Source organism: Nocardioides anomalus, assembly GCF_011046535.1.
In the GTDB taxonomy this organism is placed as follows: domain Bacteria; phylum Actinomycetota; class Actinomycetes; order Propionibacteriales; family Nocardioidaceae; genus Nocardioides; species Nocardioides anomalus.
In genome coordinates this window covers 444,529-502,199 of the sequence record NZ_CP049257.1, presented here as the reverse complement: position 1 = coordinate 502,199, position 57,671 = coordinate 444,529, and the positions used below count along the sequence as shown (strand labels likewise).

Sequence of the window (57,671 nt, the reverse complement as noted above, 5' to 3'; positions counted from 1 at the left end):
GCTGGCGGGGGCGGCCGTGGCCGGCTTCGCGCTGCCGGTGCTGGCCACGGTGGCCTGGGCGCTGGCGGCCGGGGTCCGCCTGCACACGCTCTGGTACGCCGTGTACGGCTTCCGCGCCGACGCCTCGTCGGCGCTCTCGGAGGGTTCGGGCCGGGCCGCGGCGACCCGCGCGCTCGTGCTGCTCCTGATCGTGGCGGTGACGGGGATCGCGGTCGCGCTGGCGGCGTACGCCGCTCGCGTGCGGGCCGCGTGGCGCCGCGACGCCCCGCTCACCGCGGCGGTGCTGGCGATGGTCGCCTTCGACGTGGTCTCACTGGTGCTGGGCGGGAGCTTCTGGCAGGACTACGCCTTCGGGCTGGTGCCGGGGACCCTGCTCGCGGTCGCGCTGGTCGGCTCGCGGCTGCGCGAGCGGCTGGTCCCGCTCATGGCCGTCTCGAGCGCGGTGTGCCTGGTCGGCTGGGCGGTGTGGAACCTGGCCGGGCAGCAGGAGCTCGAGGAGCACGACAGCGGCGTGGCCCTGCACGCGGTGGCCGAGCCGGGCGACACGCTCGTGGTCTTCGGCGGGCGGGCCGACCTGCAGCTCGAGAGCGGGATGGCCTCGCCGTACGCCTACCTGTGGAGCCTCCCGATGCGCACCCTCGACCCGGACCTGGACGAGCTGCGCGCGCTGGTGGCCGGTCCGGACGCGCCGACCTGGCTGGTCGAGTGGTGGCCGTTCGACACCTGGAGCGAGGCCGGCGGTCGGGCGCTGGCCGCCGAGGTGGCCCAGCGCTACGAGCGGCGCGGCACGGCCTGCGGCGACCGGCCGGTCTACGTCCTGCGGGGCCTGGACAGGGAAGAGCCCCGGCCCGCCTGTGGCGGACCGGGGCTCAGCAGCTCCTAGGGCTCAGTGCCCGTGGCCGTGCCCGTGGCCGGCAGCCGCGGGCTCCTCGTCCTCGGGCTTGTCCACGATGAGCGTCTCGGTCGTGAGCAGCATCGCCGCGATCGAGGTGGCGTTGATCAGCGCGGAGCGCGTGACCTTCACCGGGTCGAGGACGCCCTGGGCGACCAGGTCGCCGTACTCCTCGGTGGCGGCGTTGTAGCCGTTGCCGACACCGAGCTCGCGGACCTTGGTGGTCACGACGTAGCCGTTGATGCCGCCGTTCTCCGCGATCCAGCGCAGCGGCTCGTCGGCAGCCTTGCGCACGACCCGGACGCCGGTGGCCTCGTCGCCGGTGAGGCCGAGGTTGTCGTCGAGCACCGACACGGCGTGGATCAGGGCCGAGCCACCGCCGGGGACGATGCCCTCCTCGATGGCCGCGCGGGTCGCCGAGACGGCGTCCTCGATGCGGTGCTTCTTCTCCTTCAGCTCCACCTCGGTGGCGGCGCCGACCTTGATGACGCAGACGCCGCCGGCCAGCTTGGCCAGGCGCTCCTGCAGCTTCTCGCGGTCCCAGTCGGAGTCGGTCGTCTCGATCTCGGCCTTGATCTGGTTGACCCGGCCGGTGACGTCGGCGGAGTCGCCGGCGCCGTCGACGATCGTGGTGTTGTCCTTGGTGATGACGACGCGGCGGGCCTGGCCCAGCACGTCGAGACCGACCTGGTCGAGCTTGAGCCCGACCTCGGGCGCCACGATCTGACCACCGGTCAGGGTCGCGATGTCCTGCATCATCGCCTTGCGGCGGTCACCGAACGCCGGGCTCTTCACCGCGACCGCGTTGAAGGTGCCGCGGATCTTGTTCACGACCAGGGTCGAGAGGGCCTCGCCCTCGACGTCCTCGGCCAGGATGAACAGCGGCTTGCCGGACTGGATGACCTTCTCCAGCAGCGGGAGCAGCTCGGAGACGGCCGAGATCTTCCCCTGGTGCAGCAGGATGTAGGGGTCGTCGAGGACGGCCTCCATCCGCTCGGGGTCGGTCACGAAGTACTGCGAGATGTAGCCCTTGTCGAACTGCATCCCCTCGGTGAACTCCAGCTCGGTGCCCATGGTGTTGGACTCCTCGACCGTGATCACGCCGTCCTTGCCGACCTTGTCGAAGGCGTCGGCGAGCAGGCCGCCGATGACCTCGTCGCGGCTGGAGATGGTGGCGACGGAGGCCATGTCCTCCTTGGCCTCGACCTCGCGGGCGTTCTTGAGCAGCTCGTCGCTGACGGCCTGGGCCGCCGCGTCCATGCCGCGCTTGAGCCCCATCGGGTTGGCGCCGGCGGCGACCGCCTTCAGACCCTCGTGGACCATGGCCTGGGCCAGGACCGTCGCGGTGGTGGTGCCGTCACCCGCGATGTCGTTGGTCTTGGTCGCCACCTCCTTGGTCAGCTGGGCGCCGAGGTTCTCGAACGGGTCGTCGAGCTCGATCTCACGGGCGACGGTCACGCCGTCGTTGGTGATGGTCGGCGCGCCCCACTTCTTGTCGAGGACGACGTAGCGGCCCTTGGGGCCGAGGGTCACCTTGACCGTGTTCGCGAGGGCGTCCACGCCGCGCTCGAGGGCGCGCCGGGCGTTCTCGTCGAACTCCAGGATCTTGGGCATTGCTCTCCTTCTGGGAACGTGCGTCGGGTCGTGTGCCGAGAGCGCGCGTCAGCGCGATCCCAGGCACACGACCCGGCGGGTGGAGCGTGGTGTCAGGAAACGACAGCGAGGACGTCGCGAGCGGAGAGGATGAGGTACTCCTCGCCGCTGTACTTGACCTCGGTGCCGCCGTACTTGCTGTAGATGACCTTGTCGCCGATGGCCACGTCGAGGGGGACCCGGTTGCCGTTGTCGTCGATGCGACCCGGGCCGATCGCCAGGACCTCGCCCTCCTGGGGCTTCTCCTTGGCGGTGTCCGGGATGACCAGACCGGAGGCGGTGGTCTGCTCGGCGTCGAGCGGCTTGACCACGATGCGGTCCTCGAGGGGCTTGATGTTGACCGACACTGCTGTCGACCTCCACTTTCGTGCTTCGGGATGGGCTGGTGAACGGGAGTCCGTTGGCACACTCACCCGGAGAGTGCCAACCACGAAACTAGCACTCAGAGCGAGCGAGTGCCAGGGGCGGCCCCTCGGGCCCGCCCGCGCCTGACAGGATCGGTGCCGTGGACGTCGCCTCGGTCGCGTGGTTGCAGGCCCCCGAGGGGCAGTCGGTGCTGGCCCGGGCGTCCGCGCTCGACCTCACCGACCCGCTCGCCGCGCGCGCCGCGCTCTCGCGCGCGGTGCCCGACGTGCCACCCGAGCACCTCGCCGCCGCGCTGACCCAGGCCTCGCTGCGGGCCGCCGCCGTGCCGAAGTTCGGCGCCCTCGCGGCCTCGATGTACTTCACGCCCGACGGCCTCGAGCAGGCCACCCGGCTCGCGGTCGCCACCCACCGGGCCGCCCGCCTGGTGGCCTTCGGCGCCGCGACGGTCGTGGACCTCGGCTGCGGCATCGGCGGCGACCTCGTCGCCTTCGCGCGGGCCGGGCTGACCGCCGCCGGCGTCGACCTCGACCCCGTCCGCGTGGCCGTGGCGTCAGCCAACCTCGAGGCCCTCGGGCTCGCCGGCGCCGTCCAGGTCGCCGACGCCGCCGCGGTGGACACGACGCCCTTCGACGTCGCCTTTGTCGACCCGGCCCGCCGCACCGGCCGCGGCCGCACCTTCTCCCCCGACGCGTGGGCGCCGTCGTGGGCGTTCGCCTCGTCGCTGCTGACCCGCGACGCCTGCGTGAAGACCGCGCCCGGCATCCCCCACGACCTCGTCCCCGCCGGCGTCGAGGCCGAGTGGGTCTCCGACCACGGCGAGGTCAAGGAGGCCGCGCTCTGGGGCGGCCGGCTGGCCACCTGCGCCCGCCGGGCCACGGTCATCGGCGACGGCGGCCTGGCCACGCTGACCGAGGAGGACGACCCCGGCGCGGACGTCGTCCCGCTGGGCCGCTACCTCTACGAGCCGGACGGCGCCGTGATCCGGGCCGGGCTGGTGACCGCGGTGGCCGCCGGCGTCGGCGGTGGCCTGCTGGACCCCCACATCGCCTACGTGACCAGCGACGCGGCGTACCGCACGCCGTACGGCCGCTCCTACGAGGTCCTCGAGACCCTCCCCCACCGGGAGAAGCAGCTGCGCGCGGCCCTGCACGAGCGCGGCATCGGCCGGCTCACGATCAAGAAGCGTGGCGTCGACGTCGTGCCCGACCAGCTGCGCAAGCGGCTCGCCCTGACCGGCGACGCCGAGGCGACGATCGTGCTCACCCGCGTGGGCGGGCACGGGACGTGCCTGCTGGTGCGGCCGTTCTGAGGCGCGTCCCCGATTTCGGGGTATCCAGCGGTCTGGACCGCGGGCCCCCTCGTCGCTCCGCCACGGTGCGGGCATGACCCGGACCCGCAGGACGATCATCCAGCTCCTCTCGGCCGCGGCGCTCAGCGCCTGCGCCCTGGTCGCGGGGGCCGGAGCCGCCCCCGCTGACGTGCCTCCCGGCTGGGAGCCCGGACCGTACGGCAACGAGGCGGACTTCGGCGACGTCACGTGGCAGCACCAGGGCTGGTACGCCGGCGCCAAGGGCAACTGGCACACCGGCTGGGTAAACATCGAGGAGGACGACGACGTCCTGCACGCTGAGCTGGTCGACTGGCGCTGCCCGGACGGGGGTGACGCCGCCGCCGCCCCAGAGCTTCCAGCCCCAGACCGCCTGCACGATGAAGCGGTTCCGGTACGTCGAGGTCCTGGACCCGTGGGACATCTCGACGTTCAACCACACCCGCGACCGGCTCCGGCTGCGTGGCGACTTCCCGACGTTCGACCAGACCAACCAGCCGGCTGGGACCGTCCACTTCGACATGTACCTGCAGGCCGTGGGCGACCCGCACGTCACCAAGGACATCAGCGGGGGTCAGCTGTACTACGAGGAGTACTGGGACGAGGCGCGGCTCGTCGGCACCATCGACGGGCACGGCCTCGCGGGGAAGGCGACCACCCAGCTGTCCGGGCGGGTCAGCTTCTACGTCTCTGGCTACGTCCGGGCCTGACGTCTCACCAGTCTGCGGACGCCGCCCGCTCCGCGCCGATGGTGGTGTCGTCGCCGTGACCGGTGTGCACGACGGTGTCGTCGGGCAGGGCGAAGAGCTTGGCCCGGATCGACTCCTCGAGCTGCGGGCGGTCGGAGTACGAGCGGCCGGTCGCGCCGGGCCCGCCCTGGAAGAGCGTGTCGCCGGTGAAGACCGCGCCGAGGTCCTCGACGTGGAAGCAGCAGCCGCCGGGCGCGTGGCCGGGGGTGTGCAACGTCTGCACGCGGGTGCCCGCGACCTCGAGCTCCCAGCCGTCGGGAAGGTCGAGGTCCCAGAGGTAGTCGGTGTGGGTGAGCTCCCACAGCGGCTTGTCGTCCGGGTGCAGGAAGATCGGCGCGACGACGCGCTCGCGCAGCTCGGGGGCGACGCGGCAGTGGTCGTCGTGGGCGTGGGTGAGCAGGATGGCCTTCACCGTGCGGCCGGCGACCAGGTCGAGGATCGCGTCGACCGAGTGCGGGGCGTCGATGACCACGCACTCGTCGTCGTCGCCGAGGACCCAGAGGTTGTTGTCGACGTCGAAGGTCTCGCCGTCCAGGCTGAAGGTGCCGCTGGCCACCGCGTGGTCCAGCCGGAGCTCGCCGCTCACCGGTCGACGATGACCACGGAGCGGAGGACCGACCCGTCGTGCATCTTCTCGAAGGCCGCCTCGATGTCGTCGATGCCGATCTCCTCGGACACGAAGGCGTCCAGGTCGAGCCGGCCCTGCTGGTAGAGGTCGACCAGCATCGGGAAGTCGCGGGTCGGCAGGCAGTCGCCGTACCAGCTCGACTTGAGCGACCCGCCGCGGCCGAAGACGTCGATGAGCGGCAGGTCGGGGATCTTCATGTCCGGGGTCGGCACGCCGACCAGGACCACCGTGCCGGCCAGGTCGCGGGCGTAGAAGGCCTGCTTCCAGGTCTCGGGCCGACCCACGGCCTCGACCACCACGTCCGCGCCGTCGGCGCCGTCGTAGTACTCCGCACAGATCCGCTTGATCTCCTCGACCGGGTCGCCCTGGCTGGAGTCGACGGTGTGCGTCGCACCCATGGCCTTGGCGGTCTCGAGCTTCTTGGCGTCGATGTCGACCGCGATGATGGGGCTCGCCCCGACCAGGGCCGAGCCGGCGATGGCGGCCACGCCGACGCCGCCGCAGCCGATGACGGCGACGGACTTCCCGCGGGCCACCGCGCCGGTGTTGATCGCCGCGCCGATGCCGGCCATCACGCCGCAGCCGAGCAGGCCGACGGCGGCCGGGCGGGCCGACGGGTCGACCTTGGTGCACTGGCCCGCGGCGACCAGGGTCTTCTCGGCGAAGGCGCCGATGCCCAGGGCCGGGGACAGCTCGGTGCCGTCCTCGAGCGTCATCTTCTGGGTCGCGTTGTGGGTGTTGAAGCAGTACTGCAGCTGCCCGCGCTTGCACGCCCGGCACTCACCGCACACCGCGCGCCAGTTGAGGATCACGAAGTCGCCCGGCGCGACGGCGGTGACGTCCGGGCCGACCGCCTCGACGACACCAGCGGCCTCGTGGCCGAGCAGGAACGGGAAGTCGTCGTTGATCCCGCCCTCGCGGTAGTGCAGGTCGGTGTGGCAGACCCCGCACGCCTGGACCTTGACCACCGCCTCGCCCGGACCGGGGTCCGGGACGTTGATCGTGACGACCTCCACCGGTGCGCCCTTGGCCTTCGCGACCACGGCCTTGACCTGCTGCATGGCGCCACCGTAGCGGTCGCTCCCCCACGACAACCCCGGCCCCACGTGGTGCGTCCCAGGACGTGCGCCTCGTCGTCGCCCTCGGTGTCCTGCTGTTGCTCGGCTCCGTGTCCGGGTGCCGGTACGGCGCGCCGCCGGGCCTGCCGTACGCCGAGGGGCCGGTCCACGTCGTACCCGACGGCAACCGCTCACGACTTGTGGACGACCGCACCTACCGACGAGACGGCGGCATCACCGGGGTCGCGCCGTACCGCGGCGGTCACCTGGTCGCCGACGGCCGGACCTTCGAGGGGACCGTCGGGCTGGCGTCGGTCGTCGACGGCCGGCGCACCGCGCTCGGGCCGTGCGCCACCGGTGTCGGCGCGCTGAGCCCGGACCGCCGCCTGGTCGCGTGGGTGACCACCGGTTGTCCGGAGGCGGACCTGCGGGCCGAGAGCGTCGTTCACATCGACCCGACCGGCACCGGCGGTGGCGGGTGGACGCGGAACCTCGGGCCGTCGTACCTCTTCTACGCCGTCGGTTTCCTCGGCGACGACGTCGTGCTCACCGGGCTGGCCGGTCCGGTGGTCGTGGTGCCCGAGAGCGGGCCGGTGCGCACGCTGCCGCGGCTGCGGCACGCGGTGGACGTGCACGGGTCGCTGGTCGCCGGCCGGCACGGGGTGCTCGACGCCACGACCGGGCTCGTCCTGTGGTCGGACCCGCGGGCCGAGGTGACGTCGTTCAGCCCCGACGGCCGGCTGGTCGTCACCGACGGTGCGCTGCGCGCAGCGCGGACCGGGGCCCTGGTGGCGTCGTTGCCGCGCGGGCTGACCCAGGTCGCGTGGGAGGACGCGCGGCACCTGGTGGCCGTGGCCGCGCGGGGCCGCTGGTCCGCGCTGCTGCGCATCGGGCTCGACGGTCGCGGCGCGCTGCTCGCCGCACCCGTCCGGCGGTCGCCGGCGTGGTGGGTGCTGGAGGCGCAGCCCTAGACGGGCACTAGACGAGGACCTGGGTCACCGGCTGGCTGCTGTCGGCGGGGAGGTCGAGGTGCGAAGGCGTGCGCCCGCGCGCCACCATCTCGCTCCCCAGCGCCGCCACCATCGCGCCGTTGTCGGTGCACAGCCCCGGGCGCGGGACGCGGACCTGGACGCCGATCTTGGCCGCGCGCTCCTCGGCCATGGCCCGCAGCCGCGAGTTGGCCGCGACGCCGCCGCCGATGAGCAGGTCCTCGACGCCTTGGTCCTGCGCAGCGTCCAGGGCCTTGCGGACCAGCACGTCGCACACCGCCTCCTGGAACGACGCCGCGACGTCCTCGACCGGCACCGGCTCGCCGGCGCGCTCGCGGGCCTCGACCCAGCGCGCGACCGCGGTCTTCAACCCCGAGAAGGAGAAGTCGAAGCGGTGCCGCTCCAGGTCGCGCCGGCTAGTGAGGCCGCGCGGGAAGTCGATGGCCACCGAGCTGCCCGACCGGGCCGCGCGGTCGATGTGCGGGCCGCCCGGGAACGGCAGCCCGAGCAGCCGCGCCACCTTGTCGAAGGCCTCGCCGGCCGCGTCGTCGATGGTCGAGCCCAGCGGCTCGACCGTGCTCGTCACGTCCTCGACGCGCAGCAGCGACGAATGGCCGCCGCTGACCAGGAGCGCGAGGCACGGGTCGGGCAGCGGCCCGTGCTCGAGCTGGTCGACCGCCACGTGGGAGGCGAGGTGGTTCACGCCGTACAGCGGTTTCCCGAGCCCGATGGCCAGGGCCTTGGCCGCGGCCACCCCGACCAGCAGCGTGCCGGCCAGCCCGGGGCCCGAGGTGACGGCGATGGCGTCGACCTCGTCGAGGCGCACGCCGGCCGTCTCCGCCGCCCGCTCGAGGGTCGGGACCATGGCCTCGAGGTGCGCGCGGCTGGCGACCTCGGGCACCACGCCGCCGAACCGCGCGTGCTCCTCGACGCTGCTCGCGACGGCGTCGGCGAGCAGGGTCCGGCCGCGCACGATCCCGACGCCGGTCTCGTCGCAGGAGGTCTCGATCCCGAGGACCAGGGGTTCGCTCACGGCTCCATCCTCACAGGACGCTCCAGCACGACGGCGGTGGCGCCGCTGCGGTAGTAGCGCGGGCGCCGGCCCACCTCCACGAACCCGTGCGCGGCGTAGAAGGCCAACGCCTCGACGTTGTCCTCGCGGACCTCGAGCAGCAGCCGCGCGGCGCCCTCCCGACCCGCCGTCTCCAGCACGTCGGCCAGCAGCCTCGTCGCCAGGCCCTGCCTCCGCTGCTCGGGATCGACCGCGATCCGCTGCAGCTCGGCCACGTCGTCGACCAGGCTGGCCACGGCGTGGCCGACCACGCGGCCGTCGACCTCGGCCACCAGGTAGCGCACCGTCGGCAGCCGACCCGCGATCCCCTCGGCCACCAGCCCCTCGGACCACGCGTCGACCCCGAACCCCGCGGCCTCCGACGCCACGACCGCCGCCAGGTCCGCCTCGGTGGCCGGGCGCACGCTCACGAGACCTGCTTGGGCGCCCCGGGTGCCACCGCGTCCGGCCGCCGCAGGTACAGCGGCTCCGGGTCGTGCAGCTCGGCCCGCTCCTCGGCCACCACGCGCGCCAGCCACCCGGCGCTCGGCAGCACCGGCCCGGCCCCGTGCGGGAACGCCTCGGCGTACAGCACCGCGCCCTCCCCCACCACCGGCCGCTCGGTGGCCACGTCCGCCGGCCGCGCCACGTCCGGCCCGTCGAGCCGCGCCCCGGTCACGTCGTACGTCGCCAGGTAGACCTCTTTGCGCCGCGCGTCGGTCGCCACCACGAACTCCCCCGTCACCGTCCCCGACTCGACCGCCTCGGCTGCCAGGACGTCGAGCGTGCACACGCCGTACACCGGGATGTCCAGGACGAAGGCCAGCGTGCGGGCCGTGACCAGACCGACCCGCAGGCCGGTGAACGGACCCGGCCCGACGCCCACGGCCACCGCCGTGAGGTCCTGGCGGACCAGGCCGTTCTCGCCCAGCGCGCGCTCGATGAGCGGCGCGAGCTGCTCGCCGTGCTGGAGCCGGCGCTCGGAGGCGGCCTGCCAGACGACGTCGTCGCCGTCGTGCAGCGCGACCGTCACGAGCGGGGTGGCGGTGTCGAAGGCCAGCAGCATCAGAGCGCCCTCCAGTGCGTGGTGAGTCGGCCGTCGTCGTGGAGGAGGTGCAGCGCCAGGGTCGGTGGCGCGTCCTGCCAGATCCGGCCGAGGGGTTCGGCGTCCAGGGTGACCGTCGACGCGCTCCCACCGCCGACGAGCAGCGGGCGGCCGGCGAAGGTCGTGGCACCCGCGGTGTGCGCGTGACCGACCAGCGTGGCCACCACGTGCGGGTGCCGGCGCAGGACGTCCTCCAACCGCTCGGGCTCGCGCAGCAGGATCGGCGCCATCAGCTCGAGGCCGATGTCCACCGGCGGGTGGTGGAGGCAGACGAACGTCGGGCGATCGTCCTCGGCCAGGCTGGCGTCGAGCCAGGCCAGCTGGTCGTCGTCCAGCTCGCCGTGGTCCTGACGGACGCCGTCGACCGCGTCCACGAGCGAGTCGAGCCCGACCAGCCGCAGGCCGTCGAGCTCGACCGCCCCGACAACTGGGGGAATCGTTCCGTTCTGGAACCGATCGGTTCCCGCGCTGAACGGTTCCGTTCCGGACGGGAACGGTTCCGTTGCGGCCGCGAACGATTCCGCTCCGGAGGCGAACGGTTCGATTCCAGACCCGAACGATTCCGTTCCGGACGCGAACGATTCCGTTCCAGACCCGAACGATTCCGTTCCAGACCCGAACGATTGCGTTCCAGACGCGAACGATTCCGTTCCAGACCCGAACGATTCCGTTCCAGACCCGATCGATTGCGTTCCAGACGCGATCGGTTCGGTTCCAGACGCGAACGATTCCGTTCCAGACCCGAACGATCCGGTTCCAGACGCGAACGGTTGCGTTCCGGACCTGAACGGCTCGATGGCGGCACGAAACGGTGCGCGCACGTCGTGGTTGCCGGTGAGCACGAGCCGCGGACCGGGCCAGCGGTCGAGGACGGCGACCGCCTCGTCGTACTCCTCGGGCCGACCGTGGTCGGCGATGTCCCCGCTGACCAGCAACGCATCGGGCCGCGGTTCCATCGCGAGCAGGTGGTCGACCAGCCGCTCGGCGCGGCTCCGCGCGTCCGGCGGTCCGCCGACGTGCGTGTCGGACAGGTGGGCGAGGGTGATCACCCGAGCCCCCGGAACGACAGCGCGTGCCAGCGCGGGCCGACGGGGGTGATCTCGACGCGGCGGTGCTCGTCGGCGCCTTCGTCGTCACCCGCCTCGCCGCGCACGATGTTGACCTCGAGCCGGCTCTCGGAGAGCCCCTCGGCGATGCCCTCGCCCCACTCGACGACGGTGACGGCGTCATCGAGGGAGGTGTCGAGGTCCAGGTCGTCGAGCTCGGCCACGCCACCGAGCCGGTAGGCGTCGACGTGGACCAGCGGCGGGCCGCCGATCTCGCTCGGGTGGACGCGGGCGATGACGAACGTCGGCGAGGTGACCTGGCCGCGGACGCCGAGGCCGGCGCCGAGGCCCTGGGTGAACGTCGTCTTGCCGGCGCCGAGGGAACCGGTGAGCACGAGCAGGTCGCCGGGGCGGAGCTGACCGGCCACGGAACGGCCGAGGCCGCGCATGGCCTCGGCGTCGGGAGCCTGGTAGACCGCGGTGCGCAGGGGGCGGCGCAGCTCGACGTTCGGCGAGCGGCGGCCGATCTCGCGGAAGCCCTGGCGCTCCCAGAACGCGATGGTCGCGGGCAGCTCCTCGCGGGCGACGACGGTGAGGTCGTCGTAGCCGTCGGCGGCCTCGACGGCGGCGTCGATGAGGACGGCGGCGATGCCGTGGTGCTGGAGGGCGGGTACGACGCCGACGCGACGCAGGTACATCGTCGAGCCGGAGGGGTCGAGCACCAGGGCGCCGGCGGGCTCGCCGTCGACGCGGGCGAGGAGGCCGCCGTGCTCGGCCAGGTGTCGCTCGAGCTGGGCGGGCGTCTCGGCCAGCGCGGCGGCCGGCGGGTCGAGCGGCGGGCGGGCGCTGAAGGCGGCGTGCACCACGTCGTGGACGATTGCGGCCGCCTCGGGGCCGACGCGCTCGACGGCGACGACCGCGTCGGGGGCGCCCGACGAGCGGTCGGGGGCGCTCACGGGTGCCCCACCCGCTCGGCGGCGGCGGAGAGCAGCTGGTCGAGGGCGGCGTTGACCTGGCCGTGCCGCTCGAGCAGGACCAGGTGGCCGGCGCCCTCGCACTCAAGCAGCGTCGAGCCCTGGATGCGTGCGTGGAGCTTGCGGCTGTGGCCGATGGAGGTCAGCCGGTCGGAGGTCCCGCAGATGATGGTGGTGGGCACGCGGCCCATCACCTCGACGGCGTCGAACTTGTCCAGGCTGCGGAAGCTCGGGAAGAACTCCGCGACCACCTCGAACGGCGTGCTGGAGAGCATGTGGTCGACGAAGTCGACGTACGCCGCCGGCACCTCGTCGCCGAACGCGAACAGGTCGGTGGCCACCCGCGCCACGCTGCGGCCGGCGCGGCGGGCGCCGTCGACGAGCTGGTGTCGGCGTGCGAGCGTCCGGATGGTGCGGTTGGCCAGCTCGCCACCGAGCTTGGCCGGCAGCAGGGGCAGCAGGACCCGGCTCGGGTCCAGGCCGCCGGCGGTGGTCGAGATCAGCCCGACGCCGACGACCCGGTCGCCGAAGGCCTCGGGGTGCTGCTCGGCGTACGCCACGACCGTCATGCCGCCCATCGAGTGACCGACCAGGACGACCGGCCCGTCGGGCACGACGTGGTCGAGGACGGTCTGCAGGTCGCGGCCGAGCTGGTCGATGGTGGCGTGGCCGTCGGGCGAGCGTCCGGAGCGGCCGTGCGAGCGCTGGTCGTAGTAGACGGCGCGGACCAGGCCGCGGTACGCCGCGCGCTGGAAGTGCCAGCAGTCCAGGTTGAGCGCGTAGCCGTGACAGAACACGACCGTGAGCGGGCTCGACGCGGCGCCGTGCTCGAGCTCGTCGACCTCGACGTGGAGGGGTACGCCGTCCTCGGCGACCACCGTCAACGGCTTGCTGTGCAGGCTCCCGAACGGCGTGCTGTCCACACGGCGGCGGCCGATGGCGCGGTCCTGGCGGCGTACGCCGAACGCGGCGCCGGCCGCGGCCAGGCCGACCGCGCCCGCGGCGGCCCCGAGGATGCGACGGCGGGCGCTCATGGGCCAAGTCTGTCGGTGTCGACGTAGGTCCGGGTGAACCGGCCCCCGATCCTGGTCACGATCTCGTAGCTGATCGTCCCGCAGGCCTCGGCCCAGTCCTGCGCGGTGGGCTCGCCGTGGTCGCCGGGCCCGAAGACGACCACCTCGGCGCCGGCGCCCGGGTCGTCGCCGTCGAGGTCGACGACCAGCTGGTCCATGCAGATCCGGCCGCGGACCGGCCGGCGCCGGCCGGCCACCCAGACCTCGGCGTGGTTGCCGCCGACGCGCGGGAGCCCGTCGCCGTATCCGGCGGGGACCAGCCCCAGGGTGGTGGGCCGGGAGGCCGTCCAGGTCCGGCCGTAGGAGACCGCGTCCCCGGCGTCGACGGCCTTGACCAGGGCCAGATGGGCTCGCGCGGTCATGGCCGGGCGCAGGCCGAGGTCGGGGGTGTGGCCGGGCGCCGGGTCCAGGCCGTACGACGCGATGCCGCAGCGCACCAGGTCACGCCGCGCGCTCGGGCGCAGGATGGCCGCGGCCGAGTTGGCCAGGTGCGTCACCTCCGGGTCCAGCCCGTGCCGGCGGGCCAGGGCGAGCGCCTCGTCGAAGGCGCGCTCCTGGTCGTCGTTGGCCGGGTCGTCCGGCTCGTCGCTGCTGGAGAAGTGCGTCCACAGCCCGGTCACGCGCACGCCCTCGGCCGCGGCCCGGGCGAACAGCCCCTCCCACTGGGCGCGGGGCGCGCCGCCGCGGTGCAGGCCGGTGTCCACCTTGATCTGCACGCGGGCGTCGAGACCGGTGGCCAGCACCTCGATGAGCGCGGCCTCGGAGTACACCGTGACGTCCACGTCGCGGGAGATGGCCGCGGCCCAGTCGTCGCCGGGCGTCGTGAGCCAGCACAGCGCGCGACCGGTGTCGCCGGACTCGCGCAGCGCGACCGCCTCGGCGATGGTGGCGACCCCGATCCAGTCGGCGCCACCCTCGCGCGCGGCCCGGGCCGCCTCGGCCAGGCCGTGTCCGTAGCCGTCGGCCTTGACCACCGTCATCATCGCCGTGCCGGTGAGCTCCTTGAGCACCCGCACGTTGTGCCGGATCGCGGCCAGGTCGACGACGAGCTCGGGGCTCACCCGAGCACCTCGCGCACGACCTCGGGGACCGCCAGCGCCACCTCGCTCGCGGTGATCGGACCGCCGTCGGAAGCCAGCGTGGCGGCCGCGCCGTGCAGCCAGGCGCCCACGCTCGCGGCGTCGTACGCCGGCAGCCCGGCGGCCAGCAGCGCGCCGACCAGGCCGCCGAGCACGTCGCCCGCGCCGGCGGTGGCCAGCCAGGACGGACCGGTGGTGTTGACGCGGGTGCGCCCGTCGGGGCGGGCGATGACCGTGCGCCGGCCCTTGAGCAGCACGACCGCGTCGTAGCGCTCGGCGGCCAGCCGCGCGAAGTGCAGCGGCCGCGCCTCCACGTCGTCGCGCTCCTCGTCCAGCATGGCCGCGAGCTCGCCGGCGTGCGGGGTGAGCACCGCGGCCTGGCCGGGCTCGACGTGCGACAGCGCGTCGGCGTCGGCCACGACCGGGACGCCGTGCTCGAGCGCCGCGCGCAGCTCGTCGCCGGCGTGCTCGCCGCCGCCGGAGCCGACGACCCACGCCTGGACCCGTCCGGCGCCGACGACCTCGGGGTGCTGCTCGCGCACGGTGTGCGCGACGGCCTCCTCGCCGACGTAGCGCACCATGCCGCACAGCCCGGTGTTCGCGCCGGAGACGCTGAGCAGGGCGGCGCCGGGGTACTCCGCGCTGCCGGCGCGCACACCGACGACCCCGCGGGCGTACTTCTGGCTCTCCAGCCCCGGCCGCGGCAGCAGCGCCGCGACGTCCTCGGGCTGGAGCGCCTCGACCGCCGGCTCCGGCAGGGTCAGCCCGATGTCGACCAGGTGGACCGCGCCGCACGCCTGGGCGGCCGGGTCGACGAGGTGGCAGACCTTGCGGGTCCCGAAGGTCACCGTGACCGCGGCCTCGACGTGGTCGCCGTCGACCTCGCCGGTGTCGACGTCGACGCCACTGGGGGCGTCGACCGCGACCACGGGTACGCCGTGCAGCAGCTTGAGCGCGTCGGCCGCCTCGGACCGCAGGCCGCCCCGACCGCCGATCCCCACGATCCCGTCGAGCACCACCTCAGGTCGGCGCGAGGGCCGGTCGACGCGGCGGCCGCCGGCCCGGAGCAGCGCCGCCAGTCCGCCCTCGTGGGCCCGCGACGACAGCAGCCAGGCCTCGACCGCCACCCCGCGCCGGGCCAGCAGCGCGCCGGCGAACAGCGCGTCGCCGCCGTTGTCGCCGGAGCCGACGAGGAGCAGCACCCGCCGCCCGTACGCCGAGCCGAGGAGGTCCAGCACCGCCGCGGCCAGCCCCGCCGCGGCCCGCTGCATGAGCGTGCCCTCGGGCAGCCGCGCCATCAGCTCCGCCTCGGCCGCCCGGACCTGCTCGACGGTGTGCGCGTGGAGCACGTCAGCGCCCCTCGATGTCGCAGTCGAGCGCGTCGGCGATGTGCTGCTCGTAGTCCGACAGGTCGTCGTAGCTGCGTGGGTCGCCCCCGTCGCGAGCGGTGACGAAGGCGCAGTTGAGGGCCCGCTGGTCGGCGCGCTCGCCGTACACCGTCCACGCGGTGTACGCCGAGGCGCCGGCACCCAGGAACACCCCGACCGCGATGAGGGAGAGCAGGACGCCGGTGCGGTCGCGCGGCGGCCGGGCGGGCCGCGGCTCGCCCCGCCCCACGTCGACGACCTCGATCGGGCGGAACTCGTCGCTCACCGCCTCAGCCTAGGCGGCCGGCTCAGCCCTCGAGGACCACGACGGCCGAGGCGATGCCGGCGTCGTGGGAGAGCGAGAGGTGCACCGACGCGGCGCCGAGCTCGTCGGCGCGCGCCCGCACCGTGCCGCGCAGCTCGAACAGCGGGCGCCCGGAGGACTCCGAGACCACCTCGGCGTCCTGCCAGCGCAGGCCGCGGGGAGCGCCCAGCGCCTTGGCCAGCGCCTCCTTGGCGGCGAACCGCGCGGCCAGCGAGGCCAGCGGCCGGTCGAGCTCACCGGGCGTGAACAGGCGCGGGCCCAGTCCGGGCGTGCGCGACAGCGACTCGCCGAACCGCGCGATGTCGACCACGTCGATGCCCACCCCGACGATCACGGCCCGGTCACCAAGGCGAGCTCACTCGACCGTGACGGACTTGGCCAGGTTGCGCGGCTGGTCGACGTCGTGCCCGAGCAGGCTGGCCAGCTCGCAGGCGAACAGCTGCAGCGGCACCACGGCCACCAGCGGCTGGAGCAGGACGGGCACCCGGGGCAGCCGGATCAGGTGGTCGGCGTACGGCTCGATCCGCTCGTCGCCCTCCTCGGCCAGGCAGATCGTACGCGCGCCGCGGGCGCGGACCTCCTGGATGCCGCTGAGCATCTTGTCGTGCAGCTGGTCGCGGCCCTGCGGGGGCACGACGCAGAAGACCGGGATGCCGGGCTCGATCAGCGCGATCGGGCCGTGCTTGAGCTCACCGGCCGCGAAGCCCTCGGCGTGGAGGTAGGCGATCTCCTTGAGCTTGAGCGCGCCCTCGAGGGCCACGGGATAGCCGGCGTGCCGACCCAGGAACAGCACCGAGCGGGCCGAGGCGTGCGACCGCGCCAGCGCGTAGACGGAGTCGGCGCCGTCCAGCACCGACTCGATCTGGGCCGGGATGGCCTCGAGCTGGGTGACGACCTCGGTGATCTCGTCGCCGAAGCGGGTGCCCTTGACCTGGGCGAGGTAGAGCGCGAGCAGGTAGCAGGCGACCAGCTGGGTCAGGAACCCCTTGGTCGAGGCCACGCCGATCTCGGGGCCGGCGTGGGTGTAGATGACCGCGTCGGACTCGCGCGGGATGGTCGAGCCGTTGGTGTTGCAGATGGCCAGCACCTTGGAGCGCTGGGTGCGCGCGTGCCGGATCGCCTGCAGGGTGTCGGCGGTCTCGCCGGACTGGGAGATGGCCACGACGAGCGTGGAGTAGTCGAGGATCGGGTCGCGGTAGCGGAACTCCGAGGACAGCTCGACCTCGACCGGGATGCGGGTCCAGTGCTCGATGGCGTACTTGGCCACCATGCCGGCGTAGAACGACGTCCCCGCCGCGATGATGATGATCTTGTCGATGTCGCGCAGCTCCTGGTCCGACAGGCGCATCTCGTCGAGCTGGAGCTGGCCGGTCGCCGTACGCCGGCCGAGCAGCGAGTCGGCCACCGCGCGCGGCTGCTCGAAGATCTCCTTGCGCATGAACCAGTCGTGGCCCTCCTTCTCGGCCGACGACAGGTCCCAGTCGACGTGGTAGTGCCGGCCCTCCTGCGGCACTCCGTAGAAGTCGGTGACCTCGACCCCGGAGCGGGTGATGGTGACGACCTGGTCCTGGCCGAGCTCGAGCGCATCGCGGGTGTGCTCGATGAACGCCGCCACGTCGGAGCCGAGGAAGTTCTCGCCCTCCCCCAGGCCGACGACGAGCGGGGAGTTGCGGCGCGCGGCCACGACCCGCTCCGGGTCGAGGGCGTCCACGGCCACGAGCGTGAACGCGCCCTCGAGCTGCTGGCAGACCCGCTGCATCGCGACGGTGAGGTCGAGCCCGGACTGCAGCTGCAGCTCGAGGAGCTGGGCGGCCACCTCGGTGTCGGTCTCGGAGACCAGCGTGATGTCGTCGGCCTCGAGCCGGGACCGCAGCTCGGCGAAGTTCTCGATGATCCCGTTGTGGACCAGCGCCACCCGGCCGGCGCCCGGGCTGTCGGGCGAGCCGTGCAGGTGGCCGACGTGCGGGTGGGCGTTGACGTCGTTGGGCGCGCCGTGGGTGGCCCAGCGGGTGTGGCCGACCCCGGTGTGCGAGGGCGGCAGCGGCTGCTCGGCGATGGCCTTCTCGAGGTTGGCCAGCTTGCCGGCCTTCTTGGACACGGCGAGCGCGGAGTCGGCCACGAGGGCGATCCCGGCCGAGTCGTAGCCGCGGTACTCCAGGCGCCGCAGCCCGTCGATCACCACGTCCTGGGCCTGCTTCGGCCCGACGTAGCCGACGATCCCGCACATGGATCCCCATGCTACTGAGCCCGGGCGCTGATCCCGCTGAGGCCGGGGCCGCCGGCCCGCACCCGCGGACGGCTGACACAATCCCGCGCATGTCCCACGGCTCGAGCCCTGGCCACGGTCACGACGGCTCGCACGAGCCGTCGCCGTACATCGAGCTCGACCGGGAGGCGTGGGCCCGCCTCGCCCACCAGGTCGAGGACCCGCTGACCGAGGCCGAGATCACCGCGCTGCGCGGCCTGGGCGAGCAGCTGGACCTCCAGGAGGTCCGCGACGTCTACCTGCCGATCAGCCGGCTGCTGAGCCTGTACGTCGAGAAGGCCGGCCAGCTGCACCGTGAGCAGGAGGAGTTCCTGCACCGGGCCACGCCCCCGCGCACGCCGTTCGTGATCGGGCTGGCCGGCTCGGTCGCGGTCGGGAAGTCGACCACCGCGCGCGTGCTCCAGCACCTGCTCGCGCACTGGCCGGAGCACCCCAACGTCGCGCTGGTGACCACCGACGGCTTCCTCTACCCCAACGCCGAGCTCCAGCGGCGCGGGCTGATGCAGCGCAAGGGGTTCCCCGAGTCCTACGACCGCCGCGCGCTGCTGCGCTTCGTGGTGGACATCAAGTCCGGCAAGGACGAGGTCGAGGCGCCGCTCTACGACCACCTGACCTACGACGTGGTGCCCGACCACAAGGTCCGCGTCGAGCACCCCGACATCGTCATCATCGAGGGCCTCAACGTCCTCCAGCCGGCCCGCACCCGCGAGGACGGCCGCACCGGCCTCGCGGTCAGCGACTTCTTCGACTTCTCGGTCTTCGTCGACGCCAAGACCGCCGACATCAAGGACTGGTACGTCTCGCGCTTCCTGCGGCTGCGCGAGACCGCGTTCCGCGACCCGGGGTCGTACTTCACCAAGTACGGCGCGCTCTCGCGCGACCAGGCCGTGGCCGAGGCCACCCGGATCTGGGACTCCATCAACGGGCCCAACCTGGCCGAGAACGTGCTCCCCACCCGCTCCCGGGCCACGCTCGTGCTCCGCAAGTCCGCCGACCACTCGGTGCGCTACGTGCGGCTGCGCAAGATCTGACCCGCGCAGCCGAGGCTCCCGGATCCGGGGGTTCGGCCCCGCGGCGCGCGGGGCCGGGAGACCATGGGGGCGTGCTGCGACGACTGGTGCTCGCCGCGGTCGTGCTCGGGGTCACCACCGGGTGCGGCCCGGGCGGAGACGACCCGACCCCGGCGGAGCCGACCCCGCTGGGCAGCGGGAACCCGTTCCAGGAGCGCGCGCAGTACGACGCCCCGGACCCGGCCCTGGTCTCCGCGGCCAAGCAGGCCGCCGCGGACGGCGACCAGCACGCCAGCGACGTGCTCACCCGCCTGGACGGCGTTCCGACCGGCATCTGGCTCACCCCCGAACGCAGCCCCACCCCGGACGACGTCGCGGCGTACGTCACCGAGGCGGTCACCGCGGCCGCGGACCAGGACGAGGTCCCGGTGTTCGTCGTCTACGGCGTGCCCGACCGCGACTGCACCGGTGGGCTGTCCAGCGGCGGGCTGACCGCCGAGACCTACGAGCCGTGGGTGGATGCCATCGCTCAGGCGGCCGGCTCGTCGTCGGTCGTGGTGCTCGAGCCGGACGCGCTCCCGGGTGCCGTGCAGTGCGGGGTCGCCGACCAGCGGGTGCCGCTGCTCAAGCAGGCCGTCGACGCCCTCGACCACGCCGGCGTGATGACCTATCTCGACGCGGGCCACTCCGACTGGCTGCCCGCCGACCAGATCGCCGAGCTCCTCAAGCAGGTCGGGGTGGCGAGTACGCGCGGCTTCAGCGTGAACGTGTCGAACTACCAGCCCACCAGCGCCGAGACGGCGTACGCCGAGCAGCTGAGCGGCATGCTCGGTGGCGCGCACTACGTCGTGGACACCGGCCGCAACGGCCTCGGCGCGGGCGCCGTGACCGACTGGTGCAACCCCTCGGGCCAGGCCCTGGGCCGCGAGCCGGGCTTCATCGACGACGGGACCGCGCTCGACGCCTACGTCTGGGTCAAGCCGCCGGGCGAGAGCGACGGGACCTGCAACGGCGGTCCCGCGGCCGGTCAGCTGTGGCCGCAGCGCGCGGTGGAGCTCGCCACCGCCGCCGGATGGTAGGAAAGCCGGTCCAGTCCGCTGGTCGTTGCATACGCTGGTCCCGTGACCGAGCAGCGCTACGCCGTCGTGATCGAGGACGACGTCGACGCCCGTGAGCTGACCGAGCTGGTGCTGACCCAGTCCGGCTTCACGGTCGTCACGGCCGAGGACGGACCGTCCGGCATCGAGGCGGTGCGGACCTACGACCCGCTGATCACCACCTGCGACGTGCAGATGCCCGGCATGGACGGCTTCGCCGTGACCAAGCGGATCCGCGAGTTCAGCCTCACCTACCTGATCATGGTCACCTCGATGGCCAGCGAGATCGACATCATCCAGGGCTTCGAGTCCGGCGCCGACGACTACCTCGTCAAGCCGTTCCGCCCCCGCGAGCTGCGCGCCCGCGCCGACGCCATGCTGCGCCGGATGCGCCTCGGCGGGCCGGCCGCCAACGGCGCCGGCGGTGCCGCCGCGGCCCCCGCCGCCAAGCCCGAGGCCACCGGCTGGGCCACCGAGGCCGCCCGCGAGCTCCGCGAGAACCCCTTGCCGCCCACCCCGGCCTTCGGCACGCCGCCCGCCGCCGAGCCGGCCCCCGCCGCGCCCGCCGGCCCGCGCCACGTGGCCCCGGTCGACGAGCCCACCGGCCCGCCGCCGCCCACCCCGCTGCCCGTCCGGGAGCCGGCGCCCGAGCCGGCCACCCCGCTGCCCGAGCCCGCCGTGGCCTCCGGCGCGGCGTACGTCGGCGCCACGACCGGCCTCCTCGAGCACGCCGGCATCAAGCTCGACGCCCAGACCGGCCGCACGACGTACCAGGGCCGCGCGCTGGACCTCAGCCCGCAGGAGTTCGACCTGCTCAGCACGCTCATGCACACCGGTCGCCGGGTCCGCTCCAAGGCCGACCTGGTCCTCGCGCTGCGCGGACAGAACTACATCACCAGCCACTTCGTCAACGAGGCCGACAAGCGCCAGGTCGACGCCCACATCGCCAGCCTGCGCACCAAGCTCGGCGACGACGCCGCCAGCCCCACGGTCATCGAGACCGTGAGAGGCGTCGGCTACCGCCTCGCTAGTTGAACCGCCGCGCCTCCGGGCGCCGCCTCACGACCGACCGGACCAGCAGGCTCGGCGCGCCGAACCGGCCCGCGTGCCGACCGGAGCGAGCCCTGGGCGAGCCAGGGAGGTGCGCGGGACGGTTCGTCAGAGCGCGCCGAGCACGCCGTGCCGGAGGCGCGGCCAGCAGGCTCGGCGCGCCGAACCGGCCCGCGTGCCGACCGGAGCGAGCCCTGGGCGAGCCAGGGAGGTGCGCGGGACGGTTCGTCAGAGCGCGCCGAGCACGCCGTGCCGGAGGCGCGCGGCCAAGCAGGCCCGGCGCGCCGAATCGGCCCGCGTGCCGACCGGAGCGAGCCCCTGGGCGAGCCAGGGAGGTGCGCGGGACGGTTCGTCAGAGCGCGCCGAGCACGCCGTGCCGGAGGCGCGCGGCCAGCAGGCTCGGCGCGCCGAATCGGCCCGCGTGTCGACCGGAGCGAGCCCTGGGCGAGCCAGGGAGGTGCGCGGGACGGTTCGTCAGAGCGCGCCGAGCACGCCGTGCCGGAGGCGCGGCCAGCAGGCTCGGCGCGCCGAACCGGCCCGCGTGCCGACCGGAGCGAGCCCCTGGGCGAGCCAGGGAGGTGCGCGGGACGGTTCGTCAGAGCGCGCCGAGCACGCCGTGCCGGAGGCGCGGCCAGCAGGCTCGGCGCGCCGAACCGGCCCGCGTGCCGACCGGAGCGAGCCCTGGGCGAGCCAGGGAGGTGCGCGGGACGGTTCGTCAGAGCGCGCCGAGCACGCCGTGCCGGAGGCGCGCGGCCAAGCAGGCCCGGCGCGCCGAATCGGCCCGCGTGCCGACCGGAGCGAGCCCCTGGGCGAGCCAGGGAGGTGCGCGGGACGGTTCGTCAGAGCGCGCCGAGCACGCCGTGCCGGAGGCGCGCGGCCAGCAGGCTCGGCGCGCCGAATCGGCCCGCGTGTCGACCGGAGCGAGCCCTGGGCGAGCCAGGGAGGTGCGCGGGACGGTTCGTCAGAGCGCGCCGAGCACGCCGTGCCGGAGGCGCGGCCAGCAGGCTCGGCGCGCCGAACCGGCCCGCGTGCCGACCGGAGCGAGCCCCTGGGCGAGCCAGGGAGGTGCGCGGGACGGTTCGTCAGAGCGCGCCGAGCACGCCGTGCCGGAGGCGCGGCCAGCTAATTGGCGTCCACCGGGATCGACTGCGAGGTGGTGGGCTGGTCGGAGGCGAAGATCGCGATCGGGACCTGCTGGGTGACCTGCTGGCGGGTGAACTTCCCGGAGCCGGCGGCGGTCTCGACGGCTACGTCGGCGGTCAGCGTGAGGGTCACGCCGATGGTGTCGTCGGAGACGTCGCCGATCTCCTGGTTGCGCAGCTCGAAGGCGCCCTTGGGCGAGGTGATGAGCATGCCCCACTTGGTGGTGAGCGGCTGGGGGTCGAAGGTGACCTTGGGGGCCTTCGCGTCCAGGGTGTACGGCGACTCGGTGGCGCCGCCGTTGCTGGTGGTGGTGGCCGAGGTGACCGCGACGTGGCTGAGGTAGACCTTGCGCTTGGTCTTGAACGGCGCGCGGATGTCCTGGCTCAGGTCGTAGGCCTGGAAGGTGAAGGAGAAGTACTTCCCGCCCTTGGGGTACCACTCGTTGGTCCGCGGCGTGGACTTGGTCGGGTAGAGCGTGTAGACGAAGTCCATCCCCGGTGCCTGGTCCAGCGTGATGTGGGACTGGAAGGTCCCGTCGCGGGTGAACTGCGAGTCGAAGGCCGGCTGCGCGGCGGTGGGCGAGGCCGAGGGCGTGGGCTTGGCGTCGGAGCTCTTGTCGTCGTCGCTGAGGCCGAGCTGGCTGCAGCCGGAGCCGAGCAGCGCGAGCGAGAGGACGCCGGCGGCCAGGAGGGCGCGGGGCGTGCGGGACGAGCGGCGGGTCATGCCTTGTACCCCCGGTAGCGCCGGAGCGCCTTGAGCGACATCCAGGCGGTCTGGAGGACGGTGAGGATGCCCAGGATCGGCCAGCAGACCGCCAGGGTGTCGGAGCGGACGCCGACGGGCAGCTGCAGCCAGATGGCGGCCGCGGCGGCGAGGAAGACGAGCAGGGCGAGGAACGGGTAGAGGTAGCTCGACCCCTTGCCGCGCTCGGCCTTGGCCTGGGCCGCCCAGTTGTCGGTCTGGGTGCGGCTGAAGAACTTCACCCAGGCGCGCACGAAGTGGCCCATCCGGATCCACATGTAGACCTCCGCGGGCGCGAAGGTCAGGGCGAAGACGTAGTCCTTGCGGTTGGCGAAGGCCATCGAGCGCGCGACGCGGTAGTTCAGGAACTGCGCGGCCAGCGGCGGCAGCAGCCACCAGGCGCGGAAGACGAAGGCGTGGATCGACAGCGAGCCCAGCAGCAGCAGCAGGAAGCCGATGCGGGTGAACATGTTCAGCACCATCGAGGCGTGCTCGAACCACCGCAGCCGCAGGTTCGGGTGCAGCGGTTGCCCACGGGTGTCGCCGCGCTGACCGGGCCACATCAGGTCGATGGCGCCGTAGTTCCACTTGACCTGCTGGCCGTCCAGCGAGCGCAGTGTGGTCATGCCGCCCACGTGGGCGTAGGCCTTGGCGCTGATCTTGGTCAGGTAGCCGGCGCTCTTGATCTGCAGCGAGAGCAGCGAGTCCTCGACCTCGGAGTCGTTGACCCACGGCGTGCGCTGGTGGGTGTCCTTGAGGACCTGCTTGAGCGCCTTGGTCGAGAAGATCGAGAACTGCCCACCGAGGACGGCCATGTTGCGGCCCTTGAGCAGGTTCTGCATGTTGAACGCCGAGAACTGCGCGCGCTGCCCGGCGATGAGGAACTTCGACATCAGCCCGTCGAGCGCGCTGTCGTCGATGGAGTAGATCGCCGAGATGCCGCCGATCCGGTCGTCGCTGGAGATCTCGTCGACCAGCGCTTCGAGCGCGTTGGGCTCGGGCGTGGTGTCGCCGTCCACGCCGAGCAGGAAGTCCATGCCCTCGACCAGGCTGTAGCCGTAGTTGAGGGCGCCGACCTTCTTGTCGGGGTTCTTGCCGATGTCGTGGACGTAGATGACCGTCGACTGCTCACCCGAGGGCGTGAGACGGGTGTGCGGCCCGGCGTAGTGGCTGGCCACCTCGACGGAGTCGTCGGTGGTGTTGTTGATGATCACGTGGATCACGTCGGGCAGGCGGGTCTGCATGAGCAGGGAGTCCAGGACGCCGGCGATGGTCTCGCCCTCGTTGTACGCCGGGATGATGCAGCCCACGGTCGGCCGCTGGCTGGGCAGCGTGGCCAGCTCGTCGGCCAGCGTGTCGGCGTAGTCGCTCAGCCCCTGGTCACGACGCAGGACGTACTCGTTGCCGGGGGTCGCGGTCGGCACCGTCTTGAGGGACCCGGACCCTTCCTCACTCACGGGCCCAATTCTGCGGCCTGCGAGCGGTCTGGACAGCCGAACAGCGGAATTGTGGTGCGGATCCCACCCGTCCGGGTCAGGGCTGGCAGGAGGCGTCCTGGTCCGCGCCGGCCAGGTGCGGCAGCGAAAGGACACCCAGTGGTGTGACCTGGCCCGCAGTGACCGAGATGCCGGGGATCGTCGTGGTGCCGAACTTGCAGTAGGCGGCCCCCCGCAGGTACGGCGCGGTGCCGCCGCTGGGTTGCGCCACGAGGGTCAGCCCCGAGGCGGTGTCGAGCTGCCCACCGACGGTGAACGTGCCGTCCGCGGCGGTGGTCCCGCTGGCCACCAGGGCCCCGGTCCCGTCGTACAGCGAGACCGCGACGGGGCTCAGCGGCTTGGAGGCGTCCTTGCTGTCCACGACCGCGCCGCCGACCGACGCACCGGGTCGGGTCAGGCGCAGGGTCCCGAAGGAGGTGCGCCCCTTCTTGACCTTGCCAGTGACCGGCAGCGTGCCGCCGAGGTAGCCGCCCGCGCCGGGGATGACGAGGGTGTACTTGCCCGGGTAGAGCCCGGAGAAGGTGACCGATCCGTGCGCGGCCTTCTCGGTCCAGAACTGGCCGTTGCTCTTGCTGACCGCCGTCACGAAGGCGACGTCGGGGTAGGGCTGGTCGCCGGCGTACAGGTCGACGACGAAGCGGCCGGCCTTGGTGGTCAGCTTGACGTTGGTCTTCTTGAAGGTCCCGGCCTTCATCCGCGGCAGGTAGGTGCTCTTGCCCACGAACTGCTTGCGCCGGTCGTAGGTGAAGATCGAGTAGCTGCCCGGCGGGAGCCCGCCCAGGGCGTACTCCCCCTGCTTGTTGGCCGTCGTCTCGAAGGAGTTCTGCTCCTTGTTGGCCGCCACGATCCGCGCCCCGCCCGCGGGCTTGCCGCCGGCCGTGACCACGCCACCGATCGCTGCGCCGGTGCGCAGCCGGACGTTCTTGATCGCGGTCGCGCCGCTGCTCACGGTCACCGTCACGTCGGCCGGGTAGTACTTCTCGACGTCGTACGCCGGGCGCTGATCGGTGAACTGCAGGTGGTAGGTCCCCGGCTCGAGCACCAGCGAGTAGCCGCCGCCGCGCGCCTTGCGCGCCCCGAGGTAGGTCCAGTCCTCGGTGAACCACGAGACCTTGACCTTCGGGTTGGTGTCGCCGTGCGCGCCGGTGATGGTGCCGCGCACCCGACCGGTCGCGGCCTCCGCGGGGGCCGACCCGAGCGCCACCAGGGCCGGAGCCAGCAGCGCGAGGAGCAGGGTGAGCAGCGCGAGCGCGCGCGTGCGCCGAGAGGGGTCCACGAGACCACGCTAGGTCGCCCCGCCGCCCGCGGACAGCCGAACCGCTCAGATCGCCTTGCGGACCTCGACACACCGCTCGACGACCCGGAAGCCGAGCCGCTCGTTGATGGCGTTCATCGGGGCGTTGACGTCGGCGTTCTCGGTGGCGATCCAGGCCACCTCCGGGTACGCCGCGACGAGGGCCCGCAGGCTGGCGACCTTGAGGGCCAGGCCCAGCCGGTGCCCGCGCGCCTCGGGCAGGACGAGCGTCCCGGACTGGAACGCGCGGTCCGGGGTCGCCTCGTCGACCTGGAGCTCGGTGAACGCCACGGCCCGGCCGGCGTCGTCCAGCGCGAAGGTGGCCAGGTCGCGCCGCCCGGCCCGCGCGTTGCGCGCCTCCTTGGCCCGCAGCCGCGCCGCGTCCCAGCGCTCGGGCTCGTCGCCCGACTCCCCGCTGGGCATCTCGCCGCGCATCGCCTCGTTGAGCCGGCAGTAGCCCTCGACCAGCTCGTCGGGCAGCGGGGACCACGTCGTGACCAGCCGGTGCCGCGCGTGGTGCTCCGCGGACTCGGCGGCCAGCCGCGCCCACCAGTCCCGGCCGGTGGTGAGATCGAGGACCTTGCTGCCCTCCTCGAGCTCGACCCGGAAGCCGCGGGCCGCCGCGAACGCCGTGGCCGGGCTCTCCGCGCCCACCCGGGCGAACGCCCACCCCACCAGCGCCATCCGGCCCAGTGCGCGGGCCTGCTCCTCGGCGTGCTCGAGGAGGGCGGAGGCCACGCCCGAGCGCCGCTGCGACGGCAGGACGTCCAGGAAGACGTAGGCGAGGTCGGTGTGGTCGTGGAGGGGCGCCTGGAGCGCGAGGGTGCCGACCATCCGCCCGTCGCGCCACACCGCGGCCCGCACCTCGCGCTGGTCGTCTCGATCGGTGCGCAGGGAGGCCTGCGCGGCGCTCCAGGTCGGCAGCTGCGCGTAGCGCCGCTCTGCGGACGCCTCGTGCAGGACCTCCCAGTAGGCGCGGAGCTCCGCGTCGTCGTCGCGGTCCAGCGCCCGGAGGTCCACGCTCACCCGGTCACCTTCTGCAGCTCGAGCAGCCGGGCCACCAGCCGGTAGCCGAGCTGCTCGTTGACGGCGCTCATGGCGGCGTTGGTGGTGGCGTTGGCGGTGACCACGAGCTCGGCGCCCGGGTGGAGCGCGCGCAGCCGGCGGTGGAGCAGCACCTTCATGGCCAGCCCGAGCCGGTGGCCACGGTGGTCGGGGAGCACGAGGGTCGAGCCGATGTCGGCGAGCCGGGGGCGTGGGGCGCCACGACCGCCTCGGCGAAGCCGGCGACCCCGCCGTCGGGCGTCAGCGCGATCACGGTCAGCTGCTGTCGGCGCTGGGCGGCCCTTCTGGCCTCGCCGGACCGGATCCGCTCCGGCGTCCAGGCCTGCGGTCGCAGGTCGAGCTCGCCGAGCGGGATCTCCTCCAGGAACCGGCTCCTCCCCGCGGCCAGGGAGACCAGGTGCTCCTCCGGCGCCGGGTCGACCCACCACGCGAGCCGGTGGTCGCCGAGCCGGGCGGCGGCGTGGGCCTCGAGCGCGGGGAGCCGGGACTCCTCCGCCGCGAGGTCACAGCCCTTGACGCCGTCGGTGTTGGCCACGGCGAAGCCCCGGCGCAGGGCCCAGGCGGCGTGCTCGTCACCCTCCGGGTCGCCGTCCGAGGGCACGAGGACGTCGGCCAGCAGCGTGCGCCGCCCGGCCTCGTCGGCCAGGGCCTCGCAGTGATCGGCCAGGGTGGTGCCCACGCCCGCGCGCCGGCGGTCGGGGCGCACGCGGACGTCGTACTGGAGGAAGTGGGTGTTGTCGCGCAGCGGCATGACCACCAGGGCGGTCCCGACGACCTCGTCCCCCTCGTAGCCGCCCAGCAGCGCGAGGCGGTTGTGCTCGTCGACCTGGGGCAGGGCGTGGCGCGAGATCTCCCACTCCGGCCAGAAGCGGCGGCCGTGCTCCGGCGTGGCCTGCTGGCCCACCGACCACCAGGCGTGGACCTGGGCCTCGTCCGAGCGGTCGAGCTCGCGGATCTCCAGGCGCACCCGCCCGAGCCTAGGCCCGCCGGGGTGCGCTCAGTAGCGCACGATCTTGCCCTCGACCGCTTGCGCGACGTCGGGCGTGATCTCGGTGATGCCGTGGTCGGCGGCCGCGTGCGCGCCCACCTGCTGCATGAGCTCGCCCTGGGTGTCGGCCTCGAAGTGCGCGGCGCAGCCGGGCATCACGTCGCCGCAGGCCAGCTTGAAGGTCATGTCGTCTCCCCGTGTGGTGGACGCTCCGGGATGCGCACCCAGAACGTCGCGGTGTGGTCGTCCTGCTCGACCCCGACGCTACCGCCGTGGAGCACGACGAGGGCGCGAACGAGGTAGAGACCGATGGTCACGCCCGTGCGGTCGTCGTTGAGGTCGAACGGCTCGAACAGCGCCTGGAGCAGCCGGGCGTCGATCGGGTCGCCGTGGCGCACCACGCGCACGACGTCCCAGGGCGGCTCGTGGGCGACCTCGATGCGGCGGTGCGTCGGCGTCGGGGCGGTGGCCGCGGCGGCCCAGAGGTCGCGCAGCACGGTCGCGAACAGGTCGGGGTCGACGCTGAGCCGGCGCCCGCCGCCGTGCACCTCGGGGGCCGGGTCGAGCCGCGCGGCGAGCTCGGTGACGGTGACCGGCTCGGGTGCGAGGCGCAGCCGGCCGAGCGAGGCGGTGGCCATCAGCTCGACGTCGCGGGTGCGCTCGGCCAGCTGGTGGACCGCGCCGTGCAGGCGCTGGAGCGAGGTCGCCACCCGGTGCGGAGGTACGTCGTCGTGCGCCAGCAGCGACAGCCAGCCGAGCGCGACGGTCAACGGGGTGCGGACCTCGTGGGCGAACGCCGCGAGGAAGCGGTCGCGCTGCCGGGCGGCGTCCGGGTCGGGTCGGTTGGTGACCGCCGCGGTGCCCGCGTCGACGAAGGAGCGGACCCACCGGCCCAGGAGCGCCGGCTCGACCCGCCACTCGGCGGCGACCTCCGCGAGGCTGCGCCCGGTGAGGACCTCGAGCACGGCCTCGACGCGCGGGTCAGCCTGGTCGGCGGCCCGCGCCCCGTTCACGACGTACGGCCGGGCCACCGCTCGACGGTAACCGCGACAGCGCGTCGGGCGCTGGGCTTTGGGTCAGCCGAGGGAGAGCCGTTGCCGCACGACGTCGGCGAGCCGGCCGGCGACCGCGCGGGCGTCCTCGTCGGTCGGCGCCTCGACCATGACGCGCACCAGCGGCTCGGTGCCGGAGGGGCGCAGCAGCACCCGGCCGTGGCCGCCGAGCGCGGCCTCCTCGGCGGCGACGGCGTCGGCGAGGACCGGGTCGTCGGTGCGGTCCTTGTCGACGCCGGTGACGTTGAGCAGCACCTGCGGCAGACGGGTGACGACCGAGGCCAGTGACCGGAGGTCCTGGCCGGTGGTGACCACGCGCTGGAGCAGGTGCAGGGCGGTGAGGATGCCGTCGCCGGTGGTGGCGTGGCGGCTCATGATCACGTGGCCGGACTGCTCGCCGCCGAGGCTGTAGCCGCCGAGACGCATCTCCTCGAGCACGTAGCGGTCGCCGACCCTGGTCTGCAGCACGCGCAGGCCCGCCGCCTGCATGGCCTGCACGAAGCCGAGGTTGCTCATCACGGTCGCGACCACGGTGTCGGCCTCGAGCTCGCCGGTCTCGGCCAGCCCGAGGGCCAGCACCGCGAGGATCTGGTCGCCGTCGACGAGCTGACCGGTGTGGTCCACGGCCAGGCAGCGGTCGGCGTCGCCGTCGAGGGCGATCCCGGCGTCCGCGCCGTGCGCCACCACGGCGGCCTGGAGGCCGGCCGGGTGGGTCGAGCCGCAGCCGTCGTTGATGTTGAGCCCGTCTGGCTCGGCGCCGATGACCACCACCTCGGCGCCCGCGGCCCTCGAGCGCCATCGGCGCGGCGATGCTGGCCGCGCCGTTGGCGCAGTCCACGACGACCTTGAGCCCGTCGAGCCGGTGGCCGAGGGTGCCGAGCAGGTGCTCGACGTACTCCTCGACGGGGCGCTCGTACGGGCGGACCCGTCCGACGTCCGCGCCGAGCGGTGCGTCCCAGGCGGTGCCGAGGAGCTCCTCGATCTGGACCTCGAGCGCGTCGTCGAGCTTGTGCCCGCCGCGCGCGAGGAACTTGATGCCGTTGTCGGGCATCGGGTTGTGCGAGGCCGAGATGACCACGCCGAGGTCGGCGCCCAGCGCCTCGGTCAGGTAGGCCACGCCCGGCGTCGGCAGCACCCGCAGGCGCAGCACGTCGACGCCGGCCGAGGCCAGCCCGGCCACCACGGCGTGCTCGAGGATCTGACCCGAGATGCGCGGGTCGCGGCCCACGACGGCCAGCGGCCGCTCGCGGCCCGCCGCCACCTCGCCGTGGGCGGTGATGACGCGCGCCGCGGCGACCGACAGGCCCAGGGCCAGCTCGGCCGTGACCTCGCGGTTGGCGAGGCCCCGGACCCCGTCGGTGCCGAAGACGCGCGGCATCCGCGTCGTACCCGCGGTCAGCGCTTGCTGTACTGCGGAGCCTTGCGGGCCTTCTTCAGACCGGCCTTCTTGCGCTCGATGACACGGGCGTCACGCGTGAGCAGCCCGGCCTTCTTGAGCGAGGGGCGGTTGGCCTCGACGTCGATCGAGTTGAGGCAGCGGGCCACGCCGAGGCGCAGCGCGCCGGCCTGACCGGTGATGCCGCCGCCCTGGATGCGGGCGATCACGTCGAAGCGGCCCTCGAGCTGCAGCTCGGCGAACGGCTCGTTCACCACCTGCTGGTGCAGCTTGTTGGGGAAGTAGGAGTCGAGGGTGCGGCCGTTGATGGTCCACACGCCGGTGCCCGGCACGATGCGCACGCGGGCCACGGCCTCCTTGCGGCGGCCGGTGGCCGCGGCGGGGGCGATGGTCGCGGGGCGCGACGGCGTGTCGGCCGACGGCGAGCTCTCCGAGCTGTAGGCGATGCCCTGCTCGTCGGCGGTGTAGGTCTCCTCGACCTCGGTGCTGTTCTCAGTCACTGCAAAGTCCTCTGGTCTACGTCTCGGGCGACTACTGCGAGATCTGCTTGATCTCGAACGGAACGGCCTTCTGGGCCTGGTGCGGGTGCGTCGGGCCCGAGTAGACCTTCAGCTTCTTCAGGATCTGGCGACCCAGCTTGTTCTTGGGGAGCATGCCCCACACGGCCTTCTCGATGACCTTGCGCGCGTCCTTGTCGAGCTGCTGCCCGATCGGCGTCGCGGTCAGACCGCCCGGGTAGCCCGAGTGGCGGTAGGCCAGCTTGGTCGTCTTCTTGTCGCCGGTCAGCGCGACCTTCTCGGCGTTCACGATGATCACGAAGTCACCGGTGTCGACGTGCGGCGCGTAGATCGGCTTGTGCTTGCCGCGCAGCAGGGTCGCGGCCTGCACCGCGAGGCGGCCGAGGACGATGTCCTCCGCGTCGATGACGTGCCAGGCGCGCGTGATGTCGCCGGGCTTGGGGCTGTAGGTGCGCACGAGGATTCTCTCTCGTTCGTCGGGACCGACCGGAGGTCCCGGTCGGCGGTGCACACGCCCTCTGACGAACACTGCCCGGCTCCACTTCGTCCGGGTCTGCGCGGCGATCTCGTGCGAGCTCACCACGCGGCAGGAGGCGCGACCGACAAATCTACGGGGCGCCCGCCGGGGGTCAAAACGCCGTCGCGCGGTCGTCGTCTAATAGATAGTCATGTCGTATAAGGAAAAACGTTATACGCCTTGATACTCTTTGATGCATGGATCCGGTCCTCAACCCCTACCGGCCCGGCGCTGGGCGTCGTCCGCCGGTCCTGGCCGGCCGCGGACCGCTCCTCGACTCGTTCACTGTCGTGCAACGCAGGGCGGCTGAATACGGGGAAGGCGACCGCGGGTGGGTGCTGAACGGCCTGCGGGGCGTCGGCAAGACCGTCCTCCTCAACGAGATGCAGTCGCAGGCTTCGGCCCGCGGCTGGATCACGGCCAAAGTCGAGGCCACGGCGGGCACACCCCTCTCCACGGCCCTCAGTCACGCCCTCGTGTCCAGCATGCGCACTGCCACCGGGCGCCACCCGGTGCCAAAACTCAAGCGGCTGCTCGGTGTCTTCAAAGCGTTCTCCCTCAAGTTCAACCCAGTTACCGGTGGACTCGCCCTTGGGGCCGATGTGGACCTCGTGTCAGGCGTCGCAGATTCGGGGCGCTTCGCCGATGATCTCTCGGCCCTCTTCGAGACCCTGGGCGAGACCTCGCGCGAGCTCGGCATCGGCACCCTCATCCTGGTGGACGAACTGCAGGAGGCAACGAAGGACGAGCTCACCGCGGTGAACACGGCGGTCCACCACCTGGGGCAAGACCCTGAGCCGCTTCCGGTGACGTTCGTTGGCGCCGGGCTGCCGTCGCTTCCGGCGCAGTTGGCTGATGCGACCAGTTACGCCGAACGCCTGTACGACTACCGGCCCGTCGGCCTCCTGTCGGAAGAAGCTGCCGAGGCGGCGCTCGTCGGTCCCAGCCTCCAACTCGACGTGCCGTGGAACGACGGGGCTGTGGCGAGAGCGATGGACATCGCTCGCGGCTACCCCTACTTCCTGCAGGCGGTCGGCAAGCACGTCTGGGATGCAGCGCGCGGTCCGTCCATCGAGATCGACGATGTCGAGATTGGAGGTGAGCTCGCCCGGCGCGAGGTCGACGAGGGTCTCTACCGCTCTCGCTGGGAACGCGCGACGCCCGCACAGAAGGAACTGCTCAGAGCCCTGGGTGACATCGGCGGCGAAGAACCGGCGGTCATCGGTGAGCTCGTCTCCGCCACCGGCAAACGTCGGGTGTCAGACCTGTCGGTCGCCCGCAACGAGCTGATAAAGAAGGGGCTCGTCTACGCCCCCGAGCGGGGTCTCCTCGCGTTCACCGTGCCGGGGATGAGCGACTTCATCGCGCGCCAGCCCTGAGCGAGACGACGAAGGGGCCGGACGACACAACCCACGCGCGATATTGATGGGCCGTCGGTGATCGGTACGTCGGACGGATGGCCGGGGCGGTGGTCCCGGACGGTCAGGGTCTCTGCTGCCGCCTGGGTCACTCAGCCGGCGCAGGAGGCCGTCGGGGACCGCCGACGACGCGGTGTCGGACGGGCGGCGCAGCCGCACGGTGGACACCGCGTTGTCGGAGGTCACCGAGGGCCGACTAAGTTGGCTGCGTGACCCAGGAGGCAGCAGAGACCCTGACCGTCCGGGACAACCGGACCGGCAAGGAGTACGACGTACCGATCACCGACGGCACCATCAAGGCCGCGGACATCGGGCAGATCAAGGCCGAGGAGGACTCCCCCGGGCTGGCGGTCTACGACCCCGGCTTCGTGAACACCGCGTCCTGCCGGAGCTCGGTCACCTACATCGACGGTGACAAGGGGATCCTCGAGTACCGCGGCTACCCGATCGAGCAGCTGGCCGAGAAGTCGAACTTCCTCGAGGTGGCCTACCTGCTGGTGCACGGCTCACTGCCGTCCAAGGCGGAGTACGACGCGTGGGTGCACGAGATCACCTACCACACGTTCGTGCACGAGAACGTCAAGGAGTTCATGCAGGGCTTCCGCTACGACGCGCACCCGATGGGGATGCTGATGGCGTCGGTCGGGGCCCTGTCGACGTTCTACCCCGACGCGCGCAACATCAGCGACGCCGACAACCGGCACATGCAGATCGTCCGCATGATCGCGAAGATGCCGACGCTGGGCGCCTGGTCCTTCCGGCACGCGCAGGGCAAGCCGTTCGTCTACCCCGACAACGAGCTGTCCTACACCGCCAACTTCTTGTCGATGCTGTTCAAGATGAGCGAGCAGAAGTTCGACGCCGACGAGCGGCTGGTCAAGGCCCTCGACGTGCTGTTCATCCTGCACGCCGACCACGAGCAGAACGCCTCCACCAACGCGGTGCGCTCGGTGGGCTCGACGCAGGTCGACCCGTACTCCGCGGTCGCGGCCGGCGTGGGCGCGCTGTTCGGCCCGCTGCACGGCGGCGCCAACGAGGCCGTGCTGCGGATGCTGAAGCGGATCGGGTCGAAGGAGAACATCCCCGACTTCATCAGCGGCGTGAAGGACGGCAACGAGCGGCTCATGGGCTTCGGCCACCGGGTCTACAAGAACTACGACCCGCGCGCCAAGATCATCAAGAAGTCCGCCGAGGAGGTCTTCGAGGTCACCGGGACCAACCCGCTGCTCGACATCGCGCTGGAGCTGGAGAAGATCGCGCTCGAGGACGAGTACTTCGTCAAGCGCAAGCTCTACCCCAACGTCGACTTCTACTCCGGGCTGATCTACGAGGCCTTCCAGTTCCCGCCGGAGATGTTCACGGTCCTGTTCGCCATCGGCCGCACGCCGGGCTGGCTGGCCCAGTGGCTGGAGCTGGTGCAGGACAAGGAGCAGAAGATCGCGCGGCCCAAGCAGATCTACACCGGCGACCGGACGCTCGACTTCGTCCCGGCCGCCGAGCGCTGGGCCCAGGGCTGAGCCTGAGGGTGCCGCGCGGGGTCGTCTGGGACCTCGGCAACGTCCTCATCGACTGGCAGCCGCACGCCGCGGTGGCCGCCGGGATGGGCGAGGCCGAGGCCACCCGGTTCCTGGCCGAGTACGACTTCATGGCCTTCAACCACGGCCTCGACTCCGGTACGCCGTGGGTCGAGGCGGCGGCCGAGCTCGCCCGGACCCACCCCGAGTGGGCCGAGCACGCGGCGGCGTACCGCGAGCACTTCCCCACCTCGCTCACCGGTGAGGTCCCCGGCACCGTCGCGATCGTGCGCGAGCTGAGCGAGGCCGGCGTCCCGATGTGGGGCCTCACCAACTGGTCGGCCGAGCTCTACCCGCACGCGCCCGAGCGCTTCGACTTCCTCGGCCTGCTCGACGACGTGGTGGTCTCCGGCGCCGAGGGCGTGGCCAAGCCGGACCCGGCCATCTACGCCATCGTCGTGGCCCGCGCCGGCCTGCCTGCCGCCGACCTGGTCTTCGTCGACGACAAGGAGGCCAACGTCGTCGGCGCGATCGAGGCCGGGCTCGATGGCGTGCTCTTCACCGGCGCCGACGACCTGCGCCGGCAGCTGCGCGACCGAGGACTACCCGTCTGACGACGCGGCTGCGCGACCGTGCGCATCACCCCGGCGGGTGGGCTTTCGCAGCCGAACGGGACGGAATGGTCATCAGATAGTCCTATCGGACCATGGATGGCTAGGTCGGCCGGCTCGTAACGTCTGGCCTGACGCGGGTTGACTGCGTCAGCGCTGGGGGGCGCTCTTCGTCGTTCGTCGTCACTGCCTCCCAGCAACGGGGAGCGCTGCGTGCACGGGCTGAGTCGTCAGTCCGTGCCGCTACTCGGTGCTGCCCGCACGCGCGGGGAAAGTCCTTGGCGCATCAGGGGAATGAACAAGGGGAGCACCACAGTGAAGAAGCTCATCATCGTCCCGGCCGTCGCGATGGTCGCCGCGGTCGGCGCCGCGTCGGCCGCCGGGTTCGCCGGCGGGGTCAGCGCCGGGCCGCTGCAGGTCGGGCAGACCAACAACCTCGAGTGCGCCAAGAGTGCTCAGGTCGTGGAGTGGGGCTACAACGACCACCTGCCCACGCCGAACGTCGTCAACGTCCGCGTCAAGCTGGCCGACGCGACGTGCTCGAACCAGTCGCTCACGGTCCTGCCGCTGAAGGCCGACGGCTCCCAGTACGGTCCTCGTGCGGCCGGCCGCATCCCGGCGCAGGCCTCCGGCGACCAGTACGTCCGCCTCGAGTTCGACAACCCGATGGACGCCGAGCAGCTGAAGTCGGTGCGCATCAGCGTCGACCCGGGCTTCTCCGGCGAGCAGTACGGCACCATCGGCTGACCTCTCACGAGGTCCGCCTGAGGTGGCGGTGCCCGGCTCCGACCGGGCGCCGCCACCCCGGCCCCATCACCACCAGCCGAAGCCAGCCACCCAGGGGAGACGATGAGGAAACAACCGCGGCGGCCGTGGCGTCTGCTGAGCAACGCCGCTGTCCTGGCCCTTCTCGGCGCCTGGTACTTCACCCTCGCCCCGACCGCCTTCGGCGGACCGTCCGGCTACATCGAGGTGGTCGGACACAGCATGGACGGCACCTACGCCACCGGCGACCTCATCCTCACCCACCGCAAGCACACCTACGCGACCGGCGACATCATCGCGTTCAGGGCGAACGACGCCGGCGGCCAGGTCATCCACCGCATCACCGGAGGCGACGGCACCACCGGCTACATCACGCAGGGGGACAACAACCCCGACGCCGACCCGTGGCACCCCACCGATGACCAGATCATCGGGGCTGCCCAGATGAGGTTCGCCGGCAAGGCCTGGGTGATGCACCTGCCTCGCCAGCCATGGTTCGCCGGACTCACCGCCGGACTCATCACCTTGCTCGTGCTCGGCTGGGACGCGCGCCCGCGGCGTGACGACAGCCCTGTCGAGGACGTCAGCGGAGCCGTCGACGCCGAGGCCTCGACCACCACTCTCGAGTCGGCCGACATGACCGCGCCCGGGGCGAGGAGGTGAGCGACCGCAAGCGCGCGTGGGGGAGCCTCATCGTGCCCGCGGCCGCGGCCGCGCTGCTCGTGGTGGCCCCGGTCTCCGCTCTGCACAGCGCATCGGCCGCCCGTCTCCCCGTCACCGCCGCGCCCCTCCAGACCTGGAAGGTCGTCGACCTCCCTGGCCTGCCCCTCACACCCGGGCCGGACCTGCGCATGTGCGGTGACCTGGACAACTACGACGGGCTCATCGTGGGGACAGCTGGCGACGACGTCCTCGAAGGGGGCAACGGCCGCCAAGTCCTGGTGGGCCTCGGCGGCGACGACGTCCTGTCCGGCGGGAACCACAACGACTGCGTAGTTGGTGGTCCCGGTGACGACGTCCTGGCCGGCGGAAACGGACTGGACCTCCTCTTCGGTCAGGACGGCAGCGACCACCTGGACGGTGGGACCGGCAAGGACCTGCTCGACGCGGGGGGCGACCCCGGCGACACCTGCCTCTCCGAGGGCGCCCCTGACGTGCTCGTCGGCTGCGACGACGACGCCGGCACATCCGCGGGTCCACGCACGGCGGAGCTCGGCTCGCCTCAACCACCGACCGCGAGGTTGCGCGTGCCCGAGGACTCGTGCGGCTGCGGGAAGCGACCGGTGGCCGCCCGTGGCGGTGCCGCACCGGTCACGGCGCCCGACGCGGTGACCGTGTACGCCGGCGGCTACGCGCCCGCCGAGGTGCTGGCCAACGACACCGATCCGGAGGGCGACCGGCTGAGCGTGTGCGGGGTGGGCCCGCGCTACCAGGGGCACATCGACCTGGACACCGAGAACCCGAAGAGGATCGGGGTCCTCCCGGGCGGGCGGACCGAGCCGGGGACCTACGTCTACACCTACCTCGCCTGCGACGGGGCGAGCCAGACGCCCGGGACGCTGACCGTGACGGTCCCGGCGCCGCCGCGCGTCACGGTCAGGGCGGTGCCCGGGCGCCCGGGCAAGGTCCGGGCGCGCACGGACGCCGACTTCCGGATCCGGCTGACCTACGGCAGCCCGGGTGAGGACCAGGACGGCCTGGTGTTCATCCCGAAGCACGGCTCGGTCACGTTCGGCACCCGCTACGACCGGCTGAACTGGACCGCACGGCTCACCGACGGGACCCTCCTGTTCCGCGGCGTCGTCAAGGACATCTACTAGGCCGAATGCGCATCGCGGTCGTCGGCCTGGGCATGGCCGGCTCGACGCTGGCCTGCCTGCTCGCCGACCGGGGCCACGACGTGGTCGTCCTCGAGCAGGCCGAGGACCCGCGCCCGGTCGGCGCCGGGATCTGGCTGCAGCACATGGGCCAGCAGGTCCTCGAGCGGCTCGGCCTGCTTCAGCCGCTGCGCACGCGGTCGCGCGAGGTCTCGCGCGTCGACATCCGCACGTCGCGCGGTCGCCGCCTGGTCGACGTGTCGTACGCCGAGGTGCCCGGCTCGGTGCCGGCGCTCGGCGTGCACCGCGGGACGTTGTTCGCGCTCCTGCTGGCCGAGGTGCGCCGCCGCGGCATCCCGGTCGAGCTCGGCGTCCGCGTCACCGGCGCCCGCCCTGCCCCGGACGGGGTGGCCGTCGAGACCGAGACCGGCGACCGCGGCACCTACGACCTCGTGGTGGGCGGCGACGGCAGCCGCTCCCCCGTGCGACGCAGCATGGGCGTGGCCGCGCGGGACCGCCCCTACGCCTACGGCGCGCTGTGGTCCATCGTCGAGGACCCGGACGGCCTGTGCACCGACGAGCTGTTCCAGAGCCTGCGCGGGACCCGCCACTACCTCGGTGTGCTGCCGACGGGCCTCGAGCAGGTCTCGGTCTTCTGGTCCGAGCGCGACCCGGCGCGCACGCACGGCGACCTCGAGGCCTGGCGGGCGGCCGCCCGGCCTCTGGCCGGCCCGATGGCGCCGCTGCTCGACCGGGTCGACCACCTGCTGCCGGCCACCTACCGCGACGTGGTCGTGCGCACGCCGTACCGCCTCGCGCACCCCGGCGCCGCGGTCCTGGTCGGCGACGCCGCGCACGCGATGAGCCCCCAGCTCGGCACCGGCACCTCGCTCGCGCTGGCCGACGCCTGGACCCTGCACCACGCGCTGGCCACCGAGCCGACGCTGGAGCGCGCCCTCACGGCGTACGCCGCACACCGGGCCGCGCACGTGCGGTGGTACCAGTGGTGGACCCGGCTGATGATGCCGGTCTTCCAGTCCGGCGCGACGCCGCTGGCCTGGCCACGCGACGCGCTGGCGCCCGCGGTGACCCGGGCGACCTGGGTGCGCGAGCAGGTGGTGACCACCCTGCTCGGCGACCGCACGTCGCCCTGGCACCAGTGGCGGCTGCCCGAGATCAGCGGTGCCGCGGCGTCACCCGCACCTTGAGGTTCGTGGTGTGGTGCTGGCCGTCGGCGTCGACGTACATCACCGTGAAGCCGTGCCGGCCCGGCGCCATCCGGTCCGTGGGCAGCCTGAGCTCGGCGCGCCCGCTCGCCGGGACGTGCGTGCGGGCCACGACCTGACCGCGCGCGCTGCGCACGACGACCGCGGAGCCCGAGCGACCGCCCCGCAGGGTCAGGACCGCGCGGCGGCCGACGGGCACGCTGTCGGTGACCCGGACCCGGCTGACGGCGCTCGACGGCGCGTACGGCTCGTCCTGCGGCGCGTCGGCCGCGGCGCCGGCGGGGGCCGCCGAGCCCGGCACCGGGTCCTGGTGCACGACGGGCTGCACGGCCCCGGGCACCGTCGGCATGGCCTGGGAGGAAGCCGCCAGCTGCGCCTGGTAGTTCGCCTCACGCACGTCGTGGCCGAACTCCTGGTCGCTCGGCGCGGCCAGCGCCTCGGCGTGGAACACGCCGACCAGGTCGTCGAACGTCGCCCGCCGCCACGCCGTGATCGCCTCGAAGGTGACCGGCTGCTTGGCGCTCAGCCCGCGGGTGGGGGTGCCCAGGTCGAGTCCGCCGGCCGCGGTCACCGCCTCGATGAGCTGCAGCGGCGAGGTGTGGTCGGAGACCTGGGAGTAGACGTGGCCGCCGACGGTCCACGGGGAGATGACCAGGCACGGCACCCGGAAGCCGGCACCGGCCGGGAGCCCGCCGCCCGGCGTACCCCGCGGGGACGGGACCTTGACGTACTCCTCCGGGTAGAGGTCGGGGTCCGGGATCGGCGGGGCGACGTGGTCGAAGAAGCCGTCGTTCTCGTCGTAGTTGATGACGAAGACCGTCGAGTTCCACAGCTCCGGGTTCGCGGCCAGCGCCTCGAGCTTGGAGGCGAGGAAGTAGGCGCCGGCGGCCGGGGTGTTCGGCGGGTGCTCATCAGAGGCGTAGGGCCCGTCGGGGAACAGCCAGGTGACGTCGGCCAGGGTGCCGTTGCGGCAGTCCTCCTCGAAGCCGAGGTAGCCCGTCGCAGCCTTGGTCGGGTTGAGCGGGTCGCCGGCGCCGCCCGGCGTGCCGTTGCCGAACAGTGTGCCGTTGCTCATCAGCCGGTTGTAGAGCTGGTCGTCGACCATGCCCTTGGCGGTGAGGTTCTTCCACCAGCTGAAGTAGTTGTAGGACCCGGAGCTGGTGTAGGTCTTCACCGTGTAGCCCGCGTTGTACAGCACCTCCGCGGCCGAGAGCCACTGCAGGGTGTTGGGCTTCACCGTCTCCAGGATCGGGCCGCCCTTGGTCCCCTGGGGGTCGTGGGTGCCGGACATCCACACGGCCCGGTTGGGGTAGGTCGGCCCGAGCACCGAGCAGTGGTAGTTGTCGAGCAGGGTGAAGTGCTCGGCCAGCGCCCAGTGGAACGGGATGTCCTCCTGGAGCATGTAGCCCATCGTGTAGGAGCCCTTGACCGCACCGTCCGCGGCGAGGTGGGTGTGCAGCCACCCGTCCATCGCGCCCTTGTTCCACGACGCGTGCTGGTCGCGCCAGTCGTGCGACAGCGACGGTACGGCGGCCGCCGCGGTGCTGGCGGTGTCCATGTGGAAGGGCCGCAGGTAGCCGTTGGGGTTGGCCGGGTCGGGCTGCTGGAAGACCGAGTTGCCGTTGGGCAGGGTCATCGCCGTCGGGTCGTCGAAGCCGCGCACGCCCGGGAAGGTGCCGAAGTAGTGGTCGAAGGACCGGTTCTCCTGCATCACGTAGACGACGTGCTTGACCTCGGACAGGTCGAACGACGCCGCGGCCGGTGCGACGGCGGCCGAGGCCAGGCTCTCGGGCAGCAGGCCCGACATCCCGGCGGCTCCGGCGACCGCGGCCGCGCCCATGATCACCGACCGGCGCGAGGGCCGGACGTCGAGCGGCGGGGTGGTGGTGTCGGTCATGGCTTCTTCTCTCGCTGTGCTGGGCGGTGGCGGGTCGTGGGTCAGCGCGCGGTGACGGCGCGGGTGGGCCGGGAGGACCTCGTGGTCGTGGCGTAGCCCGGCGCGGAGCCGGTGACCTCGACGCTCAGGCGGGCGCCGCGGTCCTGCGGGCGCACCAGGTAGCGCGCCCCGGTCGCGCCGGCGATGCGCTCACCGTCGGCGAACCACTGGTAGTGCAGGTGCCGGTCGGCCAGGGCCGACGGGCCGGCCTTCCAGCGTCCGGCCCGGGCGTGCAGCCGGTGGCCGACCGCGGCCCGGCCGCGGACCTGCGGCCGGCGGGCCTCGAGCCGACCGGCCCGGACCGGCACGGCCGCGGAGCCCGCCGTCGCGGTCTGGTAGCCGGCGTAGGTGCCCGTCACGGTGACCGACAGGGCGCCCGGGCGGTCGGCCGCGGTGGGCGTGTAGCTCGGCCCCGTCGCCCCCGGGATGGCCACGCCGTCGCGCAGCCACTGGAAGGCGAACGACGTGACGCCGGCCGAGCCGGCCCGCCAGGAGCCGGGCGATGCGGTCACCTCGACCCCCACCCTGACCGGGGCCGAGAGGGTCGGCGTGCCCGTGGTGAGCGTCGGCGCGGTGGCCGGTGCGATCGGCACCGCCGCCGAGGTGGCGCTGGCCGGGGCGAACTCCGCCTTGACCGCGGTCACCGCGACGGAGACCACGTGGCCGCCGTCGGCCGCGGTGGTGGTGTACGACGCCTGCTCGGCGCCGGGGATCGCCACGCCGTCGCGCAGCCACTGGTAGGTGAAGGAGTCCGGCGTCGGCGTCCACTGCCCGGGGTCGGCGGTCAGGGTCGACCCCACCACCCGGGTGCCGGTGACGCTGGGCGCGGCCGCCGAGGCGACCGGGCCGTTGGCCAGCACGGCGCAGGCCGTGCCCGCCGAGCCGGAGCCGGTGACCGGGATCTGGTCGACCGGCTCGAGCGGTCCGGCCGCCCCGCCAGCACGGGCCGCGTGCAGGACCTCCTCGACGACGTTGTTCTTGGTGTCGGCGATGTAGAGGACGTCGGTCACCGGGTCGACCGCGACGGCGTACGGCGTGTTGAGCCGGGTCCGCGAGGGGATCGAGCCGCCGCCGACCGGGCTGGTGTTGCCGGCGCCGGGCACGGCACCGTCGTTGACCAGGGTCGTGATGGTGCCGTCGGGGTCGACCTGCCGGATCGCGTGGTTGAGCGTGTCGGCGATGAACAGGTCGCCCGCGCCGTCCAGCGCGACGCCCTGCGGGTCGTTGAGCCGGGCGGAGGTCGCGGGGCCGCCGTCGCCGCCGTAGCCGCCGAGGCAGGTGCCCTGGGCCAGGCCCGCGGCGTAGTCGCCGGCCACGGTGGTGATGACCCCGCTCGTCGCGTCGACCCGCCGGATGACGTTGTTGGACGAGTCCGCGACGTAGACGTTGTCGTGGGCGTCGACCGCGACGCCGGCCGGCTGCGCGAGCCGGGCCGAGGTGGCGGCGGCGCCGTCGCCGGCGTACCCGCCCCGGCCGGTGCCGGCCAGGACCTCCACCGCGCCGGCCACGGTGACCTCGAGGACGCGGTTGTCGGAGGTGTCGGCGATGAACACGTTGCCGGCGGCGTCGACGGCCACGTCATTCGGGTGCCAGAGGTTGACCGTCAGCGGCGTGCTGGTCGGCGTGACCGCGGCGCCGGGGCCGCCGGCGACGCCGGTGCCGGCGAAGCGGTGGATCACGCCGTCGGCGGTGATCTTGCGGACCACGTTGTCGCCGCTGTCGGCGACGTAGACGTTGCCCTGCGCGTCCTCGGCCAGGCCGCCGGGCTGGTAGAGGAAGGCGTCGACCGCCGGGCCCTCGTCGCCGACGTCGCCGTGGCCCTCGAGCGAGCCGGCGATGACGGTGTTGGACCCGTCGGCCATGGTGGCCAGGACGTTGTCGCCGGTGTTGGAGACGTAGACCGTGCCGTTGCGGGCCGAGATGCCCGCGGGCCGGTAGAGCCCGCCGGCCGGCGGTAGGGGCAGACCGGTGGTCGGGTCGATGACCGGGTCCTGGCCCGAGCTCGCGTCGTACGGCAGCGCCCGGAGCAGCGGGCCGGTGGTGTCGGCGATGCCCACGCCGTCGGAGTAGGCGTAGCCGCGCGGCGCCAGGAGCGTGAGGTAGTCGCGGTCCGCGAGGCTCAGCCCGGAGTCCGCCGCCGTGACGACGAGGTCGGCCCCGCCGGCGACGGTGGTCCCGGCCGGCAGGGGGTAGGTCGCGCCCGCCGCGTTCTTCTGCAGGACGTAGCCGGTCAGGTCCACCGGCGCCGTGCCGGTGTTGTGCAGCGTGATGTCGCCCGACACCGAGGCGATCCTGACCGCGCGGGTGGCACCGAGCTGCTCGAGGTCGACCGTGGTGGGCGTGCTCAGCCGGGTCCCGAGCGGGTGGTTGACGTCGTCGCCGCCGGCCGCGAGCGAGTTGTACCAGACCGTCGCGTCGGCGACGGTGCGGTCGGCGGGCACGCGGTAGTGCTCGGCGTAGTTGTTGTTGGTCGCCGGGCACACCGAGGCGCCGTTGAAGGTGCCGGCCGCGCACGGGGTGTCGACGGAGGCCCGCGAGATCAGCGTGCCGCCCTGGTTGACCGAGACGTCGAAGGAGTGGTCGCCACCGGAGTTGGCCATCGAGGAGAACCCGTAGACCAGCACCACCGGCGTGGACGCGGCCAGCCCGTAGTTGGCGCGGAACTGCGCGGTCGTCTTGACCCCGAAGTACTGGTTCTCGACCCACCAGAACAGCCGGGTGCCGTGGGCCGGGATCACCGGGTCCACCACCGGCGACGCCTGCGACGTGTCCGCCGGGTCGTGCAGCGTCATGATCGCCCCGCTCTTGCGAAGGCTCAGCCCGTACGCCGCGAAGTCGATGGGGTGGTCGGTGGTGTTGGTGACCTCGCTGTACTCGTAGTAGTCGGTGGAGTTGTTGTCGTAGTTGACCTCGGTGACCAGCAGGTCGTTGGGCGCGATGACCGGGGCGCCGGCGTTGGGCTGGCCCTTGGTCGGGTACGCCGAGACGCCGAACGCGCCGGTGCCGTCGGTGGTGCGGGCCCACGAGGTCGGCGGGTACGACGCATACGTGGTCTGGTCGAGCAGCGTGCCGTCGGCCTCGGTCAGGTAGAGCGTGTCGTCCGCGGCCAGGTGCAGGCCGGCGGCCACGAGGGCCGCGCTGTCGACGACCACGAACCCGCCGCCCGCGATCGCCTGGGCCGGGAGCGCATAGGTCTCCCCCGCGCTGTCCTCGAGGGCCAGGGACGCGCCGGTGACGGCGGCACCGGTGTTGACCAGCTCGACCCAGTCGCGGGCCGGGTCCCCGGTGGCCACGACCTCGTTGAGGCGCAGCCCGGCGAGCGGGTCGCCCGCGGCGGGGCCGCCCGCCGGCGGCAGCACGACGAGGGCGAGGTCGCGGGCGACCGTGGCGGGGGTGGTGGCGCTGTCGGTGACCGTCACGTGCACGGCGTAGCGCCCGAGGGCGCCGGTCGGCGTGCCGCTGAGGGCGCCGGTGGCCGGGTCCAGGGTGACGCCGGCGGGCAGCCCGGTGGCCGCGAAGGTGTAGGGCGCGGAGCCACCGTGGGCCCGCAGGGCGACGGTGAGCGGGGTGCCGCGCTGGACCGATCGGTCAGCGACCGGCTCCAGGCGCAGCTGCGTGCCGAGGGTGAGGGTGAACGTCACGGTGGCGGTGTCGCTCGGCACGGCGTCGGAGACGGTGACGGTGACCGGGTAGGCGCGCGCCTCGTCGGCGGCGTCGGGCGTGCCGCTGACGACCCCGGTGTGCGGGTCCACGGTGAGCCCGCCCGGCAGGCCCTCGGCGGAGAAGACCAGGTCTCCGAAGACGGCCTGTGCCTCGACCCGGATCGGGTCCATCGCCTCGCCGATCGAGAGCTCGGCGTCGGCCACGGGCGAGACGCTCACGCGCTCGTCGTGCTGCGACCGGGCCGGGAAGGAGTCGAGGTCCGCGACCGGCGCGAAGTCGGTGCGGTTGGCGTCGGAGTCGACGAGGAAGCCGTGCGCGGAGCGGCGGGCCACGACGCAGGTGTTGTTGGTGCCGGAGTCGACGCCGCTCACGCGGGGCGAGCCCGCGCTCTCCGCGGAGACCGGCTGGTTGGTGGAGGCGTTCATCCAGCCGACGCCGTCCACCACGCCCGCGGCCCGGGCCGCGGGCGAGGCGAGGTCGCCGTTGAAGGCGGTCGTCGTCCTGGTCGCGTCGAGCAGCTGGAGCTGACCACCGGTGTTGCAGCCGCCCATGTTGCTGCCGGCCTGGTTGCCGTTCCCGGGCGTCTTGACCGACGCGTCCAGGTCGGGGGTGAACCCGGCCGGAAAGGTGCCGTGGTCGGCCGGGGTGTGGGCGTTGCCGTACCAGACGAAGAAGTGGTGGTGCGGCTGGACCGTGCCGGAGAGCTGGACCAGGTTGCAGGCGCCGGTCACCGAGTAGCTGCGGTAGCACAGCGCGTAGTTCGAGGTGACCGTGCTCGGCGTCGTCGAGGTGTCGACGGTCCCCAGGACGATCGGGGCGTCGGTGGGGTTGTAGAGCTCGACCCAGTCGTTGGTCCACCGCGCGGTGTCGGAGTTCGCACCGAAGACCGCGGCCACGACCAGGTGGTCGGTGGCGTACGTCGCGGGGACCGCGTTGGCGGCGCCCTTGGTCGGCTCCTTCGACGTGGTGAAGTCGCCGGTGCCGTCGGGGTAGCGCGCCCACGAGGTGGTGGGGTGCGCCGACCACGCGGTCTCGTCGAGCACCGTGTCGTCGGTCTCGGTCAGGTCGAGGGTGTCGTCGGCGGCGAGGTCGACGCCGGCCGCGTGCAGGACGGAGCCCTCGACGACCGCGAACCCGCCGGCGGGCACGTCGCCGACGGTGACGGTCGCGGTGTCGCCGCCCCGGTCGGCGAGCCGCACCGAGGCCCCGGCCACGGCCGCTCCGGTGTTGACGAGCTCGACCCAGTCCTGGGCCGGCGTCCCGGTGGCGTGCACCTCGTTGATCCGCAACCCGGCGAGCGGGTCGCCCCCGGCCGGAGGTGCGGTCGGGGGCTTCACGACGAGGGTGAGGTCGACGGTGACCGACTGTGCGGCCTGGCCCGCACCGCTGTCGGTGACCGTCACGTGGGCGCGGTAGCGGCCGGCCGGGCCGGTCGGCGTACCGCTGATCCGGCCGGAGTCGGCGTCGATGCCCACGCCGGTCGGGAGGTCGGTCGCCGCGTAGTGGTAGCCGGGGACGCCGCCGTGCGCGCCGACCTGGATCGGCGCCAGCGCCTCGCCCTTGCGCACCGAGGTGTCGGCGAGCGGGTCCACCCGCAGGGTGCTGCTGACGGTGAGCGTGAACGTCGTCGTCGCGGTCTCGGCGCCGGTCGGCGAGGAGTCGGTGACCGTGACGGTGACCGGGTAGCCCTGGAGCGCGACGCCCGCGGCCGGCGTACCGCTGATGACGCCGCTGGCGTGGTCGAGGGCGAGCCCGTCGGGCAGACCGGTCGCGTCGTAGGTGAGCGCGCCGGTGCCCTTGCTGCCCTGGACCTGGAGCGGGGGCATGGTCTCGCCGCGGCTGACCGTGGTGTCGGCGACGGGGGCCACGGCGACGTGGTCGCTGATCTGGGAGTGGACGGTGAACGACGCGGGCGCGACCGGGGCGATGTCGGTGCGGTTGACGTCGGTGTCGAGCGGGGTGCCGTCGACCAGCGTGCGGGCCAGGACGCAGCCGTTGGTCGTCCCGCTCTGGACGCCGGTGATGGTGGCGTTGCCGTTGGTCTCGGCCGCGTCGGGCTGGGTGCTGCCGTTCGCGGTCCAGCCGAGGCCGTCGACCACGCCGGCCGCCCTCGCGGCCGGCGAGGACAGGTCGCCCTTGAAGGTCGCCGCACCGGCGGTGGCCGAGTTGAGCAGCAACAGCTGGCCCCCGGTGTTGCACCCGCCCATGTCGGTGCCGACCTGCTGGCCGTTGGCCGCCGTCTTCTTGGCGAAGTCCACGTCGGGAGTGAGTCCCGGCGGGTAGGTGTAGGTGACGCCGGCGGTGTTCTTGCTGGGGTACCAGACCAGGAAGTAGTGGTGCGCCTTGACCGTGCCGTAGAGGCCGACCGTGGTCGAGCACTTCTGCGTGGCCGCGGCGTTGGCGCGGTAGCACTGGTAGTAGTTCGACGTCACCGTGCCGCCGTCATTGGTGCCGAGCACGATGTCGTGGTCGGTGGGGTTGTAGAGCTCGACCCAGTCGTTGGTCCACTGGCCGGTGTCGGAGTTGGCGCCCCAGACCGCGGCGATGACCAGGTCGCTCGGGGTGGGCGCGGCCGCGGCGGCCGGTGCGCTCGGGGCGAGCAGCCCGAGGGTGCACACCCCCAGGACGGCGGCGATCAGCGCACCGAGGGCTCGAGCGGACCGCACGTCGATCATCTGGCTCCACTTTCCTGTTGCTGTCGTGCTGCACGAGGGGTCCCTGACCACGGGACGGGCACGCGGCGGCCGACCGTCCGAGGACGGCCACCCCGTGGCGGGAGGAGTCGAGTCGGCCCAGGTGAACGGACGTCGAACGCCCGGGGTTGGTTGACCCCAACAACGATGAAGAGATGGCCCGGCGTCCCTTCGAGCCTGCTCCGGGCTGAGAGGGTGGCCGGCGTGCCCGACTTCGTGATGCCCCTCCCCCTGGCTCTCGACGTGGTCTCGCTGACCATGGGCCTGGTCAACGTGGAGTCCCTCACCGGTGCCGAGGGGCCGCTCGCCGACTCTGTCGAGCAGGCCCTGCGGACGCTGCCGCACCTGGACGTCGAGCGGTTCGGGGACACCGTCGTCGCCCGCTCCGCGCTCGGCCGCGCGGAGCGCGTCGTCGTCGCCGGGCACCTCGACACGGTGCCGGGTGACGGCGAGGACGAGGTGCTGGCCTACGTCGAGATGGGCCGGCTGTTCGGGCTGGGCGCCTGCGACGCCAAGGGCGGGCTCGCGGTGGCGCTGAAGGTCGCAGCCCTGGCCGACACCGGCCGCGACGCGACGTACGTGTTCTGGTCCGGCGAGGAGGGCGACGGGGAGAGCGGGCTCGAGGCGCTGGCGCGCAAGCGGCCGGACGTGCTCCGCGGCGACCTGGCCGTCGTGCTCGAGCCGACCGGCGCCGGTGTCGAGGTGGACGATGAGCTCGGCGAGAGCGCGGCCGTGGCGGCGTTCGCCTCAGCCCTCGGCACCGAGCCGGTGCCCGCCACCGACCGGACCGCGGCGCGGCTGCTGGCCGGGCTCGGCACCCCGGCCGTCACCTTCGGACCCGGCGACCCGCTCCTCGCGCACACCCGCGAGGAGCACGTGCCGACCGCGCAGCTGACCGAGTGCGAGCACCTGCTGCGGACGTGGGTGGCCGGCTAGTTGACCGCCCGGTCGCGACCGTCCCAGTAGGGCTTGCGCAGCTCGCGCTTGAGGATCTTGCCGGTCGGGTTGCGGGGCAGCGCCTCGAGGACGTCGACCGAGCGTGGGCACTTGAAGCGCGCCAGCGACTCGCGGCACCAGGCGATGAGCTCGTCCTCGGTCGCGGTGGTGTCGGGCTTGAGGGCGACGACGGCCTTGACCGACTCGCCCCAGGTGTCGTCGGGGACGCCGATGACGGCGACCTCCATGACGGCGGGGTGCTCGGCCAGGACGCGCTCGACCTCGGGTGAGTACACGTTCTCGCCGCCGGTGATGATCATGTCCTTGAGCCGGTCCTCGACGAAGACGTAGCCGTCGGCGTCGACCTTGCCCATGTCGCCGGTGCGGAACCAGCCGTCCTCGGTGATCACCTCGGCGGTGGCCTCGGGCTTGCCGAGGTAGCCGCGGAACAGCTGCGGGGTGCGCAGCCACAGCTCACCGTGCCCGCCGGCGGGCAGCTCCTCGAGCGTGGCGGGGTCGACGACCTTGAGCTCGACCTCGGGGATCGGCTTGCCCGCGGAGACCAGGCGCTCGGGGTGGCCGGACGCCACGGCCGTCCGGTGGTCCTCGGCCGAGAGCTGGGTGGCCACGCCGGCCACCTCGGTCAGGCCGTAGACCTGGAGGAAGTCGGTGTCCGGCCACGCCTCCATGGCCGCGCGCAGCAGCGGCGGCGGCATCGGGGCGGCGCCGTAGGTGTAGGTCTTGAGCGCGCCGAACAGCTTGATCGCATCGGGCCCGGCCTGCAGCACCTGGGCGAGCACGGCCGGCACCAGGAAGGTCCGGTTGGCGCCGTGCATGATCGCCCCGGCGAGCGACGCGCCGTCGGGGTCGCGGGTCATGTACGACGGGACGCCGTCGTTGATGGGGAACAGCACGTACGACGAGCCGCCGACGTGGAACAGCGGCATCGAGACCATGCACCGGTCGCCGGGCTCGAAGGTCCACCCGTCGTGGGCGTTTCGGGTGTGGGCGACCATGTTGGCCTGGCTGAGCGTGACGCCCTTGGGCCGCCCGGTGGTGCCGGAGGAGTACATGACCAGGCAGATGTCGTCGGGCTCGACGTCGTCCTGCCGGGCCACCCGCGGCGAGGCGGCCAGGAACGCCTCGTACTCGTCGCCCTCGGCGCCGTCCGGGGTGACCTCGATGATCTTCTCGACGTGGGTGAGGCGCTCGCGGATCTTGTCGATGGTGGGCACCAGCTCGCTGCCGACGAGCAGGACCTTGGCGCCGGAGTCGTTGACCGCGTAGTCGACCTCGTCGCCGGCCGAGCGCCAGTTGACGATGGCGTTGGCCGCGCCCAGCGAGGCGGCTGCGAGCGAGAGCTCGACGCAGGCCGGGTGGTTCTTGTCGAGGAAGGCGACCACGTCGCCGCGGCGCACGCCGAGGGCCCGGAGCCCGCCGGCGCAGCGGCGGACCCGGTCCTCCCACTCGCGCCAGGTCCAGCTGCGCTCGCCGTAGGTGAAGGCGAGCCCGTCCGGCCGGTGCTCGGCCCAGTGGGCCAGCCGGTCGTCGACGTACGTCGGGTCAGCGGGAGCAGGCGTCTGGTCGGGCGTCGACTCGGCCACGGTCATGCTGCAGTGTGACCGGGCGCACACGGTGGTTCAAGGGTCAGCCGACCCGCAGGTGCTCGCAGTCCTGGGCGATGGTGCCGGCCGGCGGCCGACCCTCGGCGACGACCGTGTCCTCGCCGGAGCCGCACAGGACGAAGGCGCCGGGCTGCGGGTCGATGATCACCATCCGGTCGTCGCCGCTGCCGCCGGTGAGCTGGTCGCTGCGGTAGCCGCTCACGATGTCGTCGCCCGGGCCGCCGTAGAGGCGGTCGTCGTCCTCGTCGAACGCGCCGACCAGGAAGTCGTCACCCGCGCCGCCGCCCATGTCGTCGAGGCCGGGCCCGCCCTTGAGGACGTCGTCGCCGTCGCCGCCGAGGAGGAGGTCGTCACCGCCGAAGCCCTGCAGCCGGTCGTCGCCGTTCTGGCCGCGCAGGGTGTCTGCCCGCTTGGTGCCGTTGAGGGTGTCGTCGCCGGGGCCGCCGTGCTGGACGACGGCGGAGGCGGCGCCGCCACCCAGGACGAGGGTGGCGGCGAGGACGAGCGCGGGGATCTTCAGCACGACGTCATCGTGGCCGGACCGGCGTCCCGAGGCCGAGGGACGCGCGTCCTGTTCTTCTGAACCACCCAGCCAGGTCTCAGGATGGTCACAGATCCCGGCGGCACCGTGGTGATCGTGAACGACTCCGGCGACACCAACCCGCTCCCCCCGCCGCCCGGCAACCCGCCGGCCTGGCGCCCGGCCACCCCGGCCCCGCAGACCAACCCGTACGCCACCCAGCCCGCTCCGGGTCCGGCCCAGGGGCCTGTCGGCCCCTCGCCCCTGGTGCGCGAGTCCCGCCGGCGCCGCTCGGCGTTCGCGGCCGGCATCGTCGCCGCCGCGCTCGTCGTCGGCGGTGGCGCCGGGGTCGGCGGCGCCGCGGCGTACTCCGCCTGGCAGGACGACGGCGGCGGCAACAGCTCCGCCGTGGCCACCAGCCCGGTGAAGACCTCCAAGGTCGTCGACGCTCCCTCTTCGCCCGCCGGCACCGACAGCGTCGAGGCCGTGGCCGCGAAGGTGCTGCCGTCGGTCGTCAAGATCGACGTGAGCGGCGCGCAGGGCGCCGGGTCCGGCTCGGGCATCATCCTCAGCTCCGACGGCCAGATCCTGACCAACAACCACGTGGTCGCGCTGGCCGGCAACGACGGCAAGCTCACGGTCACCTTCAACGACGGCAGCCACGCCGACGCCACCATCCTGGGCACCGACCCGCTGACCGACACCGCGCTCATCCAGGCCCAGGGCGTCTCCGGGCTCACGCCGGCCACCATCGGCACGTCCACCGACCTCCAGGTCGGCCAGGGCGTCGTGGCCATCGGCTCGCCGCTCGGCCTGCAGGCCACGGTGACCAGCGGCATCGTCAGCGCGCTCAACCGCCCGGTCAACGTGGGCACCGACGAGCAGCAGAACGCGACCGTCTACCCCGCGATCCAGACCGACGCGGCTATCAACCCCGGCAACTCCGGCGGTGCGCTGGTCGACCTGAACGGCAACGTGGTCGGCATCAACGCGGCCATCGCGACGGCCGGGCAGAGCGCGGGCGGCGAGAGCGGCAACATCGGCGTCGGCTTCGCGATCCCGATGGACGAGGTCATGCCGATCGTGGCCCAGATGGCCAAGGGCGAGACCCCGACCCACGCCCGGCTCGGCGTCTCGGTCGCGCAGAGCTCCGCGCAGCAGGACGGCGCCACGCTGTCGGACGGCGCGACCATCCAGCAGGTCAACGACGGCTCGACGGCCCAGAAGGCCGGCATCGCCGCCGGTGACGTCATCACCAAGGTCGACGACCACCTCATCACCGACGCCGACTCGCTGATCGCCACCATCCGGTCCTACCGGCCCGGCGACCAGGTCACCGTCACCTACACCCACGAGGGCCAGGCCAAGACGGCCACCTTGACCCTCGACTCAGATTCGGAGGCGTCCAACTCCTAGACGCCTCCGCAAGACGCCCGCCGAGCGACGACGGCGGGCACCGAGAGGTGGGGCTCCGCGGTCGCAACCGGGTCCGTCAAAGCCGCAGCCGCGGAGCCCCACCCTCACCTCCGAGACGAGCCGCCCCCGCCCTACCGGGCGGGGGCGGTTCGGTGCGTGTGGGGGTCAGAGCCGCTTCTGCAGCTCGCCCAGCCAGGCCACGGGCCGGAAGCCGAGGTGCCCGTTGACCGCGACCATCGGGGCGTTGACGTCGGCGTTGTAGGTGACCACGGTCGTGAGCTGCGGGTGGGACTCCTGCAGCAGCCGCAGGTTGGCCACCTTGACCGCGAGCCCGAGCCGGTGGCCTCGGTGGGCCGGGCTCACGAGCGTGCCCCACTGGTAGGCGCGCTCGGACTCGTGGACGGTCACCGCGATGTCGGTGTAGGCGACCAGCTCCCCGTCGGCGCTCAGCGCGCCGGTGCTGACCTTGACCCGGCCCTGCGCGGCCAGCAGCGCCTCGCCCGCCCGGAGCGCGTCGACGCCCGGGTGCTCGGCCTCGCGCTCGATGTCGCCCATCGGCGCCTCGGTCATGAGGGTCGCGGCCAGCGCCGCCCACTGCTCGACCAGGTCGCCGGGCACCGGACCGGTGAAGGACCGCAGCGAGTAGGCCGCGTGGTGCGGGGCGGCCTCGGCGGCCAGCGCGTCCAGGTGGGCCTCGGCCACGGGGAGCGCGAGCCGGCGCTGCACGTCGACGAGCCCGAGCGCGAAGCCCTGCCGCCGCGCCCAGGCCAGGTCCTCGGAGCCGGCGCCCGCCCCGCCCCACGCGGAGGGCCAGGTCACCTCGCCGACCAGGCGGGACCGGCCCCGGGCCCGCGCCTGCCCCTCGACGTGGGAGAGCAGCTCGGCGGCGTGGCCGCGGCCGCGGTCCTGTGGCGGGCAGCAGACCAGCACGTCCGCGAGGTCGAGGTTGTCCAGCTTCGAGCCCTGCAGCCACCCGGTGGCCACCACCCGGTCGCCCAGCCAGCCGTTCCACCCGAGCCGGAAGGTCCGCTCGTCGTCGGTCAGCGCGAGCCGGAGCTCCTCGGGCTGCCACACGGTGGCGAACTCGCCGGCCGCGCCGTGCCGGCAGGCGGCGGCGTACACCTCGTAGAACGGCGCGAAGCCGGCCGGGTCGGCCGGGTCGACGGCCTCGATGCGCAGGCTCACCGCGCGCGCGCCACGCGGCCCTCGTCCCAGACCGGCGTGGGCGACTCGTAGACCGAGCCGTCCTCGCCGTAGACCAGGAACCGGTCGAAGCCGCGGGCGAACCACCGGTCGTGGGTGACGGCGACGACCGTGCCGTCGAACGCCTCGAGCCCGGCTTCGAGGGCCTCGGCGGACTGCACGTCGAGGTTGTCGGTGGGCTCGTCGAGCAGCAGCAGGGTGGCGCCGGAGAGCTCGAGCAGCAGGATCTGGAAGCGCGCCTGCTGGCCGCCGCTGAGCGACTCGAAGCGCTGCTCGGCGGCGTGCGCCAGCTCGTAGCGGTCCAGCACCCGCGCGGCCTGCTCGCGGCCCATGCCGGTTCGTCCGTCGGGCCGGCCGTCGCCGCGGTGCAGGATCTCGACGAGGGTGCGCCCGACCAGCTCGGGGTGCTCGTGGGTCTGCACGAACCAGCCCGGCCGGACGCGGGCGCCCAGCTTGGCCTTCCCGCGGTGGCGGACCGGCTCGATCGCGACGTCCTCGACCGGGCGGTGCTCGACGTCGGGGTCGGACCCGCCGGCCGCGAGCAGCCGCAGGAAGTGCGACTTGCCGGAGCCGTTGGAGCCGAGCACGGCCACGCGCTCGCCGTACCAGACCTCGAGGTCGAAGGGCTGCATCAGCCCGGTGAGCTCGAGCTGCTCGCAGACGACGGCGCGCTTGCCGGTGCGACCGCCCTTGAGGCGCATCTGCACCTGCTGCTCGCGCGGCTGCTCCATCGGCGGCCCGGCCTCCTCGAACTTGCGGAGCCGGGTCTGGGCCGCCTTGTACTGGCTGGCCATGCCGTCGTTGTACTCCGACTTGATCTTGAGCCGGAGCACCAGCGCCTTGATCTTGGCGTGCTCCTCGTCCCAGCGCTTGCGCATCTCCTCGAAGCGCGCGAACCGGTCCTTCCTGGCCTCGTGGTACGACGAGAAGCCGCCCGGGTGCGTCCACACCGTGTTGCCGGCGGCGCCGAGCTCGACGGTCACCACGCGGGTCGCGGTGTTGTCGAGCAGCTCGCGGTCGTGGCTGACGTAGAGGATCGTCTTCTCGGACTCGCGGATCCGGTGCTCGAGCCAGATCTTGCCGGGCACGTCGAGGAAGTTGTCCGGCTCGTCGAGCAGCAGCACCTGGTCGGGGCCGCGGAGCAGGAACTCCAGGACCAGCCGCTTCTGCTCGCCGCCGGACAGGGTGCGCAGCTCGCGGTACTTCGCCTTCTCGTAGGCCACGCCGAGACCGGCGACGGTGCAGACGTCCCAGACCACCTCGACGTCGTAGCCGCCGGCGTCGGCGTACTCCGCGAGCGCCTCGGCGTAGGCCATCTGGCTCTTCTCGTCGTCGGCCTCCATGAGCGTGAGCTCGCAGCGGTGCACGGCGGCCGCGGCCGCGCGGACGCGCGGCGGGCTGACGCTGAGCAGCAGGTCGGCCACGGTGGCGTCCGGGCCCAGGCCGGCGCCGACCATCTGGCGCATCACGCCCAGGCCGCCGCTGCGGGTGACCGCACCGGCGTGGGGGGTCAGGTCGCCGGTGACGATCTTCAGCAGCGTGGTCTTGCCGGCGCCGTTGGCGCCGACCAGCGCGACCTTGGCGCCCTCGCCCACGCGGAAGGACACGTCGTCGAGCAGCACCCGCCCGTCGGGCAGCTCGAAACTCACCCCTGCGACGTCGACGTGTCCCACGAACGACGATTGTGCGCGATCACCTGTCCCGGGCGCACGGGCGTTTGTCACCCATCACGCCCGACGCAGGGACGGCTACTTGATCCCGGAGCGCGCGAAGCCGGCCACGAAGTAGCGCTGGAGCACCACGAACAGCACGACCAGCGGCAGGCACGACATCAGCGCCATGGCCATCAGCCCGCCGTAGTCGGCGTCGTACTGGCCCTGCAGGAAGCGCAGCGAGACCGGCAGTGTGTAGAGGTCGGGCACGCGCAGTGTGATGAGCGGCCACAGGAAGTCGTTCCACTGGCTCATGAAGGCGAGCAGGGTCATCACCGCGATGAGCGGCTTGCACAGCGGCAGCACGACGCGCACGAAGGTCCCGAACGGCGTGCAGCCGTCCATCTTGGCCGCCTCGAGCAGCTCGTCGGGGATCGAGAGCATGAACTGGCGGGCCAGGAAGACCCCGAGCGCGGTCGAGGCCGACGGGAGGATCACCGCCCAGAAAAGGCCGAACAGCCCGAGCGCGGAGACCACCTTGAACTGCGGGATCATGATCGCCTGGGCCGGGACCATGAGCGTGCTGAGGACCAGGACGAACACGACCGTGCGACCGCGGAAGCGGAGCTTGGCCAGCGCGAAGCCCGCGGCCAGGTTGACCGAGACCGAGAGCAGCGTGGTCAGCCCGGCCACGACCAGCGAGTTGCCGAACCAGGTCCACACCGGGAACTGGTCGAAGAGGTTGCGGAAGTTCTGCGTGGTCCAGGCGCTCGGCCACAGGTGGCTGCCGCCGTCGAAGATGGCCTCCTTGGGCGTGAACGCCACCACGACCATCGCGTAGAGCGGGAACGCCATCACCGCGGTGACGACCGTGCAGATCGTGAACCTCAGCCAGGTGGGCACCTCAGGACTCCTCTCCGGAGCGCCGCTGGATGCGGAACTGCACCAGGGTGATGACCAGGGTCAGAAGGAACAGCACGACGCCGACCGTGGCGCCGTACCCGAAGTTGCGCGGCGGGCCGAAGCCCTCCTCGTAGGCGTAGGTCACCAGCATCGAGGTCGCGTAGCCCGGGCCGCCGTTGGTCATCACGTAGACCACGTCGAAGATCTGGAAGGACCAGATCACGTTGACCACGACGAGGAACAGCGTGGTCGAGCGCAGCATGGGCACCACGATCTGCCGGACCGTCGCCCAGCTGCCGGCGCCGTCGACGCGGGCCGCCTCCACGACGTCCTCGGGCACGTCCTGCAGGGCGGCGAGGTAGACGACCATCGCGAACCCGACGCGGGTCCACAGCGTCATGAGGACGACCGAGACCATCGCGAGCGTGCCGTCGGTCTGCCACGAGACCGGCCCGACGCCGAGGTCGGCCAGCATGCCGTTGAGCACGCCGATCGACTCGTCGAAGAGCAGCAGCCCGACCAGCGAGGTGACCAGCGTGCTGACCACGATCGGGAGGTAGACCACGGTCCGGAACAGCCCGCGGGCCGGCAGGGCCTTGTCCATGAGCAGCGCGAGGCCGAGGCCGATGAGCACGCTCAGCGGCACGGTGGCCGCGGTGAAGATCACGGTGTTGAGCAGCGAGCGCCAGAACACGCCGTCCTGCAGCAGCCGCTCGTAGTTGGCCAGCCCGGCCCACGACGAGGGCCCGAAGGAGCGGGCGCGCTGGAAGGACAGCAGCACGGCCCACACCAGCGGCAGGAACAGGAAGACGGCGAGCAGCAGCAGGTTGGGCGAGAGGAAGGTCCAGGCCGCGACCGCCTCGCGGAGCCGGGCGGACCGGGTGGTCCGCGGTGGCGTGGCCCCGTCGCGGACCAGCTCGTCGGAGGCGCGGGGGGCGGTGCCGGACACCGGCTCGGCGACGCTCACGACGTGAGGCTCGTGGTCTCGGCGACCGCGTCGGCCAGGGCACTCAGGGTGTCGTCGATCGAGCGGCCACCCACGAAGGTCTCCTCGAGCTCGTTCTGCAGGGCGAGGTTGATCTCGGCGAACGTCGGCGTGGTCACCTGCGCGATGTCCTCCTCGGTGAGGGTGGTGGCCTGGTCGAGGAAGACCGGCATCAGGTCGGGTCGCACCGCGAACTCCAGCCCCTGCTCGATGAGCGACTGCCGGGTCGGCAGCAGCACCGCCTCGGCGCAGAACGCCGCCATCTGGTCGCGGCCGGCCATGAAGGAGAGGAACTCGGCGGCCAGCTCCGGGTTGCGTGCGGTCCTGGTCGCCACCAGCGCGTTGCCGCCGAGGTCGCCGGCGGCCCGCACGTCGCGGGGCGGGTACGTCGCGACGTACTCGAACCGGTCGCCGATGGTGTCCTGGAGCGTGGGGAGCAGGAAGTTGCCCGCGAACAGCATGGCCAGGTCGCCGGAGGCGAAGAGCGTGTCGGGGTACGTCGCGCCCTTGGTCGACGTGCCCTGCGGCACCCAGCCGCGCTCGAAGAACGACGCGGTGAACTCCAGGGCCTTGCGGCCGGCGTCGGAGTCGATGGCCGAGCCGTCCAGGCCCTCGTCGTAGAGGCGGCCGTCGGCCTGGAACAGCCAGCTGAGCCAGCGGTAGGCGCCGGCCTGCTGCCAGTTGACCGCGAAGGGCAGCCGCCCGTCGTCGAGGCCGTCGGCGAGCTGGTCGGCGACGTCGCCGAACTCCTCCCACGACCACGCCGCGTCGAGCGAGTCCGGCAGGGCGGTGAGGCCGGCCGCCGCGAGTGCGTCGGTGCGGACCAGCACCGCGCTGGTGTCGGTCTGCTGCGGCACGCCGTAGGTGCGGCCGTCGTACTGCACCGCGCGGGCCAGGCCGGGCAGCAGGTCGTCGCCGAGCGTGGCGTCGAGCGAGCCGAGGGCGTCGGTGACGTCGAGCAGCTGGTCGGTGCTGGAGTAGAGCCCCATGGTCAGGTAGTCCACGCGGAAGACGTCCGGCGCGGTGCCCGACTGGAGCCCTGCGTCGATGCCGGTGAACATCTCGGAGTAGGGCACGACCTGCAGGTCGACGGTGACGCCGCGGTGGGCGTCCTCGAACTGCGAGACCAGCTTCTGGAACGCCGCCGCCTCGGCGTCCGCGCCCCAGGTCTGGAAGGTGAGCGTGTTCCGGCTGCCGCCGCTGGTCGTCGAGACGCGCTCGGTGAGTCCGCGACAGCCCGACGTGAGACCGGCCAGAGCGGCGGCACCGGCGGTCCCGAGGAGCGCCCGCCGGCTGATCGTCATGCGCGCTGGTACCCCTGCGGGTGCAGTCCAACCCACTGCCACCACCCCTAGGGGTGGGTCACCGACCGACCCGCTCCAGGGCCCAGTTGCTCATCACGTACCGCACGCCCAGCTCGCGCAGGACGCGGTCGCCGAGGTGGCGCTCGTCCCAGCGGGAGCCGCCGCGCCA

General features: G+C 73.0%; 51 protein-coding genes and 1 pseudogene (2 of these 52 only partly in view). 16 read left to right on the top strand and 36 right to left on the bottom strand.

Annotation, left to right across the window (positions count from 1 at the left end):
• Positions 1 to 883 carry the 3' portion of a hypothetical protein gene (locus G5V58_RS02645; protein WP_165228511.1) on the top strand. It extends 602 nt beyond the left edge of the window, so 883 of the gene's 1,485 nt are visible here — the last part of the coding sequence; the start codon falls outside the window, past its left edge; the stop codon is at positions 881 to 883.
• A 3-nt stretch (positions 884 to 886) separates the two neighbouring features.
• Here the strand turns inward: G5V58_RS02645 and groL are convergent, their stop codons facing one another.
• Complete coding sequence (gene groL, locus G5V58_RS02640; RefSeq protein WP_165228509.1) at positions 887 to 2,506, bottom strand: chaperonin GroEL; 1,620 nt, start codon at positions 2,504 to 2,506, stop codon at positions 887 to 889.
• 92 nt (positions 2,507 to 2,598) lie between these two features.
• On the bottom strand, positions 2,599 to 2,892 hold the full coding sequence (groES, locus tag G5V58_RS02635; protein WP_165228507.1) for a co-chaperone GroES: 294 nt from the start codon (positions 2,890 to 2,892) through the stop codon (positions 2,599 to 2,601).
• A 158-nt stretch (positions 2,893 to 3,050) separates the two neighbouring features.
• On the opposite strand from groES, the gene G5V58_RS02630 reads away from it, so the two are divergent.
• Positions 3,051 to 4,220, top strand: a complete 1,170-nt coding sequence (locus G5V58_RS02630) for a class I SAM-dependent methyltransferase (protein ID WP_165228505.1) — start codon at positions 3,051 to 3,053, stop codon at positions 4,218 to 4,220.
• Between the two features lie 398 nt (positions 4,221 to 4,618).
• Entirely contained in the window at positions 4,619 to 4,948 is a 330-nt protein-coding gene (locus G5V58_RS02625) for a hypothetical protein (RefSeq protein WP_165228504.1), read from the top strand.
• Positions 4,949 to 4,952: 4 nt separating this feature from the next.
• Here the strand turns inward: G5V58_RS02625 and G5V58_RS02620 are convergent, their stop codons facing one another.
• Complete coding sequence (locus G5V58_RS02620) at positions 4,953 to 5,573, bottom strand: MBL fold metallo-hydrolase (RefSeq protein ID WP_165228503.1); 621 nt, start codon at positions 5,571 to 5,573, stop codon at positions 4,953 to 4,955.
• Complete coding sequence (locus G5V58_RS02615) at positions 5,570 to 6,676, bottom strand: S-(hydroxymethyl)mycothiol dehydrogenase (protein WP_165228502.1); 1,107 nt, start codon at positions 6,674 to 6,676, stop codon at positions 5,570 to 5,572. The genes G5V58_RS02620 and G5V58_RS02615 overlap by 4 nt, the downstream gene beginning before the upstream one ends.
• Positions 6,677 to 6,738: 62 nt before the next feature.
• On the opposite strand from G5V58_RS02615, the gene G5V58_RS02610 reads away from it, so the two are divergent.
• A complete protein-coding gene (locus tag G5V58_RS02610; protein ID WP_165228501.1) occupies positions 6,739 to 7,644 on the top strand; it encodes a hypothetical protein in 906 nt (301 codons plus the stop codon).
• Between the two features lie 7 nt (positions 7,645 to 7,651).
• Here G5V58_RS02610 and tsaD read toward each other — a convergent pair whose 3' ends face one another.
• From tsaD to glmS, 11 genes are read right to left on the bottom strand one after another with little or no spacing between them, the layout of a single operon-like run.
• Positions 7,652 to 8,695 carry a tRNA (adenosine(37)-N6)-threonylcarbamoyltransferase complex transferase subunit TsaD gene (tsaD, locus tag G5V58_RS02605; RefSeq protein WP_165228500.1) on the bottom strand — a complete coding sequence of 348 codons (1,044 nt, stop codon included), beginning with the start codon at positions 8,693 to 8,695 and terminating at the stop codon, positions 7,652 to 7,654.
• Entirely contained in the window at positions 8,692 to 9,144 is a 453-nt protein-coding gene (gene rimI / locus G5V58_RS02600; RefSeq protein WP_165228499.1) for a ribosomal protein S18-alanine N-acetyltransferase, read from the bottom strand. Before rimI ends, tsaD begins: the two co-directional genes overlap by 4 nt.
• Positions 9,141 to 9,779 (bottom strand): tRNA (adenosine(37)-N6)-threonylcarbamoyltransferase complex dimerization subunit type 1 TsaB, encoded by a 639-nt coding sequence (tsaB, locus tag G5V58_RS02595; RefSeq protein WP_165228498.1) that lies wholly within the window; start codon positions 9,777 to 9,779, stop codon positions 9,141 to 9,143. Before tsaB ends, rimI begins: the two co-directional genes overlap by 4 nt.
• The gene (locus G5V58_RS02590; protein ID WP_165228497.1) at positions 9,779 to 10,867 is read right to left on the bottom strand and encodes a metallophosphoesterase; all 1,089 of its coding nucleotides are present in this window, start codon (positions 10,865 to 10,867) and stop codon (positions 9,779 to 9,781) included. The genes tsaB and G5V58_RS02590 overlap by 1 nt, the downstream gene beginning before the upstream one ends.
• Complete coding sequence (tsaE, locus tag G5V58_RS02585; protein ID WP_165228496.1) at positions 10,864 to 11,820, bottom strand: tRNA (adenosine(37)-N6)-threonylcarbamoyltransferase complex ATPase subunit type 1 TsaE; 957 nt, start codon at positions 11,818 to 11,820, stop codon at positions 10,864 to 10,866. The genes G5V58_RS02590 and tsaE overlap by 4 nt, the downstream gene beginning before the upstream one ends.
• Complete coding sequence (locus G5V58_RS02580) at positions 11,817 to 12,872, bottom strand: alpha/beta fold hydrolase (RefSeq protein ID WP_165228495.1); 1,056 nt, start codon at positions 12,870 to 12,872, stop codon at positions 11,817 to 11,819. The genes tsaE and G5V58_RS02580 overlap by 4 nt, the downstream gene beginning before the upstream one ends.
• Positions 12,869 to 13,972 (bottom strand): alanine racemase, encoded by a 1,104-nt coding sequence (gene alr / locus G5V58_RS02575; protein ID WP_165228494.1) that lies wholly within the window; start codon positions 13,970 to 13,972, stop codon positions 12,869 to 12,871. The genes G5V58_RS02580 and alr overlap by 4 nt, the downstream gene beginning before the upstream one ends.
• Positions 13,969 to 15,339 (bottom strand): NAD(P)H-hydrate dehydratase, encoded by a 1,371-nt coding sequence (locus tag G5V58_RS02570; RefSeq protein ID WP_196240551.1) that lies wholly within the window; start codon positions 15,337 to 15,339, stop codon positions 13,969 to 13,971. Before G5V58_RS02570 ends, alr begins: the two co-directional genes overlap by 4 nt.
• Before the next feature lies 1 nt (position 15,340).
• Positions 15,341 to 15,643 carry a hypothetical protein gene (locus tag G5V58_RS02565; protein WP_165228492.1) on the bottom strand — a complete coding sequence of 101 codons (303 nt, stop codon included), beginning with the start codon at positions 15,641 to 15,643 and terminating at the stop codon, positions 15,341 to 15,343.
• A gap of 22 nt (positions 15,644 to 15,665) precedes the next feature.
• Positions 15,666 to 16,016 carry a holo-ACP synthase gene (locus G5V58_RS02560; protein ID WP_165228490.1) on the bottom strand — a complete coding sequence of 117 codons (351 nt, stop codon included), beginning with the start codon at positions 16,014 to 16,016 and terminating at the stop codon, positions 15,666 to 15,668.
• Positions 16,017 to 16,037: 21 nt separating this feature from the next.
• Positions 16,038 to 17,909, bottom strand: coding sequence for a glutamine--fructose-6-phosphate transaminase (isomerizing) (gene glmS / locus G5V58_RS02555; protein ID WP_165228488.1), 1,872 nt, complete (start codon positions 17,907 to 17,909; stop codon positions 16,038 to 16,040).
• A gap of 89 nt (positions 17,910 to 17,998) precedes the next feature.
• Here glmS and coaA point away from each other — a divergent pair, with 89 nt between their 5' ends.
• The 3 genes from coaA (at position 17,999) to G5V58_RS26540 (ending at position 21,090) form a co-directional block, all read left to right on the top strand.
• On the top strand, positions 17,999 to 18,979 hold the full coding sequence (gene coaA / locus G5V58_RS02550) for a type I pantothenate kinase (RefSeq protein WP_165228486.1): 981 nt from the start codon (positions 17,999 to 18,001) through the stop codon (positions 18,977 to 18,979).
• A gap of 71 nt (positions 18,980 to 19,050) precedes the next feature.
• A complete protein-coding gene (locus G5V58_RS02545) occupies positions 19,051 to 20,037 on the top strand; it encodes a glycoside hydrolase family 6 protein (protein WP_165228484.1) in 987 nt (328 codons plus the stop codon).
• A gap of 42 nt (positions 20,038 to 20,079) precedes the next feature.
• Complete coding sequence (locus tag G5V58_RS26540; protein ID WP_165228482.1) at positions 20,080 to 21,090, top strand: response regulator transcription factor; 1,011 nt, start codon at positions 20,080 to 20,082, stop codon at positions 21,088 to 21,090.
• A gap of 1,137 nt (positions 21,091 to 22,227) precedes the next feature.
• On the opposite strand, the gene G5V58_RS02535 is transcribed toward G5V58_RS26540, so the two are convergent.
• The 11 genes and pseudogenes from G5V58_RS02535 to rplM form a co-directional block, all read right to left on the bottom strand.
• The gene (locus tag G5V58_RS02535; RefSeq protein WP_165228480.1) at positions 22,228 to 22,971 is read right to left on the bottom strand and encodes a hypothetical protein; all 744 of its coding nucleotides are present in this window, start codon (positions 22,969 to 22,971) and stop codon (positions 22,228 to 22,230) included.
• On the bottom strand, positions 22,968 to 24,446 hold the full coding sequence (locus G5V58_RS02530) for a glycosyltransferase family 2 protein (RefSeq protein WP_230487021.1): 1,479 nt from the start codon (positions 24,444 to 24,446) through the stop codon (positions 22,968 to 22,970). The genes G5V58_RS02535 and G5V58_RS02530 overlap by 4 nt, the downstream gene beginning before the upstream one ends.
• Before the next feature lie 76 nt (positions 24,447 to 24,522).
• Positions 24,523 to 25,761: an MSCRAMM family protein gene (locus tag G5V58_RS02525; RefSeq protein ID WP_165228478.1), complete on the bottom strand. Its 1,239-nt coding sequence runs from the start codon at positions 25,759 to 25,761 to the stop codon at positions 24,523 to 24,525.
• A 45-nt stretch (positions 25,762 to 25,806) separates the two neighbouring features.
• Positions 25,807 to 26,805 carry a GNAT family N-acetyltransferase gene (locus tag G5V58_RS02520; RefSeq protein ID WP_165228476.1) on the bottom strand — a complete coding sequence of 333 codons (999 nt, stop codon included), beginning with the start codon at positions 26,803 to 26,805 and terminating at the stop codon, positions 25,807 to 25,809.
• On the bottom strand, positions 26,802 to 26,963 hold the full coding sequence (locus tag G5V58_RS02515; RefSeq protein ID WP_165228474.1) for a hypothetical protein: 162 nt from the start codon (positions 26,961 to 26,963) through the stop codon (positions 26,802 to 26,804). The genes G5V58_RS02520 and G5V58_RS02515 overlap by 4 nt, the downstream gene beginning before the upstream one ends.
• Positions 26,960 to 27,811 carry a GNAT family N-acetyltransferase gene (locus tag G5V58_RS02510; RefSeq protein WP_165228472.1) on the bottom strand — a complete coding sequence of 284 codons (852 nt, stop codon included), beginning with the start codon at positions 27,809 to 27,811 and terminating at the stop codon, positions 26,960 to 26,962. The genes G5V58_RS02515 and G5V58_RS02510 overlap by 4 nt, the downstream gene beginning before the upstream one ends.
• 30 nt (positions 27,812 to 27,841) lie before the next feature.
• Positions 27,842 to 28,018, bottom strand: a complete 177-nt coding sequence (locus G5V58_RS02505) for a DUF1059 domain-containing protein (protein ID WP_165228470.1) — start codon at positions 28,016 to 28,018, stop codon at positions 27,842 to 27,844.
• On the bottom strand, positions 28,015 to 28,863 hold the full coding sequence (locus G5V58_RS02500; protein ID WP_165228468.1) for an ATP-binding protein: 849 nt from the start codon (positions 28,861 to 28,863) through the stop codon (positions 28,015 to 28,017). The genes G5V58_RS02505 and G5V58_RS02500 overlap by 4 nt, the downstream gene beginning before the upstream one ends.
• Before the next feature lie 45 nt (positions 28,864 to 28,908).
• A pseudogene (gene glmM / locus G5V58_RS02495) lies at positions 28,909 to 30,262 on the bottom strand (phosphoglucosamine mutase).
• Between the two features lie 17 nt (positions 30,263 to 30,279).
• Entirely contained in the window at positions 30,280 to 30,780 is a 501-nt protein-coding gene (gene rpsI / locus G5V58_RS02490) for a 30S ribosomal protein S9 (protein ID WP_165228466.1), read from the bottom strand.
• Between the two features lie 31 nt (positions 30,781 to 30,811).
• Entirely contained in the window at positions 30,812 to 31,255 is a 444-nt protein-coding gene (gene rplM, locus G5V58_RS02485) for a 50S ribosomal protein L13 (protein ID WP_165228464.1), read from the bottom strand.
• Between the two features lie 257 nt (positions 31,256 to 31,512).
• Here rplM and G5V58_RS02480 point away from each other — a divergent pair, with 257 nt between their 5' ends.
• The 7 genes from G5V58_RS02480 to G5V58_RS02450 all read left to right on the top strand — a co-directional run bounded on the left by G5V58_RS02480 (position 31,513) and on the right by G5V58_RS02450 (position 38,648).
• Positions 31,513 to 32,694 carry an ATP-binding protein gene (locus G5V58_RS02480; protein ID WP_165228462.1) on the top strand — a complete coding sequence of 394 codons (1,182 nt, stop codon included), beginning with the start codon at positions 31,513 to 31,515 and terminating at the stop codon, positions 32,692 to 32,694.
• 248 nt (positions 32,695 to 32,942) lie between these two features.
• Positions 32,943 to 34,250, top strand: coding sequence for a citrate synthase (locus tag G5V58_RS02475; protein ID WP_165228460.1), 1,308 nt, complete (start codon positions 32,943 to 32,945; stop codon positions 34,248 to 34,250).
• Between the two features lie 8 nt (positions 34,251 to 34,258).
• Positions 34,259 to 34,861: an HAD family hydrolase gene (locus G5V58_RS02470; protein ID WP_230487020.1), complete on the top strand. Its 603-nt coding sequence runs from the start codon at positions 34,259 to 34,261 to the stop codon at positions 34,859 to 34,861.
• Positions 34,862 to 35,173: 312 nt separating this feature from the next.
• Positions 35,174 to 35,605 carry a hypothetical protein gene (locus G5V58_RS02465; RefSeq protein WP_165228458.1) on the top strand — a complete coding sequence of 144 codons (432 nt, stop codon included), beginning with the start codon at positions 35,174 to 35,176 and terminating at the stop codon, positions 35,603 to 35,605.
• Positions 35,606 to 35,707: 102 nt separating this feature from the next.
• Positions 35,708 to 36,286 carry a signal peptidase I gene (locus tag G5V58_RS02460; RefSeq protein WP_165228456.1) on the top strand — a complete coding sequence of 193 codons (579 nt, stop codon included), beginning with the start codon at positions 35,708 to 35,710 and terminating at the stop codon, positions 36,284 to 36,286.
• Entirely contained in the window at positions 36,283 to 37,443 is a 1,161-nt protein-coding gene (locus tag G5V58_RS02455) for an Ig-like domain-containing protein (protein ID WP_230487019.1), read from the top strand. The genes G5V58_RS02460 and G5V58_RS02455 overlap by 4 nt, the downstream gene beginning before the upstream one ends.
• Before the next feature lie 5 nt (positions 37,444 to 37,448).
• Positions 37,449 to 38,648, top strand: coding sequence for an FAD-dependent oxidoreductase (locus G5V58_RS02450; protein ID WP_165228454.1), 1,200 nt, complete (start codon positions 37,449 to 37,451; stop codon positions 38,646 to 38,648).
• Here G5V58_RS02450 and G5V58_RS02445 read toward each other — a convergent pair.
• Both G5V58_RS02445 and G5V58_RS02440 read right to left on the bottom strand, forming a co-directional pair.
• A complete protein-coding gene (locus G5V58_RS02445; protein ID WP_165228452.1) occupies positions 38,617 to 40,563 on the bottom strand; it encodes a phospholipase C in 1,947 nt (648 codons plus the stop codon). The two genes, G5V58_RS02450 and G5V58_RS02445, sit on opposite strands and share 32 nt — an antisense overlap.
• 41 nt (positions 40,564 to 40,604) lie before the next feature.
• A complete protein-coding gene (locus G5V58_RS02440) occupies positions 40,605 to 46,940 on the bottom strand; it encodes a putative Ig domain-containing protein (RefSeq protein WP_165228450.1) in 6,336 nt (2,111 codons plus the stop codon).
• Positions 46,941 to 47,162: 222 nt separating this feature from the next.
• Here G5V58_RS02440 and G5V58_RS02435 point away from each other — a divergent pair, with 222 nt between their 5' ends.
• Positions 47,163 to 47,894: a M20/M25/M40 family metallo-hydrolase gene (locus tag G5V58_RS02435; protein ID WP_230487018.1), complete on the top strand. Its 732-nt coding sequence runs from the start codon at positions 47,163 to 47,165 to the stop codon at positions 47,892 to 47,894.
• Here the strand turns inward: G5V58_RS02435 and G5V58_RS02430 are convergent.
• Complete coding sequence (locus G5V58_RS02430; RefSeq protein WP_165228448.1) at positions 47,891 to 49,504, bottom strand: long-chain-fatty-acid--CoA ligase; 1,614 nt, start codon at positions 49,502 to 49,504, stop codon at positions 47,891 to 47,893. The genes G5V58_RS02435 and G5V58_RS02430 overlap by 4 nt on opposite strands.
• Before the next feature lie 37 nt (positions 49,505 to 49,541).
• A complete protein-coding gene (locus G5V58_RS02425; RefSeq protein ID WP_165228446.1) occupies positions 49,542 to 50,042 on the bottom strand; it encodes a hypothetical protein in 501 nt (166 codons plus the stop codon).
• Between the two features lie 114 nt (positions 50,043 to 50,156).
• Between G5V58_RS02425 and G5V58_RS02420 the strand changes: the two genes are divergently transcribed.
• A complete protein-coding gene (locus G5V58_RS02420; RefSeq protein WP_230487017.1) occupies positions 50,157 to 51,455 on the top strand; it encodes a S1C family serine protease in 1,299 nt (432 codons plus the stop codon).
• A 165-nt stretch (positions 51,456 to 51,620) separates the two neighbouring features.
• Here G5V58_RS02420 and G5V58_RS02415 read toward each other — a convergent pair whose 3' ends face one another.
• The 6 genes from G5V58_RS02415 to G5V58_RS02390 form a co-directional block, all read right to left on the bottom strand.
• Positions 51,621 to 52,640 (bottom strand): GNAT family N-acetyltransferase, encoded by a 1,020-nt coding sequence (locus tag G5V58_RS02415; protein ID WP_165228442.1) that lies wholly within the window; start codon positions 52,638 to 52,640, stop codon positions 51,621 to 51,623.
• Positions 52,637 to 54,331: an ABC-F family ATP-binding cassette domain-containing protein gene (locus tag G5V58_RS02410; RefSeq protein ID WP_165228440.1), complete on the bottom strand. Its 1,695-nt coding sequence runs from the start codon at positions 54,329 to 54,331 to the stop codon at positions 52,637 to 52,639. Before G5V58_RS02410 ends, G5V58_RS02415 begins: the two co-directional genes overlap by 4 nt.
• Positions 54,332 to 54,406: 75 nt before the next feature.
• A complete protein-coding gene (locus G5V58_RS02405) occupies positions 54,407 to 55,213 on the bottom strand; it encodes a carbohydrate ABC transporter permease (protein ID WP_230487016.1) in 807 nt (268 codons plus the stop codon).
• A gap of 1 nt (position 55,214) precedes the next feature.
• Positions 55,215 to 56,180: a carbohydrate ABC transporter permease gene (locus tag G5V58_RS02400; protein ID WP_230487015.1), complete on the bottom strand. Its 966-nt coding sequence runs from the start codon at positions 56,178 to 56,180 to the stop codon at positions 55,215 to 55,217.
• Positions 56,177 to 57,502, bottom strand: a complete 1,326-nt coding sequence (locus tag G5V58_RS02395; protein WP_165228438.1) for an ABC transporter substrate-binding protein — start codon at positions 57,500 to 57,502, stop codon at positions 56,177 to 56,179. The genes G5V58_RS02400 and G5V58_RS02395 overlap by 4 nt, the downstream gene beginning before the upstream one ends.
• A 58-nt stretch (positions 57,503 to 57,560) precedes the next feature.
• Positions 57,561 to 57,671 carry the end of a polysaccharide deacetylase family protein gene (locus tag G5V58_RS02390; protein ID WP_165228436.1) on the bottom strand. 675 nt of this gene lie beyond the right edge of the window, so 111 of the gene's 786 nt are visible here — the last part of the coding sequence; the start codon falls outside the window, past its right edge; it ends in the stop codon at positions 57,561 to 57,563.

Excerpts from the sequence above, each read along its gene's own strand:
- groL (WP_165228509.1), bottom strand. The coding sequence starts at position 2,506 with ATGCCCAAGATCCTGGAGTTCGACGAGAACGCCCGGCGCGCCCTCGAG.
- G5V58_RS02625 (WP_165228504.1), top strand. The coding sequence starts at position 4,619 with ATGAAGCGGTTCCGGTACGTCGAGGTCCTGGACCCGTGGGACATCTCG.
- G5V58_RS02615 (WP_165228502.1), bottom strand. The coding sequence starts at position 6,676 with ATGCAGCAGGTCAAGGCCGTGGTCGCGAAGGCCAAGGGCGCACCGGTG.
- tsaB (WP_165228498.1), bottom strand. The coding sequence starts at position 9,779 with ATGCTGCTGGCCTTCGACACCGCCACCCCGCTCGTGACGGTCGCGCTG.
- G5V58_RS02580 (WP_165228495.1), bottom strand. The coding sequence starts at position 12,872 with ATGAGCGCCCGCCGTCGCATCCTCGGGGCCGCCGCGGGCGCGGTCGGC.
- glmS (WP_165228488.1), bottom strand. The coding sequence starts at position 17,909 with ATGTGCGGGATCGTCGGCTACGTCGGGCCGAAGCAGGCCCAGGACGTG.
- coaA (WP_165228486.1), top strand. The coding sequence starts at position 17,999 with ATGTCCCACGGCTCGAGCCCTGGCCACGGTCACGACGGCTCGCACGAG.
- G5V58_RS02535 (WP_165228480.1), bottom strand. The coding sequence starts at position 22,971 with ATGACCCGCCGCTCGTCCCGCACGCCCCGCGCCCTCCTGGCCGCCGGC.
- G5V58_RS02515 (WP_165228474.1), bottom strand. The coding sequence starts at position 26,963 with ATGAAGGTGCTGCTCCACCGCCGGCTGCGCGCGCTCCACCCGGGCGCC.
- G5V58_RS02505 (WP_165228470.1), bottom strand. The coding sequence starts at position 28,018 with ATGACCTTCAAGCTGGCCTGCGGCGACGTGATGCCCGGCTGCGCCGCG.
- G5V58_RS02480 (WP_165228462.1), top strand. The coding sequence starts at position 31,513 with ATGGATCCGGTCCTCAACCCCTACCGGCCCGGCGCTGGGCGTCGTCCG.
- G5V58_RS02460 (WP_165228456.1), top strand. The coding sequence starts at position 35,708 with ATGAGGAAACAACCGCGGCGGCCGTGGCGTCTGCTGAGCAACGCCGCT.
- G5V58_RS02450 (WP_165228454.1), top strand. The coding sequence starts at position 37,449 with ATGCGCATCGCGGTCGTCGGCCTGGGCATGGCCGGCTCGACGCTGGCC.
- G5V58_RS02445 (WP_165228452.1), bottom strand. The coding sequence starts at position 40,563 with ATGACCGACACCACCACCCCGCCGCTCGACGTCCGGCCCTCGCGCCGG.
- G5V58_RS02440 (WP_165228450.1), bottom strand. The coding sequence starts at position 46,940 with ATGATCGACGTGCGGTCCGCTCGAGCCCTCGGTGCGCTGATCGCCGCC.
- G5V58_RS02430 (WP_165228448.1), bottom strand. The coding sequence starts at position 49,504 with ATGACCGTGGCCGAGTCGACGCCCGACCAGACGCCTGCTCCCGCTGAC.
- G5V58_RS02395 (WP_165228438.1), bottom strand. The coding sequence starts at position 57,502 with ATGACGATCAGCCGGCGGGCGCTCCTCGGGACCGCCGGTGCCGCCGCT.